Origin of the sequence: Streptomyces vastus (assembly GCF_039532825.1) — a bacterium.
GTDB classification, from domain to species: domain Bacteria; phylum Actinomycetota; class Actinomycetes; order Streptomycetales; family Streptomycetaceae; genus Streptomyces; species Streptomyces vastus.
Window position 1 is genome coordinate 113044 of the sequence record NZ_BAAASJ010000003.1, and the last position, 57671, is coordinate 170714.

50 protein-coding genes and 1 pseudogene (2 of these 51 only partly in view) are annotated in these 57671 nt (G+C 69.0%); 18 read left to right on the plus strand and 33 right to left on the minus strand.

What is annotated here, in order from left to right; translation table 11 throughout:
- On the plus strand, window positions 1-420 hold the end of the coding sequence (locus ABD357_RS01800; protein ID WP_344386979.1) for an AbfB domain-containing protein. 525 nt of this gene lie to the left of the window's left edge; 420 of the gene's 945 nt are visible here — the last part of the coding sequence; its start codon lies off the left edge, out of view; the stop codon is at window positions 418-420.
- Between the two features lie 89 nt (window positions 421-509).
- Here the strand turns inward: ABD357_RS01800 and ABD357_RS01805 are convergent, their stop codons facing one another.
- The 8 genes from ABD357_RS01805 to ABD357_RS01840 form a co-directional block, all read right to left on the minus strand.
- A complete protein-coding gene (locus ABD357_RS01805; RefSeq protein ID WP_344386980.1) occupies window positions 510-842 on the minus strand; it encodes a metal-sulfur cluster assembly factor in 333 nt (110 codons plus the stop codon).
- The gene (sufU, locus tag ABD357_RS01810) at window positions 839-1306 is read right to left on the minus strand and encodes a Fe-S cluster assembly sulfur transfer protein SufU (protein WP_165340002.1); all 468 of its coding nucleotides are present in this window, start codon (window positions 1304-1306) and stop codon (window positions 839-841) included. Before sufU ends, ABD357_RS01805 begins: the two co-directional genes overlap by 4 nt.
- Before the next feature lie 104 nt (window positions 1307-1410).
- Complete coding sequence (locus tag ABD357_RS01815) at window positions 1411-2667, minus strand: cysteine desulfurase (protein WP_344386982.1); 1257 nt, start codon at window positions 2665-2667, stop codon at window positions 1411-1413.
- The gene (gene sufC, locus ABD357_RS01820; protein ID WP_344386983.1) at window positions 2664-3428 is read right to left on the minus strand and encodes a Fe-S cluster assembly ATPase SufC; all 765 of its coding nucleotides are present in this window, start codon (window positions 3426-3428) and stop codon (window positions 2664-2666) included. The genes ABD357_RS01815 and sufC overlap by 4 nt, the downstream gene beginning before the upstream one ends.
- Before the next feature lie 7 nt (window positions 3429-3435).
- The gene (locus ABD357_RS01825; RefSeq protein WP_165340025.1) at window positions 3436-3753 is read right to left on the minus strand and encodes a non-heme iron oxygenase ferredoxin subunit; all 318 of its coding nucleotides are present in this window, start codon (window positions 3751-3753) and stop codon (window positions 3436-3438) included.
- A 5-nt stretch (window positions 3754-3758) separates the two neighbouring features.
- Window positions 3759-4976, minus strand: coding sequence for a Fe-S cluster assembly protein SufD (sufD, locus tag ABD357_RS01830; protein ID WP_344386985.1), 1218 nt, complete (start codon window positions 4974-4976; stop codon window positions 3759-3761).
- Between the two features lie 95 nt (window positions 4977-5071).
- Window positions 5072-6493, minus strand: a complete 1422-nt coding sequence (gene sufB / locus ABD357_RS01835) for a Fe-S cluster assembly protein SufB (protein ID WP_344386986.1) — start codon at window positions 6491-6493, stop codon at window positions 5072-5074.
- Entirely contained in the window at window positions 6490-7233 is a 744-nt protein-coding gene (locus ABD357_RS01840; RefSeq protein WP_344386987.1) for a helix-turn-helix transcriptional regulator, read from the minus strand. Before ABD357_RS01840 ends, sufB begins: the two co-directional genes overlap by 4 nt.
- A gap of 420 nt (window positions 7234-7653) precedes the next feature.
- Here ABD357_RS01840 and ABD357_RS01845 point away from each other — a divergent pair, with 420 nt between their 5' ends.
- Genes ABD357_RS01845 through ABD357_RS01855 form a run of 3 tightly spaced genes read left to right on the plus strand, consistent with a single transcriptional unit; the run spans window position 7654 to window position 10407 of the window.
- On the plus strand, window positions 7654-8577 hold the full coding sequence (locus ABD357_RS01845) for an ABC transporter ATP-binding protein (RefSeq protein ID WP_344386988.1): 924 nt from the start codon (window positions 7654-7656) through the stop codon (window positions 8575-8577).
- A 50-nt stretch (window positions 8578-8627) separates the two neighbouring features.
- Window positions 8628-9344 carry an ABC transporter permease gene (locus tag ABD357_RS01850; protein WP_344387041.1) on the plus strand — a complete coding sequence of 239 codons (717 nt, stop codon included), beginning with the start codon at window positions 8628-8630 and terminating at the stop codon, window positions 9342-9344.
- Between the two features lie 52 nt (window positions 9345-9396).
- Window positions 9397-10407, plus strand: coding sequence for a COX15/CtaA family protein (locus ABD357_RS01855; RefSeq protein WP_344386989.1), 1011 nt, complete (start codon window positions 9397-9399; stop codon window positions 10405-10407).
- 53 nt (window positions 10408-10460) lie between these two features.
- Here the strand turns inward: ABD357_RS01855 and ABD357_RS01860 are convergent, their stop codons facing one another.
- The 4 genes from ABD357_RS01860 to ABD357_RS01875 form a co-directional block, all read right to left on the minus strand.
- On the minus strand, window positions 10461-11213 hold the full coding sequence (locus tag ABD357_RS01860) for a nucleotidyltransferase domain-containing protein (protein WP_344386990.1): 753 nt from the start codon (window positions 11211-11213) through the stop codon (window positions 10461-10463).
- A gap of 31 nt (window positions 11214-11244) precedes the next feature.
- Window positions 11245-12351, minus strand: a complete 1107-nt coding sequence (locus ABD357_RS01865; protein WP_344386991.1) for an amidohydrolase family protein — start codon at window positions 12349-12351, stop codon at window positions 11245-11247.
- Between the two features lie 105 nt (window positions 12352-12456).
- Complete coding sequence (locus ABD357_RS01870) at window positions 12457-12831, minus strand: hypothetical protein (RefSeq protein WP_344386992.1); 375 nt, start codon at window positions 12829-12831, stop codon at window positions 12457-12459.
- A gap of 101 nt (window positions 12832-12932) precedes the next feature.
- Window positions 12933-13886, minus strand: coding sequence for a heme o synthase (locus ABD357_RS01875; protein ID WP_344386993.1), 954 nt, complete (start codon window positions 13884-13886; stop codon window positions 12933-12935).
- A 376-nt stretch (window positions 13887-14262) separates the two neighbouring features.
- On the opposite strand from ABD357_RS01875, the gene tkt reads away from it, so the two are divergent.
- The 5 genes from tkt to pgl are packed head-to-tail and all read left to right on the plus strand — an operon-like array spanning window position 14263 to window position 21024.
- On the plus strand, window positions 14263-16350 hold the full coding sequence (tkt, locus tag ABD357_RS01880; protein WP_344386994.1) for a transketolase: 2088 nt from the start codon (window positions 14263-14265) through the stop codon (window positions 16348-16350).
- Window positions 16351-16384: 34 nt separating this feature from the next.
- Window positions 16385-17503 carry a transaldolase gene (tal, locus tag ABD357_RS01885; RefSeq protein WP_344386995.1) on the plus strand — a complete coding sequence of 373 codons (1119 nt, stop codon included), beginning with the start codon at window positions 16385-16387 and terminating at the stop codon, window positions 17501-17503.
- A 4-nt stretch (window positions 17504-17507) separates the two neighbouring features.
- Window positions 17508-19046, plus strand: a complete 1539-nt coding sequence (zwf, locus tag ABD357_RS01890; protein WP_344386996.1) for a glucose-6-phosphate dehydrogenase — start codon at window positions 17508-17510, stop codon at window positions 19044-19046.
- Complete coding sequence (gene opcA, locus ABD357_RS01895; protein WP_344386997.1) at window positions 19043-20242, plus strand: glucose-6-phosphate dehydrogenase assembly protein OpcA; 1200 nt, start codon at window positions 19043-19045, stop codon at window positions 20240-20242. The genes zwf and opcA overlap by 4 nt, the downstream gene beginning before the upstream one ends.
- Entirely contained in the window at window positions 20239-21024 is a 786-nt protein-coding gene (pgl, locus tag ABD357_RS01900; RefSeq protein WP_344386998.1) for a 6-phosphogluconolactonase, read from the plus strand. Before opcA ends, pgl begins: the two co-directional genes overlap by 4 nt.
- Window positions 21025-21142: 118 nt before the next feature.
- Here the strand turns inward: pgl and ABD357_RS01905 are convergent, their stop codons facing one another.
- The 5 genes from ABD357_RS01905 to ABD357_RS01925 form a co-directional block, all read right to left on the minus strand.
- Window positions 21143-22060, minus strand: a complete 918-nt coding sequence (locus ABD357_RS01905) for a carbohydrate ABC transporter permease (protein ID WP_344386999.1) — start codon at window positions 22058-22060, stop codon at window positions 21143-21145.
- A complete protein-coding gene (locus ABD357_RS01910; protein ID WP_344387000.1) occupies window positions 22057-23427 on the minus strand; it encodes an ABC transporter permease subunit in 1371 nt (456 codons plus the stop codon). Before ABD357_RS01910 ends, ABD357_RS01905 begins: the two co-directional genes overlap by 4 nt.
- A gap of 5 nt (window positions 23428-23432) precedes the next feature.
- Window positions 23433-24758, minus strand: coding sequence for an ABC transporter substrate-binding protein (locus ABD357_RS01915; RefSeq protein WP_344387001.1), 1326 nt, complete (start codon window positions 24756-24758; stop codon window positions 23433-23435).
- A 78-nt stretch (window positions 24759-24836) separates the two neighbouring features.
- Window positions 24837-26504, minus strand: coding sequence for a glycoside hydrolase family 13 protein (locus ABD357_RS01920; RefSeq protein WP_344387002.1), 1668 nt, complete (start codon window positions 26502-26504; stop codon window positions 24837-24839).
- A gap of 249 nt (window positions 26505-26753) precedes the next feature.
- On the minus strand, window positions 26754-28025 hold the full coding sequence (locus ABD357_RS01925) for an ABC transporter substrate-binding protein (RefSeq protein WP_344387003.1): 1272 nt from the start codon (window positions 28023-28025) through the stop codon (window positions 26754-26756).
- Window positions 28026-28152: 127 nt separating this feature from the next.
- On the opposite strand from ABD357_RS01925, the gene ABD357_RS01930 reads away from it, so the two are divergent.
- The 3 genes and pseudogenes from ABD357_RS01930 to ABD357_RS01940 all read left to right on the plus strand — a co-directional run bounded on the left by ABD357_RS01930 (window position 28153) and on the right by ABD357_RS01940 (window position 31734).
- Window positions 28153-28668: a PadR family transcriptional regulator gene (locus tag ABD357_RS01930; protein WP_344387004.1), complete on the plus strand. Its 516-nt coding sequence runs from the start codon at window positions 28153-28155 to the stop codon at window positions 28666-28668.
- Window positions 28665-29433: pseudogene (locus ABD357_RS01935) on the plus strand (ABC transporter ATP-binding protein). Before ABD357_RS01930 ends, ABD357_RS01935 begins: the two are co-directional and overlap by 4 nt.
- A gap of 6 nt (window positions 29434-29439) precedes the next feature.
- A complete protein-coding gene (locus tag ABD357_RS01940) occupies window positions 29440-31734 on the plus strand; it encodes an ABC transporter permease (protein WP_344387005.1) in 2295 nt (764 codons plus the stop codon).
- Between the two features lie 74 nt (window positions 31735-31808).
- Here ABD357_RS01940 and pgi read toward each other — a convergent pair whose 3' ends face one another.
- The 10 genes from pgi to uvrC form a co-directional block, all read right to left on the minus strand.
- The gene (gene pgi, locus ABD357_RS01945; RefSeq protein WP_344387006.1) at window positions 31809-33461 is read right to left on the minus strand and encodes a glucose-6-phosphate isomerase; all 1653 of its coding nucleotides are present in this window, start codon (window positions 33459-33461) and stop codon (window positions 31809-31811) included.
- Window positions 33462-33604: 143 nt separating this feature from the next.
- Window positions 33605-33940, minus strand: a complete 336-nt coding sequence (locus tag ABD357_RS01950) for an RNA polymerase-binding protein RbpA (protein WP_344387008.1) — start codon at window positions 33938-33940, stop codon at window positions 33605-33607.
- Between the two features lie 214 nt (window positions 33941-34154).
- Entirely contained in the window at window positions 34155-34385 is a 231-nt protein-coding gene (gene secG / locus ABD357_RS01955; protein WP_165342601.1) for a preprotein translocase subunit SecG, read from the minus strand.
- Window positions 34386-34519: 134 nt separating this feature from the next.
- The gene (tpiA, locus tag ABD357_RS01960) at window positions 34520-35275 is read right to left on the minus strand and encodes a triose-phosphate isomerase (RefSeq protein ID WP_344387042.1); all 756 of its coding nucleotides are present in this window, start codon (window positions 35273-35275) and stop codon (window positions 34520-34522) included.
- 42 nt (window positions 35276-35317) lie between these two features.
- Window positions 35318-36529 carry a phosphoglycerate kinase gene (locus tag ABD357_RS01965; protein WP_344387009.1) on the minus strand — a complete coding sequence of 404 codons (1212 nt, stop codon included), beginning with the start codon at window positions 36527-36529 and terminating at the stop codon, window positions 35318-35320.
- A gap of 186 nt (window positions 36530-36715) precedes the next feature.
- Window positions 36716-37726: a type I glyceraldehyde-3-phosphate dehydrogenase gene (gap, locus tag ABD357_RS01970; RefSeq protein WP_344387010.1), complete on the minus strand. Its 1011-nt coding sequence runs from the start codon at window positions 37724-37726 to the stop codon at window positions 36716-36718.
- Window positions 37727-37938: 212 nt separating this feature from the next.
- On the minus strand, window positions 37939-38928 hold the full coding sequence (gene whiA / locus ABD357_RS01975; protein ID WP_344387011.1) for a DNA-binding protein WhiA: 990 nt from the start codon (window positions 38926-38928) through the stop codon (window positions 37939-37941).
- On the minus strand, window positions 38919-39986 hold the full coding sequence (locus tag ABD357_RS01980) for a gluconeogenesis factor YvcK family protein (protein ID WP_344387012.1): 1068 nt from the start codon (window positions 39984-39986) through the stop codon (window positions 38919-38921). Before ABD357_RS01980 ends, whiA begins: the two co-directional genes overlap by 10 nt.
- Window positions 39983-41053, minus strand: a complete 1071-nt coding sequence (rapZ, locus tag ABD357_RS01985) for an RNase adapter RapZ (protein WP_344387013.1) — start codon at window positions 41051-41053, stop codon at window positions 39983-39985. Before rapZ ends, ABD357_RS01980 begins: the two co-directional genes overlap by 4 nt.
- Window positions 41050-43104 (minus strand): excinuclease ABC subunit UvrC, encoded by a 2055-nt coding sequence (gene uvrC, locus ABD357_RS01990; RefSeq protein ID WP_344387014.1) that lies wholly within the window; start codon window positions 43102-43104, stop codon window positions 41050-41052. Before uvrC ends, rapZ begins: the two co-directional genes overlap by 4 nt.
- Window positions 43105-43301: 197 nt before the next feature.
- Here uvrC and ABD357_RS01995 point away from each other — a divergent pair, with 197 nt between their 5' ends.
- The 3 genes from ABD357_RS01995 to ABD357_RS02005 all read left to right on the plus strand — a co-directional run bounded on the left by ABD357_RS01995 (window position 43302) and on the right by ABD357_RS02005 (window position 46407).
- On the plus strand, window positions 43302-44249 hold the full coding sequence (locus ABD357_RS01995; RefSeq protein WP_344387015.1) for a hypothetical protein: 948 nt from the start codon (window positions 43302-43304) through the stop codon (window positions 44247-44249).
- 218 nt (window positions 44250-44467) lie between these two features.
- Window positions 44468-45499 carry a LacI family DNA-binding transcriptional regulator gene (locus ABD357_RS02000; protein WP_344387016.1) on the plus strand — a complete coding sequence of 344 codons (1032 nt, stop codon included), beginning with the start codon at window positions 44468-44470 and terminating at the stop codon, window positions 45497-45499.
- Entirely contained in the window at window positions 45496-46407 is a 912-nt protein-coding gene (locus ABD357_RS02005; RefSeq protein WP_344387017.1) for a carbohydrate kinase family protein, read from the plus strand. Before ABD357_RS02000 ends, ABD357_RS02005 begins: the two co-directional genes overlap by 4 nt.
- Window positions 46408-46539: 132 nt before the next feature.
- Here ABD357_RS02005 and uvrA read toward each other — a convergent pair whose 3' ends face one another.
- Window positions 46540-49473: an excinuclease ABC subunit UvrA gene (gene uvrA, locus ABD357_RS02010; protein WP_344387018.1), complete on the minus strand. Its 2934-nt coding sequence runs from the start codon at window positions 49471-49473 to the stop codon at window positions 46540-46542.
- Window positions 49474-49695: 222 nt separating this feature from the next.
- Here uvrA and ABD357_RS02015 point away from each other — a divergent pair, with 222 nt between their 5' ends.
- A complete protein-coding gene (locus ABD357_RS02015; RefSeq protein ID WP_344387020.1) occupies window positions 49696-50382 on the plus strand; it encodes a maleylpyruvate isomerase family mycothiol-dependent enzyme in 687 nt (228 codons plus the stop codon).
- Between the two features lie 10 nt (window positions 50383-50392).
- Window positions 50393-51049 (plus strand): MBL fold metallo-hydrolase, encoded by a 657-nt coding sequence (locus ABD357_RS02020; protein ID WP_344387022.1) that lies wholly within the window; start codon window positions 50393-50395, stop codon window positions 51047-51049.
- 354 nt (window positions 51050-51403) lie between these two features.
- On the opposite strand, the gene aroQ is transcribed toward ABD357_RS02020, so the two are convergent.
- Window positions 51404-51877, minus strand: a complete 474-nt coding sequence (gene aroQ / locus ABD357_RS02025) for a type II 3-dehydroquinate dehydratase (protein WP_344387023.1) — start codon at window positions 51875-51877, stop codon at window positions 51404-51406.
- Window positions 51878-51990: 113 nt separating this feature from the next.
- Here aroQ and ABD357_RS02030 point away from each other — a divergent pair, with 113 nt between their 5' ends.
- Window positions 51991-53037 carry a S66 family peptidase gene (locus ABD357_RS02030; protein WP_344387024.1) on the plus strand — a complete coding sequence of 349 codons (1047 nt, stop codon included), beginning with the start codon at window positions 51991-51993 and terminating at the stop codon, window positions 53035-53037.
- A gap of 108 nt (window positions 53038-53145) precedes the next feature.
- On the opposite strand, the gene ABD357_RS02035 is transcribed toward ABD357_RS02030, so the two are convergent.
- The 4 genes from ABD357_RS02035 to uvrB all read right to left on the minus strand — a co-directional run.
- Entirely contained in the window at window positions 53146-54147 is a 1002-nt protein-coding gene (locus ABD357_RS02035; protein WP_344387025.1) for a TerC/Alx family metal homeostasis membrane protein, read from the minus strand.
- Between the two features lie 320 nt (window positions 54148-54467).
- A complete protein-coding gene (locus ABD357_RS02040; RefSeq protein WP_344387027.1) occupies window positions 54468-56447 on the minus strand; it encodes a TerD family protein in 1980 nt (659 codons plus the stop codon).
- Between the two features lie 37 nt (window positions 56448-56484).
- Window positions 56485-57063 carry a TerD family protein gene (locus tag ABD357_RS02045; RefSeq protein ID WP_055615261.1) on the minus strand — a complete coding sequence of 193 codons (579 nt, stop codon included), beginning with the start codon at window positions 57061-57063 and terminating at the stop codon, window positions 56485-56487.
- A 140-nt stretch (window positions 57064-57203) separates the two neighbouring features.
- Window positions 57204-57671, minus strand: the end of a protein-coding gene (gene uvrB, locus ABD357_RS02050; protein WP_344387029.1) for an excinuclease ABC subunit UvrB. The gene runs 1671 nt beyond the window's last position; 468 of the gene's 2139 nt are visible here — the last part of the coding sequence; its start codon lies beyond the right edge, outside the window; it ends in the stop codon at window positions 57204-57206.

Sequence of the window (57671 nt, forward strand, 5' to 3'; positions counted from 1 at the left end):
AAGTCGGTCCAGGCGGTCAACTACCCCGACCGCTATTGGCACTTCAGCGACGGCACCGGCCGTCTCGACCAGGTGAACTCCGGCAGCTCCGACGAGACCCGGCGGGACTCCACCTTCAAGCTCGTACCCGGCCTCGCCGACTCCCGGTGCGTGTCCTTCTCCACCAGCGACGGCAGCTACGTCCGCCACCGCGAGTTCCGCCTCCGCACGGACCGTCACGACGGCTCGGAGCTCTTCAAGAAGGACGCCACGTTCTGCCCGCGCCCGTCCTCGTACGCCGGCGCCGTGATGCTGGAGGCGGTCAACTACCCCGGCCGCTTCCTGCGCCACCGCAACTTCCAGCTCCGGCTGGATCCGTACGACCACAGCAATCTGTACCGGGCCGACTCGGCGTTCCGGCTGGTGGAGGGCTTGAGCTGAGCCGTCAGCGGCGACCGTGAAACGCGGTGCGTGACCTCAAACGTGTGGGGCCCCGGCAGTTGCCGGGGCCCACACACGTATATGCGAACTCAGACGTTGAACCCGAGCGCGCGAAGCTGCTCACGTCCGTCGTCCGTGATCTTGTCGGGGCCCCACGGCGGCATCCAGACCCAGTTGATCCTCAGCTCGCTGACGAGGCCGTCCGTGGCGGACTTGGCCTGGTCCTCGATGACGTCCGTGAGCGGACAGGCCGCCGACGTCAGGGTCATGTCGAGCGTCGCGATGTTCGCTTCGTCGATGTGGATGCCGTAGATCAGTCCGAGGTTGACGACGTCGATGCCCAACTCGGGGTCGACGACGTCGTACAGCGCCTCGCGGACCTCTTCCTCCGAGGCCGGCTTCATCTCAATGGTCTCGCTCATGCCGTTTTCCTTTCGGCGTCGGCCTCGCCCAGGGCCTGGGCCGTCGCGTCCTTCCACGCCATCCAGCTCAGCAGGGCGCACTTCACACGGGCGGGGTACTTGGACACCCCGGCGAACGCCACCGCGTCCTCCAGGACCTCCTCCATCGCGTCGTCCGGCTCGATGCGGCCCTTGGACTGCATCAGCTCCAGGAAGGTCTCCTGGATCTTCTGCGCCTCGGCGAGCTGCTTGCCGACCAGCAGTTCGTTCAGTACGGAGGCGGAGGCCTGGCTGATCGAGCAGCCCTGGCCCTCGTAGCTCACATCCGCGATCTGCGAGCCCTCGTACTTCACGCGCAGCGTGATCTCGTCACCGCACGTCGGGTTGACGTGGTGCACCTCGGCGTCGCCATCCCGCAGACCGCGCCCGTGCGGGTGCTTGTAGTGGTCCAGGATGACTTCCTGGTACATCGAATCCAGCTTCACACCCATCAACCTCGCGTCTCTGCCAAGCCTCGCATCGCGTGCTTTCTCTGCCGGGGGTCCGGGGGTCGCCCCCCGGGATAACACAGCACGACCCAGCCAGCTCCTCAGCCGAAGAAGTTCCGTACGTAGTCCAGGCCTTCCACGAGTGCGTCGATCTCACCCGGCGTGGAGTACAGATAGAACGACGCTCGCGTGGTCGCAGGAATTCCGTACCTCAGGCAGACGGGCCGGGCGCAGTGGTGGCCGACCCGGACCGCGATGCCCTGCTCGTCGAGGACCTGGCCCACGTCGTGGGGGTGGATGTCGCCGAGCGTGAAGGAGATCGCCGCGCCGCGCTCCTCGGCCGTGGTGGGGCCGATGATCCGCAGGTCGGGGACCTCCGACAGGCGCTTGACCGCGTACTCGGTCAGCGCGTGCTCGTGGGCCGCGACCTTCTCCATGCCGATGGAGGTCAGGTAGTCGATCGCCGCGCCGAGACCGACCGCCTGCGCGATCGGGGGCGTGCCGGCCTCGAACTTGTGCGGCGCCGGTGCGTACGTCGACGAGTGCATCGACACCGTCTCGATCATCTCGCCGCCGCCGAGGAACGGAGGCAGGTCCTCCAGCAGCTCCTGGCGTCCCCACAGGATGCCGACGCCCGTCGGAGCGCACATCTTGTGGCCGGTGAAGGCCACGAAGTCGGCCTGGAGAGCCTGCACGTCCAGCGGCATGTGCGGCGCGGCCTGCGAGGCGTCGATGCAGACGAGAGCGCCGACCTCCTGCGCCCGGCGGATTATCGCCTCGACCGGGTTGAAGGTGCCGAGGATGTTCGAGACCAGCACGAAGGACACGATCTTCGTCTTCTCGGTGATGATCTCGTCGATGTTCGACAGGTCGAGGCGGCCGTCGTCGGTCAGGCCGAACCACTTCAGCTTCGCGCCCGTGCGCTGCGACAGCAGCTGCCACGGAACGATGTTGGAGTGGTGCTCCATCTCCGTGATGACGATCTCGGTCTCGTGGTCGACGCGGTAGGGCTCGTCGGCCCAGCCGAGCATGTTGGCCACGAGGTTGAGCGATTCGGAGGCGTTCTTGGTGAAGATCACCTCGTCGCGGCTGGGCGCGTTGATGAACGTGGCGACCTTGTCCCGCGCGCCCTCGTACAGCGCCGTGGCCTCCTCGGCGAGCACATGCACACCGCGATGGACGTTGGCGTTGTGGCGCTCGTAGTACTCGTTCAGGGCGTCCAGTACCTGGCGCGGTTTCTGCGAGGTCGCCGCGTTGTCCAGGTACACCAGCTTCTTGCCGTCGTGGACCTGTCGGTCCAGGACGGGGAAGTCCTTGCGGATCGCCTCTGTGTCGAGGAGGCCCGGCAGCTGCGTCACGCTGATACGCCACCCTTCGTGTAAGCCTCGTAGCCCTCGGCCTCCAGCTTGTCGGCCAGCTCGGGACCGCCGGACTCGGCGATGCGGCCGCCCGCGAAGACGTGGACGTGGTCGGGCTTGACGTAGCGCAGGATGCGCGTGTAGTGCGTGATGAGCAGCGTGCCCACCTCGCCGGTCTCCCGGACGCGGTTGACGCCCTCGGAGACGACCCGGAGCGCGTCGACGTCGAGGCCGGAGTCGGTCTCGTCGAGGATCGCGATCTTCGGCTTGAGCAGCTCGAGCTGGAGGATCTCGTGGCGCTTCTTCTCACCGCCGGAGAAGCCTTCGTTCACATTGCGCTCGGCGAAGGCGGGGTCCATGTTCAGGTGCTGCATGGCCTCCTTCACCTCCTTGATCCACGTACGCAGCTTGGGGGCCTCGCCGCGGATGGCGGTGGCGGAGGTACGGAGGAAGTTGGAGACCGAGACGCCGGGGACCTCGACCGGGTACTGCATTGCGAGGAAGAGGCCGGCGCGGGCGCGCTCGTCGACGGACATCTCCAGGACGTCCTCGCCGTCGAGGGTGACGGTGCCCTCGGTGATCGTGTACTTGGGGTGACCCGCGAGCGAGTAGGCGAGAGTCGACTTGCCGGAGCCGTTCGGGCCCATGATGGCGTGCGTCTCGCCCTGCTTCACGGTGAGGTCGACGCCCTTGAGGATCTCCTTCGTGGCGTTGTCGGCCTCGACGGTGACGTGCAGGTCTCGGATTTCAAGCGTTGCCATGGGTGCCTCAGGACTCCTGGGTGAGGGAGACGAGCACATCGTCCCCTTCGATCTTTACGGGGTATACGGGAATGGGGCGGGTCGCGGGCAGAGCGTCGGGTTTCCCGGAACGCAGATCGAAACGCGAGCCGTGCAGCCAGCACTCGATGTGGCAGTCGTCCACCTCGCCCTCCGACAGCGAGACGTTCGCGTGCGAGCAGATGTCGTGGATCGCGAACACCTCGCCCTCGGTCTGCACGACGGAGACCGGCGTGCCGTCGAGTTCCACCCGCTTCGGGGTGTCCTCCTCCAGCTCGCTCAGCCCGCAGGCGCGTACGAACGCGATGGCCATCAGACCGACGCCTCCAGCTCCTCGTCGATCTTCACGAGCAGCCGCTCCTCGATGTCGTCGACGCCGATCTGCTGGACCAGCTCGGCGAAGAAGCCGCGGACGACGAGGCGGCGGGCCTCGTCGGCGGGGATGCCGCGGGCCATCAGGTAGAAGAGCTGCTCGTCGTCGAAGCGGCCGGTGGCGCTCGCGTGGCCGGCGCCGACGATTTCGCCGGTCTCGATCTCGAGGTTCGGTACGGAGTCGACCCGGGCGCCGTCGGTCAGCACGAGGTTCCGGTTCATCTCGTACGTGTCCGTGCCCTCGGCCTTGGCCTCGATCAGCACGTCACCGATCCACACCGCGTGCGCGTCGTCGCCCTGGAGCGCGCCCTTGTAGGCGACGTTCGACTTGCAGTGCGGGGTGTTGTGGTCGACGAGGAGGCGGTGCTCCTGGTGCTGGCCCGCGTCGGTGAAGTACAGGCCGAAGAGCTCGGCCTCGCCGCCGGTGCCGGCGTACTGGACGCGCGGGTGGAGGCGTACGAGATCGCCGCCGAAGGTGACCACGAACGACTTGAAGGTGGCGTCGCGGCCGATCAGCGCGTTGTGCTGGCCGACGTGCACGGCCTTGTCGTCCCAGTCCTGGACGGAGATGACGGTGAGCTTGGCGCCGTCGCCCAGGATGTAGTCGACGTTGGCGGCGAGCACCGCGTCACCGGTGTGGTCGATCACGACGACGGCCTCGGCGAAGGCGCCGAGCTCGACGACCTGGTGGCCGTAGGCGATCCCGCCCTCGCCGTGCACGGCGACACGGATCGGCTCGGTGAGCACCGTCTCCTTGGGGACGGTGATCACGCCGGCCTGCTCGAACGCCGAAAACGCCTGGGCGGCCACACGGTCCACCGGAGTGCCCGCCTTGCCGATCCGCGCGTCGTCACGGCCGACGGTCTCGACGGTGACGCCCTCGGGGGCCTGCACATCGACCTTCACACCGGTGCCGTTGGCGACGGCGGTGCCGTCGTGCAGCCCGCGCAGCCGCTCCAGCGGAGTGAACCGCCACTCCTCCTCGCGGCCGTGCGGGACCGGGAAGTCCGCCACGTCGAAGGACGGGGGCGCGCTCATGCGCGTGGCGACGGTCGACTCGGCGGCGACCGCGATCTGGCCCGCGGTGGTCGACCCCACGGGTGGGGGTCCCCCCGCCCGAGCGGGTTCGAGGGTGGGGGAGTTCTGAGCCTCAGCCATGGCTGTCGGTCTGCTCTCTTCCTACGTAATGAGTCTTCGCGCTGCTGGTGGGGGGCGGATCGGCCGCCCCCCGAGACGTCGGTACTGGAGGTCGGTCAGCCGACCGCGCCCTCCATCTGCAGCTCGATCAGCCGGTTGAGCTCAAGCGCGTACTCCATGGGCAGCTCCTTGGCGATCGGCTCGACGAAGCCGCGCACGATCATGGCCATCGCCTCGAACTCGCTCAGGCCGCGGCTCATCAGGTAGAAGAGCTGGTCCTCGGAGACCTTGGAGACGGTCGCCTCGTGGCCCATGGACACGTCGTCCTCACGGACGTCCACATACGGGTAGGTGTCGGACCGCGAGATCGTGTCGACGAGCAGTGCGTCACACAGCACGTTGGACTTCGAGCCGTGGGCGCCCTCGCCGATCTCCACCAGACCGCGGTACGACGTTCGGCCGCCGGCGCGCGCCACCGACTTGGAGACGATGTTGGAGGAGGTGTTCGGCGCCATGTGGACCATCTTGGAGCCGGCGTCCTGGTGCTGCCCCTCGCCCGCGAAGGCGATGGACAGGGTCTCGCCCTTGGCGTGCTCGCCCATCAGGTAGACGGCGGGGTACTTCATCGTCACCTTGGAGCCGATGTTGCCGTCGATCCACTCCATGGTCGCGCCCTCGTAGGCGACGGCGCGCTTGGTGACCAGGTTGTAGACGTTGTTCGACCAGTTCTGGATCGTCGTGTAGCGGCAGCGGGCGTTCTTCTTGACGATGATCTCGACGACCGCGCTGTGCAGAGAGTCGCTCTTGTAGATCGGCGCCGTGCAGCCCTCGACGTAGTGCACATAGGCGCCCTCGTCGACGATGATCAGAGTCCGCTCGAACTGGCCCATGTTCTCCGTGTTGATCCGGAAGTAGGCCTGGAGCGGGATCTCCACGTGCACGCCCTTCGGCACGTAGATGAAGGAACCGCCGGACCACACGGCGGAGTTCAGCGAGGCGAACTTGTTGTCACCGACCGGGATGACCGTCCCGAAGTACTCCTTGAAGAGCTCGGGGTGCTCCTTCAGGGCCGTGTCGGTGTCCAGGAAGATGACGCCCTGCTCCTCCAGGTCCTCGCGGATCTGGTGGTAGACGACCTCCGACTCGTACTGGGCCGCGACACCGGCGACGAGGCGCTGCTTCTCCGCCTCCGGGATGCCGAGCTTGTCGTACGTGTTCTTGATGTCCTCGGGCAGGTCCTCCCAGGACTCCGCCTGCTTCTCCGTGGAACGTACGAAGTACTTGATGTTGTCGAAGTCGATGCCCGACAGGTCCGAGCCCCAGCTGGGCATGGGCTTCTTCTCGAACAGGCGCAGGCCCTTGAGACGGAGCTTGGTCATCCACTCCGGCTCGTTCTTCTTCGCGGAGATGTCGCGTACGACATCCTCGTTCAGGCCGCGCTTGGCCGAGGCACCGGCTACGTCCGAGTCGGCCCAGCCGTATTCGTACGTGCCCAGACCCTCGAGCTCAGGGTGGGCAGTCTCCGTGGGGAGAGTCATGCGGGGTTCCTCCCGGCCGTGCTTGCAGATGCGTTATCGGTGGTCTGGTGGGTTGCCTTGGGGATGAACGTCGTGCAGACACCGTCGCCGTGGGCGATGGTGGCCAGCCGCTGGACATGCGTCCCGAGCAACTGGGAAAAGATCTCGGTCTCCGCCTCGCACAACTGGGGGAACTGCTCGGCGACATGGGCGACCGGGCAGTGGTGCTGGCAGAGCTGCTCGCCCTTGTGGGGAAGGGGAGCGCTGCGCGCCGTAGCAGCGTACCCGTCCGCGCTCAGGGCCTTGGCCAGGGCTTCGGTGCGCTTGTCGGGGGTGGCGGCCTCGATGGCCTTGCGGTACGCCCCGGCCAGTGCGGCGATCCTGGCGCGGGCGAAGGCGGCGACGGCTTCGTCACCGCCTTCACGATCGGCGATCCAGCGCAGCGCGTCGGCGGCGAGCTTGTCGTACGACTGGTCGAAGGCGTCACGGCCGCAGTCCGTCAGCGCGAAGACCTTGGCGGGCCGGCCGCGCGTACGTGCTCCATAGACGCGCTTCTCACGCGGCTCCACGACGTCGTCGGCGACCAGGGCATCGAGATGCCGGCGTACGGCCGCCTGGGTGAGGCCGAGGCGGCCGGCCAGGTCGGCCACGGTCGACGGGCCGTGGTCCAGGATGGAGCGCGCCACCCGGTTGCGCGTCGAGCGGTCCGAGCGCAACCCGGCTGCTAGTTCCTCCTGCGGAGCCTGGCCGACGTTTTTCACAACACCATTGTTGCGTAATTCCCGAGAGCGTGACAACCCGCGTCCGCGCCGCCCAGCGTGCGGTGCATCACTTAGGTATACCTAAGCCGACCTGCGGAGTTGATCTTTTGATCGATCACCCGAGCCGTGGGCACCACCGCCGCCCCGTCGTACGCGAGCACCTCAGACGGTGTCCTCGAAGGTCACCCCCGGCGTCTGCGGGAGAGGGAAGACGTCCACATCCCGCCCTGGGCGGACCATGACAACTGAAGCACCGCCAGAAGGTCGCTATCCGACGATTACGGCCGATCCACCCGAACAGCCCAGAGTGCGCGGTGGCAGGAGAGCTGTGTCACCCGGATCGGAAGGGGCCCGGAGAGGATCGCAGGGGATCGCCAACCCGCCCGTCCTGGGCATTGAGCGCGTACCTAGACTCGGGCCATGCGAAGCGACCCCGTCGTCCAGGTCCAGGCCCTGGTGAAGCGGTACCGCACGAAGACCGCGGTGGATGGCCTCGACCTGGTGGCCGGGACGGGGATCACCGCCGTACTGGGTCCCAACGGGGCGGGCAAGACGACCACGGTCGAGACCTGCGAGGGATACCGGAAGCCGAACTCGGGGACGGTACGCGTACTGGGGCTCGATCCGGTGCGCGAGGCCGCGGCTCTGCGTCCCCGGATCGGCGTGATGCTCCAGTCCGGCGGCGTCTACTCGGGCGCCCGCGCCGACGAGATGCTCCACCACATGGCCAAGCTGCACGCGCATCCGCTGGACGTGGACGCGCTGATCGACCGCCTCGGCCTCGGCAGTTGCGGCCGCACGACATACCGGCGGCTGTCCGGCGGCCAGCAGCAGCGGCTCGCGCTCGCGATGGCCGTCGTCGGCCGGCCCGAACTCGTCTTCCTGGACGAGCCGACCGCCGGACTCGATCCGCAGGCGCGCCGGGCCACCTGGGACCTCGTACGCGATCTGCGTGCGGACGGCGTCTCGGTCATCCTGACCACGCACTACATGGACGAGGCCGAGCAGCTCGCCGACGACGTGGCGATCATCGACGCGGGCCGGGTCATCGCCCAGGGCTCCCCCGAGGAGCTGTGCCGCGGCGGCGCCGAGAACACGCTCCGCTTCAGCGGGCGTCCCGGCCTCGACATAGGTTCCCTGCTCAAGGCGCTCCCGCCGGACTGCACGGCGGCCGAGCTGACGCCGGGCGCGTACCGGGTGGGCGGCAAGGTCGACCCGCAGCTCCTCGCGACCGTCACGTCCTGGTGCGCCCAGCACGGGGTGATGCCGGAGAGGATCTCGGTGGAGCGGCACACCCTTGAAGACGTGTTTCTGGAGCTGACCGGCAAGGAGCTGCGTTCGTGACCACCGCCGGTACGTACACCCCGAAGCCTGGGGCGGCCCCGCTGACCCGCATGATCGCGGCGCAGGCGGCCCTCGAGACGAAGATGCTGCTGCGCAACGGCGAGCAGTTGCTGCTGACGGTCGTCATCCCGACGCTGCTGCTCGTGCTGTTCAGCTCGGTCGACATCATCGATACGGGCGAGGGCGAGGCGGTCGACTTCCTGGCGCCCGGCATCCTCGCGCTCGCGGTGATGTCGACGGCGTTCACGGGACAGGCCATCGCCACGGGCTTCGAGCGGCGGTACGGCGTACTGAAGCGGCTCGCCGCCTCTCCGCTCCCCCGCTGGGGGCTGATGGCGGCGAAGACCCTCTCCGTACTGGTGACGGAGATCCTCCAGGTGATCCTGGTGACGGTGATCGCCTTCGCCCTCGGCTGGTCGCCCCACGGCAGCCCCCTCGCCGTCCTGCTCCTGCTCGTCCTCGGCACGGCCGCCTTCTCGGGCCTCGGCCTGCTGATGGCGGGCACGCTGAAGGCGGAGGCGACGCTGGCCGCCGCGAACCTGGTCTTCCTCCTGCTGCTCGTGGGCGGCGGGGTCGTCGTCCCGCTCGACAAGTTCCCGGACACGGCCCAGTTCCTCCTCGGCCTGCTGCCGATCTCGGCCCTCTCGGACGGGCTGAGGGACGTGCTCCAGCACGGCGCCTGGATGCCGTGGGGGGACCTCGGGATCCTGGCCGTGTGGGGAGTCGTCAGTCTCACGGCCGCCGCCCGTTTCTTCCGCTGGGAGTAGGGCGGAGTGCACGCTGCCCCCTCGTGAAGACGTGCACAAGCGGCCGCCTACCATGGTGCGCGTGCCGAATCTGACCCGCGCCGTCGCCGCCGAGGCCGTGCGCAACCCCCTCGCCTTCATCGCCGAACGCTGGACCCCGAAACCCCGGACGGTTCAGCGAGCGGCCCTCGCCGCGCTCGTCATGGCGGTGGTCATCGTGGTCACCGGCGGTGCCGTACGTCTGACCGGCTCGGGGCTCGGTTGCCCGACCTGGCCCAAATGCTCCGAGGACTCGCTGACCAACACGAGCGAGATGGGCATCCACGGGGTCATCGAGTTCGGCAACCGGATGCTGACGTACGTCCTGAGCGCGGCGGTCGGCTGGGCGATCATCGCGGCCCGCTCCGCGAAGCCGTACCGGCGCGGCCTCACCCGCCTCGGCTGGGCGCAGTTCTGGGTCGTCATGGGCAACGCGGTGCTCGGCGGCATCGTCGTCCTGGTCGGCCTCAACCCCTATACGGTCGCCGCCCACTTCCTGCTGTCCACCGCCCTGATCGCCGTCGCCACCGTCATGTGGCAGCGCACCCGGGAGGGCGACTCGGCGCCGCGTCCGCTGGCCGGCAAGTCGGTGCAGCAACTCGTGTGGGCCCTGGTCGCCGTCACGGTCCTGCTGATCGCGGTCGGCACGGTGGTCACAGGCGCGGGCCCGCACGCCGGCGACTCGAGTGAGGTCGAGCGCATCCCGCTGGACTGGGAGAACATCACCAGGCTGCATGCCGTCCTGGCCTGGATCGTGGTGACGCTGGCCTTCGCCCTGTGGTTCGTCCTGCGAGCCGTCGACGCCCCCAAGGGCCCCCTCCACCGCACCCGTGACCTCTTCCTGGTGCTCCTCAGTCAGGGCGCCATCGGGTACGTCCAGTACTTCACCGACCTTCCGGAGATTCTGGTCGGCCTCCACATGCTCGGCTCCTGCCTGGTGTGGATCGCCACGCTGAGAGTGCTGCTGTCGCTGCGGGAGCGGCACGAGGCAGTGGAGGTTCCGGAGTCGGGGCAGTCGGCGGAACGGGTCGCCACGCGCGCGTAGCTTCGAAAACGTGCTCCACGCGCGCGTGCGCCAGGCGCAGGTCCGTACGTGCGTCACGCATAGGCCCGTACGAGGCTGTCGATCGACGGCCCGAGGTAGGCCCTGGTCAGCTCGGCCCTGCGCGCGGTCCACTCCTTACTCGGCGCCGCATCATCGCCCTCGTACCGCCGCCGTCTGATGTCCTCGACCACCTCGACGGGCGCGCCGAGTCCGGGCAGGAGCTCCAGTGCCTCCCGTTTGGTGATCAGCCGCCCGTCCTTCAGGGTGACCGCGGCACGGGCGTGCGTGACGAGCCCGTAGTCCACCCAGATGTCCTGCGTCCAGTTGCTCGCCCGGTCGACCTCCCGCCGCAAGAAGTCCCGCTGGTCGCGCACGACGAACTCGGCGAGCTCGTGGTCCGGCACGGGCGGAAGCAGTCCCGTGGGCGGCTCGCCGTGCAGGACCAGCCCAAAAGTGTGCAGCTCCCGCCGTGTCACCGGCGTGACGGGGAACTTGCCCAGGTGCTCGTGTCTCCAGATGAGGTGCCGTCGCTCCGCGCCTGCCGCAGTACCGGGCGTCAGGTAGGCGCAGTGCAACTTGTCCACGAGCGCCTCGTTGCGCAGGCGTGCGTGCAGCCGCGCCACCCGCCAGACCGTTCTCGCCGTGATCGGGCCGTCCAGGACCGCGATCAGGTCCAGGTCGCTGCGGCCCTCCTGGTAGTCGCCACCGCCGAGTGAGCCGTGCGCCCATACGGCGACGGGGGCCAGGTCGCGCAGTTCGGTGAGGAAACGGTCGAGGAGCCGGTCGGTCGCGTCGCTGCGTGTCATGGCCACAGTCTGCGCACGGTGTGTGCGGAGGTCACTCCAGCCCGTACACCCGCCGCGCGTTTCCGGCCGCGATCAGACCCGCCACCCGCTGCGCGTCGGCCAGCGACCACGCCCCCTCGGCCACCCAGGTACCGAGCACCCGGGCCAGCGACTCGCGGAAGAGGCGGGCGCCGACCACATGGAGTTCGGGCAGGCCGTGGGCGCCGGAGGAGAAGAGCAGCTTGCCGAAGGGGGCGAGCTCGAGGATCTCGGAGAGTACGGCGGAAGCGCGGGCGCCCGTATGGACGAGGGAGGCGCCCAGGTCGGCGTACACATGCGGGAAGACCCCGGTCAGATGCGCCGCGTGCCGGTGGTACGGGTAGTGGTGCAGCAGGACCAGGTCGGTGCCGAGGCCGGCCGTGGCGCGGGCGAAGTCGGTGAGCAGGACGGGGTCGGTGCGGTCGATGCGCAGGTCCCCTTCCCCGAGTCCCGCGTGCAGTTGGAGGGGGCGGCCCGAGGCGACGGCGATCCACAGGAGGTGCCGTAGCAGCACCGGGTCGGACAGGGTGCCGCCGACGCGGCGTCCGGTGAGCCAGCGGCCCGCGGCTCCCCGCACTTCACCCGGGCCCGGCGGTTCGGGCGCGAGCGCCAGACCATGCCGTGCGCCCGCCACCGATGTGAACGCCACGGCGTTCGCCGCCGCCGCGTGCACCGACTCGGCGAGGTTGGCGAGAAACGACTCGACGGTTCCGGAGGTGTCGGCGACCTGCTCGGCGAGCAGTTCCAGGCGGACGATCTCGTGGGCGTCGGCGCCACCGGCCGAGGCCATCTCGCCGGGTCCTGTCAGGTCGCCCGGCAGGCCGGTGTCGACCAGATAGGTCGTGATCCCACTGCCCCGCAACAGCCTGCGCCCCGACTCCAGTACGCCCAGCTCACGGCGTCGCGCGAGATAGCGGGCCGGCGGACAGTGCGGCTCCAGACCGAGCAGGGGCGGACACCAGCGGCGTACGGCGAACCCGGTCTGGGTGTCGAAGAAGGTCGTGCCCGCAGCCGGCCGCCCCTCACCCCGGGCCAGGTGCGCCTCGAAGGTGCCCAGGCCCAGCTCTGTCCGCAGCACGCCATGGCAGTACTGGTCCACCAACGACGGCGTTTCGATCATCGGGACTCCCCCGCGAGTGGGCCCTGCCTTTACAGGTCCTAACGGGTGAGCCGGGAGTCAGGTGCTGGTTACGACCGCGGGAAGTACGAAAACTGCCGGTTGCCGTCAGTCGTTACGAGGGCCGCCCAGCTGGATCCCCGCCATCCGCGTCCACTCGTAGCGCCCCGTCTTCACCTTCGCCGCGAAGTCGCCGTCGAAGGACTCGTGGACGGTGATGCCGGACTTCTGGACCGCCTGCTCGGCCATCGCGTGGGTCGGGGCCACGAGGTCGCCCCATTCGCCGTCCTCGCCGACGAGGACGATGCGGGCGCCGCGCTGTCCCAGGTACGCGATCTGGCCCTCGGCGCCGCCGTGTGCCTTGGCGAAGGACGAGATCTGCTTGGTGAGGCGCGCCACACGACGCTCCGCCCTGGCGGCCTTCTTGCGGTCCGCGGCCTCGTCGGCCTGCTGGGTGTCTGCCGTATCTGCCGTGTCTGCCATGGTCAGGATGCTACCGACGGGTAGATCAAACGGCGACGGGCGGGGTGCGTGGCCTTGACCACGCACCCCGCCCGTCGCCGTACGAGCCGGGCGAAATGCGGCTATCGCAGGAAGGGGTCCACCGCCACTGCCACGAACAGCAGCGAGACGTAAGTGATGGACCAGTGGAAGAGGCGCATCTCTTTGAGCTTCGCGCCCACGGCCCCGTCCTTGGCGCGGGCCTGCAGCCCGTGCGCCTCCCAGAGCCAGAAGCCACCGGTCACCAGGGCGACGGCCGTGTAGAACCAGCCGGTGTAGCCCAGCGGCGTCAGCAGGAGAGAGACGGCGACCATCGCCCAGCTGTAGAGGACGATCTGCCGTGCGACGACCTTGTTGGAGGCGATGACCGGAAGCATCGGCACGCCCACGCGCGCGTAGTCGTCCCGCACCCTCATCGACAGCGGCCAGTAGTGCGGCGGCGTCCAGAAGAACATGACGAGGAAGAGGATGACCGGGGCCCAGGACAGGGAGTTGGTGACGGAGGACCAGCCGATGAGGACGGGCAGACAGCCGGCGATGCCGCCCCAGACGATGTTCTGCGACGTACGCCTCTTGAGGATCATCGTGTAGACGACGACGTAGAAGAGGAGGGCCCCCAGCGAGAGCCAGGCGGACAGCCAGTTGACGGTCAGGCCGAACAGCAGGGTCGAGGCGACGGCGAGCGTGACACCGAAGACCAGGCACTCGCGAGGGCTGACCATGCCGGTGACCAGTGGGCGCTGCGAGGTGCGCGCCATGAGGGCGTCGATGTCACGGTCGATGTACATGTTCAGCGCGTTGGCGCCGCCCGCGGAGAGGTAGCCGCCGACGCAGGTGAGGAGGACCAGCTGGAGGTCGGGCACGCCCTGCTGGGCGAGGAACATCACCGGCACGGTGGTGATCAGCAGCAGCTCGATGATCCGCGGCTTGGTAAGAGCGATGAACGCCTTGATGCGGGCCCCGAACGGCCGGTGCTTCGTGCTCTGACTCGTCCCGAGCACACCCGCAGGACGGGATTCAACGGCCGTCACGTACACCCCTACAGAGACATCCCAGCGAGCCCCGAGTGTGAACTCCGGGTAAAGGCCCGCGCGTACCACGCCACTGTAGACGTTGCCCAGACCCCGCTCTTCGCGGGGGTCGGGTCGTGTTGGAGAGGGCGCCGGGAAGGCTTCGGCATCCCTTGATTCGGCTTGATTGAGCGCTCGGAACACCGGCTGCGTATTCACGTTCATTCCCCGCCCCGCCGCGGAACGCGCCGGTCAGGGAGGCAGCGCCGGAACACTCCCGGCACTGTGGAATGACTCGAAAAAATGCGTGTTCTTACGGGGGTAGGCTCGACAACGGCCGGTGGGCGCGCATGTGCACCGGCATTCGACATGTGGAACATGTGGAGAGGAGCCCTGACTCAGGGTGAGCACCAAGCCGACCACCACAGACCTCGAGTGGACCGAATTGGACCAGCGAGCCGTCGACACGGCCCGCATCCTGGCCGCCGATGCCGTACAGAAGGTCGGCAACGGCCATCCGGGTACGGCGATGAGCCTGGCACCCGCCGCGTACACCCTCTTCCAGAAGGTGATGCGGCATGACCCGGCGGACCCGGACTGGACAGGACGGGACCGTTTCGTCCTCTCCGCCGGCCATTCCTCCCTGACCCTCTACACCCAGCTGTACCTCGCCGGATTCGGCCTGGAGCTGGACGACCTGAAGGCCTTCAGGACGTGGGGGTCGAAGACCCCGGGCCACCCCGAGTACGGGCACACGGCCGGTGTGGAGACAACGACGGGCCCGCTCGGCCAGGGCGTCGCCAACGCGGTGGGCATGGCGATGGCCGCCCGCTACGAGCGCGGCCTGTTCGACCCGGAGGCCGCCCCCGGCACCTCCCCGTTCGACCACTACATCTACGCGATCGCCGGTGACGGCTGCCTCCAGGAGGGCATCTCCGCCGAGGCCTCGTCGCTGGCCGGCCACCAGAAGCTGGGCAACCTGGTCCTGCTGTGGGACGACAACCACATCTCGATCGAGGGCGACACCGAGGCGGCCGTCTCCGAGGACACGGCTCTGCGGTACGAGGCGTACGGCTGGCATGTGCAGCGCGTGCAGCCGAAGGAGAACGGCGACCTCGACCCGGCCGCGCTGTACGAGGCGATCCAGAAGGCCAAGGCCGTCACCGACAAGCCGTCCTTCATCGCGATGCGCTCGATCATCGCCTGGCCGGCCCCGAACGCGCAGAACACCGAGGCCGCGCACGGCTCGGCGCTCGGCGACGACGAGGTCGCGGCCACCAAGCGCGTCCTCGGCTTCGACCCGGAGAAGTCCTTCGAGGTCGCCGACGAGGTCATCACGCACACCCGCTCGCTGGGCGACCGGGGCCGTGAGGCCCGCGCCGAGTGGGAGAAGTCACTCGCCGCCTGGCGTACGGCCAACCCGCAGCGGGCCGCCGAGTTCGACCGCGTCAACGCGGGCGAGCTGCCCGAGGGCTGGGAGTCGCACCTCCCCGTCTTCGAGCCGGGCAAGGGCGTCGCCACGCGTGCCGCCTCCGGCAAGGTGCTCCAGGCGCTCGGCGCGGTCATCCCCGAACTGTGGGGCGGCTCCGCCGACTTGGCGGGCTCGAACAACACCACGATCGACAAGACGAGTTCGTTCCTGCCGCAGGGCAACCCGCTCGCCGAGGCCGATCCGTACGGCCGCACGATCCACTTCGGCATCCGCGAGCACGCCATGGCCGCGGAGATGAACGGCATCGCGCTGCACGGCAACACCCGTATCTACGGCGGCACGTTCCTGGTGTTCTCCGACTACATGCGCAACGCGGTGCGCCTGTCGGCCCTGATGCACCTGCCGGTGACGTACGTATGGACGCACGACTCCATCGGTCTCGGCGAGGACGGCCCCACCCACCAGCCGATCGAGCACCTCGCCTCACTGCGCGCGATCCCGGGCCTGAACATCGTCCGCCCGGCCGACGCCAACGAGACCGCCATCGCCTGGCGCGAGATCCTCAAGCGCTACACCAAGGAGTTCGGCAAGGGCGCCCCGCACGGTCTCGCGCTGACCCGCCAGGGCGTGCCGACGTACGAGCCCAACGAAGGTGCGGCGAAGGGCGGTTACGTGCTCTTCGACGCAGAGGGTGGCGAGCCGCAGGCCGTCCTCATCGCGACCGGTTCCGAGGTGCATGTCGCCGTCGAGGCGCGCGAGCAGCTGCAGGCCGCCGGGGTGCCGACGCGGGTGGTGTCCATGCCGTCCGTGGAGTGGTTCGAGGAGCAGGACCAGGGGTACCGGGACAGCGTCCTGCCGCCGTCCGTCAAGGCGCGTGTCGCGGTCGAGGCCGGTGTCGGTCTGACCTGGCACAAGTACGTGGGGGACGCCGGACGCATCGTTTCCCTGGAGCACTTCGGTGCTTCGGCCGACGGCAAGGTCCTCTTCCGCGAGTTCGGCTTCACTGCCGAGAACATCGCCTCCGCCGCCCGGGAATCGATCGCCGCAGCCCAGCGCTGACGCTGACATACGACACGTAGGAGATGCATTTTCCATGACAGACGCACTGAAGCGCCTCTCCGAAGAAGGCGTGGCGATCTGGCTGGACGACCTGTCGCGCAAGCGGATCACGTCCGGCAACCTCGCCGAGCTGATCGACCAGCAGCACGTCGTGGGCGTCACGACCAATCCGTCGATCTTCCAGAAGGCGATCTCGAGCGGTGACGGATACGAGCAGCAGGTCGCCGACCTCGCCGCCCGTGAGGTCACCGTCGAAGAGGCCATCCGCATGATCACGACGGCGGACGTCCGCGACGCCGCCGACATCCTGCGCCCGGTATTCGACGCCACCGGTGGCCAGGACGGCCGGGTCTCGATCGAGGTCGACCCGCGCCTCGCGCACAACACGCGGGCGACGGTCGCCGAGGCCAAGCAGCTCGCCTGGCTGGTGGACCGCCCGAACACGCTCATCAAGATCCCGGCCACCCGGGCGGGCCTCCCGGCGATCACCGAGACGATCGGCAACGGCATCAGTGTGAACGTCACGCTGATCTTCTCGCTGGAGCGCTACCGCGAGGTCATGGACGCGTACGTGAGCGGTCTGGAGAAGGCCAAGGCCAAGGGCCTGGACCTGTCCAAGATCCACTCCGTGGCGTCCTTCTTCGTGTCCCGCGTGGACACCGAGATCGACAAGCGGATCGACGCCATGGGCACTGACGAGGCCAAGGCCGCCCGCGGCAAGGCGGGTGTCGCCAACGCGCGGCTCGCCTACCAGGCGTATGAGGAGGTCTTCTCCTCGGACCGCTGGGCCGCCCTCGACAAGGCACAGGCCAACAAGCAGCGTCCGCTGTGGGCCTCGACCGGCGTCAAGGACAAGGCGTACAAGGACACCCTGTACGTCGACGAGCTGGTCGCGCCGAACACGGTGAACACCATGCCGGAGGCCACGCTCTTCGCCACCGAGGAGCACGGCGAGATCACCGGCAACACCATCGCGGGTACGTACGAGCAGGCCCGCGCCGACCTCGACGCGCTCGAGAAGATCGGCATCTCGTACGACGAGGTCGTCCAGCTGCTGGAGGACGAGGGCGTCGAGAAGTTCGAGGCGTCCTGGAACGACCTGCTCAAGTCGACCGAGGCGGAGCTCAAGCGCCTCGCCCCCTCGGAGGGCTGAGACCTTGACTCCTTCTCCCGGCACCGGAGCGAATCCGCTTCGTGACGCCGCAGACCGACGGCTCCCGCGTATCGCGGGGCCGTCGGGCCTCGTCATCTTCGGCGTCACGGGCGATTTGTCCCGCAAGAAGCTGATGCCCGCTGTCTACGACCTCGCCAACCGCGGCCTGCTGCCGCCGGGTTTCTCACTCGTCGGCTTTGCCCGCCGCGAGTGGGCGGACGAGGACTTCGCGCAGGAGGTCCACGACGCGGTCAAGGAGCACGCCCGTACCCCCTTCCGTGAGGAGGTCTGGCAGCAGCTCATCCAGGGCATGCGGTTCGTCCAGGGCACCTTCGACGACGACGACGCCTTCGAGAACCTGAAGGCGACGATCGAGGACCTGGACAAGGCGCAGGGCACGGGCGGCAACTTCGCCTTCTATCTGTCCGTACCGCCGAAGTTCTTCCCCAAGGTCGTGCAGCAGCTGAAGAGGCACGGCCTGGCCGACCAGAAGGACGGCTCCTGGCGGCGCGCGGTCATCGAGAAGCCGTTCGGCCACGACCTGAAGTCGGCCGAGGAGCTCAACCGGATCGTGCACGAGGTCTTCTCCCCCGACCAGGTCTTCCGGATCGACCACTACCTGGGCAAGGAGACCGTCCAGAACATCCTGGCGCTGCGCTTCGCCAACCAGATGTTCGAGCCGATCTGGACCCGTTCGTTCGTCGACCACGTCCAGATCACGATGGCCGAGGACATCGGCATCGGTGGCCGCGCCGGCTACTACGACGGAATCGGCGCCGCCCGCGACGTCATCCAGAACCATCTGCTCCAGCTGCTCGCGCTGACCGCGATGGAGGAGCCGGCCTCCTTCGACGCGGACGCGCTGGCCGCCGAGAAGACCAAGGTGCTGGGTGCGGTGAAGCTGCCCAAGGACCTCGGCCGCAACACGGTGTTCGCGCAGTACGCGGCGGGCTGGCAGGGCGGCGAGAAGGTCATCGGCTACCTCGAAGAGGACGGCATCGACCCCAAGTCGAAGACCGACACCTACGCGGCCGTCAAGCTGGAGGTGGACAACCGGCGTTGGGCGGGCGTCCCCTTCTACCTGCGCACGGGCAAGCGCCTGGGCCGACGCGTCACGGAGATCGCGGTCGTCTTCCAGCGCGCCCCGCACTCCCCCTTCGACCACACGGCGACGGAGGAGCTGGGCCAGAACGCACTGGTCATCCGCGTCCAGCCGGACGAGGGCGTCACGGTCCGCTTCGGCTCCAAGGTGCCCGGCACCTCCATGGAGGTCCGGGACGTGTCGATGGACTTCGCGTACGGCGAGTCCTTCACGGAGTCCAGTCCGGAGGCGTACGAGCGGCTGATCCTCGACGTCCTGCTCGGCGACGCGAACCTCTTCCCGCGTACCGAGGAGGTCGAGCTGTCCTGGGAGATCCTCGACCCGATCGAGGAGTACTGGGAGAAGCACGGCAAGCCCGCGCAGTACGCGTCGGGCACCTGGGGCCCGGCCGAGGCGGACGAAATGCTCGAACGAGATGGACGGAGCTGGCGCCGGCCATGAAAATCGACCTCACAGACACCACTGCCAGCAAGATCAACAAGGCGCTGGTGCAGGGCCGCCGGGCCATCGGCACACCCGCCGTCGGCATGGTACTCACCCTCGTCATCGTCACCGACGAGGAGAACGCCTACGACGCGCTGAAGGCCGCCAGCGAGGCGTCCCGCGAACACCCCTCGCGCACCTTGGTGGTCATCAAGCGCATCTCCCGCTCCCCCCGCGACCGCACCACCTCGCGGCTCGACGCCGAGGTACGGGTCGGTGCGGACGCGGGAACCGGCGAGACGGTGATACTGCGGCTGTACGGCGAAGTGGTCGACCACGCTCAGTCGGTGGTCCTCCCCCTGCTGCTGCCGGACGCGCCGGTCGTCGTCTGGTGGCCGGTGAACGCGCCGCTCGACCCGGCCCAGGACCCGCTGGGCGCCCTGGCGCAGCGCCGCGTCACCGACACCTACGCCGCCGAGCAGCCCGTACGGGAACTCGGCGCCCGTGCCGACGCCTACACCCCCGGCGACACGGACCTGTCGTGGACCCGCATCACGCCCTGGCGTTCGATGCTGGCCGCGGCTCTGGACCAGGTCACCTGCGAGGTCACCTCGGTCGAGGTGGAAGGCGAGGAGTTCAACCCGAGTTGCGAGCTGCTCGCGATGTGGCTCGCGGACCGGCTCGACGTCCCCGTCAAGCGATCGCTGTCCTCCGGGCCAGGTCTCACCTCCGTCCGGATGGCCACCAGCTCAGGACCGATCGTCCTGGACCGCGCCGACGGTTCCCTGGCGACGCTGTCCATCCAGGGCCAGCCCGACCGGGCGGTGGCACTGAACCGCCGCGACACGGCCGAGCTGATAGCTGAGGAGCTGCGGCGGCTGGACCCGGACGACACATACGCGTCGGCGCTGCGGTTCGGCGTGGAGCGGCTGGGCAGCGGGGGCTTCAAGTCCGGTTCGCTCGCGGGGGGTTCGGCGGGCGGATGGGCTGAGGGCTCCGGGGGCACGGCTGCTACGGCGGCGGGGTCCCGAGCTGCGGCTTTCCGGGCCGGGGTCTCCGGAGCGGGTGCTTCCGAGGCTGGGGCTTCTGACGCCGGGGCTTCCGCTGCCGCTGCAGAGGAACCGGCTGAGGCGTCCGCCAAGGAGCCGGCGAAGGAGGCCGACAAGGCTACGGCCACCCCTGCCGACCTGGCCAAGAGGGTGGCGTCCAAGTGAGCACCGCGCCGCAGCTCGTCGTCCACCACGACAAGGAACTGATGGCCCAGGCCGCCGCGGCCCGGCTCATCACGAAGATCGTGGACGCGCAGGCCTCCCGGGGCTACGCCTCGGTGGTACTCACGGGCGGGCGCAACGGCAACGGCCTCCTCGCGGCGCTGAGTTCGGCTCCCGCGCGGGATGCCGTCGACTGGGGCCGCCTGGACCTGTGGTGGGGTGACGAGCGGTTCCTTCCCGAGGGCGACCCGGACCGCAATGTCACCCAGGCCCGCGGGGCGCTCCTCGACTCCGTACCGCTGGATCCGCACCGCGTGCACGCCATGCCCGCTTCGGACGGCCCGTACGGCAAGGACGCCGACGCGGCGGCGGAGGCGTACGCCGGCGAGCTGGCCAAGGCCTCGGGCCCCGAGAACCATGGCAGCGTCCCCACCTTCGACGTCCTGATGCTGGGCGTCGGCCCGGACACGCACGTGGCGTCGCTCTTCCCGGAGCTGCCCGCCGTACGGGAGACCGAGCGCATGGTGGTCGGCGTACACGGCGCGCCCAAGCCCCCGCCGACCCGTATCACGCTGACCCTGCCCGCGATCCGGGCGGCTCGCGAGGTGTGGCTGCTGGCCGCGGGCGAGGACAAGGCGAAGGCAGCGGCGATCGCGCTCTCGGGAGCGGGCGAGATCCAGGCCCCGGCAGCGGGCGCGTACGGCCGCTCCCGCACGCTGTGGCTCCTGGACGCGGCGGCGGCCTCACAGCTGCCGAGGGACCTTTATCCGCCGGCTTCGCCCTGACCGACTGAGCGGATACGACGGCGCCCCGCCACCAGGAGCAACTTGGTGACGGGGCGTACGCGTATCAGGAGGACGTACGTGTATCAGGAGGACGACACAGCCGGATGACGGTCGCCGTTCATTTGACCGACCCCGCCATCACCCCTTGCACGAAGTGCCGCTGAAAGGCGAAGAAAACGACCACGGGCACGACGAGGGACAGGAACGCCCCCGGTGCCAGCACATCGATGTTGCTCCCGAACTGCCGTATCTGCGACTGGAGTGCCACGGTGAGCGGCTGCGAGGACGTGCCGGCGAACAACAGCGCCACCAGCATGTCGTTCCACACCCACAGGAACTGGAAGATCGCCAGACTGGCGAGGGCCGGTCGCCCCACCGGCAGCACGAGCCGGGTGAAGATCCGCCACTCACTTCCGCCGTCCATGCGGGCCGCCTCCAGCATCTCCCGCGGTATCTCCGCGAAGTAGTTGCGCAGCAGGAAGACGGCGAACGGCAGCCCGTAGGCGACATGGAAGAGCACGACGCCGGGAATCGTGCCGAACAACCCCAGCTGGCCGAAGAGTTTGGCCACCGGCAGCAGTCCGATCTGCACCGGCACCACCAGCAGCGCCACCACGAGCAGGAACAGTGGCTCACGGCCGGGGAAGTCCAGCCAGGCGAAGGCGTATCCGGCGAGCGCCGCGATCACGACGACCAGCACGGTGGTCGGCACCGAGATCAGTACGGTGTTCCAGAAGGCCTGCGTCATGCCGGAGTTGGCGAGGAGCGCGGAGTAGTTCTCGAAGGACAGCTGCCCGGGGCTGGTCAGCGACGTCCACCAGCCTCCGCTCGCGTTTTCCTGAGCGGAGCGAAGCGAGGAGAGGAAGAGCCCGGCGAGCGGCGTGAGCCAGACCAGGCCGACGACCACGAGAAACGCCTGGATCAGACTGCTGCCGAGCCAGCGCCCGAGCCGGCCCCTGGACCGCCGCGGCCCGGATGCGGCGACGGGCGCCGGACCTTTCGCCATGGTCCGGCGGTCGGTTGCGGTGACGGTCATGACTGGCTCCTGCGGAAGCGGCGGACGTTGAAGACCATGGCGGGGATCACCATCAGCAGGAGCAGCACACCGAGCGCGCTACCCAGGCCCTGGTTGTTGCCGCCGCCGAAGGACACCAGCCACATCTGCGTGGCCAGTACGGTGGCGTCCTCCTGCACGGGCCCCGGCGCGATGATGTAGACGAGGTCGAAGACCTTCATCACGTTGATCACCAGGGTCACGAAGACCACGGTCAGCACAGGCGCGAGCAGCGGCACGGTGATCCGCCGGAACACCTGCCACTCATTGGCGCCGTCCATCCGGGCCGCCTCCAGGGTGTCGCGCGGCAGCGTGGCGAGCCCGGCGCCGATCAGCACCATGGCGAAACCGGTCCAGATCCATAGATAGGCGCCGATGATGGCCGGGGTGACCAGGGCCGGGCCGAGCCAGGAGACACCTTCGTAGGGCGGGGCGAAGTTCTCCGCGGGCAGCCGCAGCGTGTACGAGCCGGCGTCGAGTCCCTGGAAGCGGAAGGAACCGTCGGCCCCGGTCGTGGCGGTGGCCACGGTCTGTCCGTCGCGCACCGCCTCGACCCGCATCTTCGGCAGCCCGCTCTCGGCCTTGTCGGCCTTGCCCTGCTCCCCGCCCCCGCCAGGCGTGAAGTCCAGGTAGACGACACCGCGCAGCTCGTCCCCGGCCGCCTTCTGCGCGGCTGCCGCGTATGCGGGCTCCGCGTTCGCAGGCAGTTCCTTGGGCGGTACGCCGACCAGTCCGAGGCCGACCGTCCGGCCGGGCGACGCCACAGCGGTCGTACGGTACGAGCCGTCCGCGCCCTTGGTCAGGCCCTGTCCGTCGCGGGCACGGGCGGTCGGGTACGAGGAGGTGCCCTTGAAGGCGTCGTGCACCCCGACCACGGCGGCGTTCAGCACGCCCTTGTCGGGGTCCTCGTCGTACGCGAGCCGGAAGATGATGCCCGCGGCCAGGAAGGAGACCGCCATGGGCATGAACAGCAGCAGCTTGAATGCCGTTGCCCAGCGGATCTTCTCGACCAGGACGGCGAGGATCAGCCCGAGCCCGGTGAGCAGCACGGGGGCGACGACCACCCACACGGTGGTGTTGCGGATGGCCTTGAGCGTCGCCGGGTCGCGGAACATCTCGGCGTAGTTCTCGCCGCCGACGAACCGGGTGCCGGAGGCGTCGAAGAAGCTCCGGCCGACCGAGAACAGCACGGGGTAGACGACGAGGGCGCCGAGCAGGACCAGCGCGGGGAGGACGAAGGCCACGGCGATGACCCGGGTACGCCGCCGGGCGCGGCGCCTGCCGTCGGCAGACCCGGGTGGCCGGGCACTCGGGGCCGTGCCGGGTGCGGTGGTGACAGCGGTGGTCATGGCCGTCAGTCCTGGTATGCCTTGGCGGCCGCGTCCTCGAGCTTGTCCGCCGTGGCCTTCGGGTCGGACGGGTCGCGCAGGAAGTCCTGGAGGAGCTTCCACTCGCCCGTGCCCTTGGTGCCGCCGAAGGCCGCCGGGGCCTGGTCGGACATGTCGAAGCGGACCGAATTCCCGGCGTCGACCAGGGACTTGGCGGTCTCGCGCGTGACGTCGTCACCGTAGGAGGCGAGGTCGAGCTTCTTGTTCGGGGACAGGAAGCCGCCGGCATCGGCCCACACAGCGGCCGCCTCGGGGCTCGCCAGATACTCCAGGAACGCCGTGGCGGCCTTCTGGTTCTTGCCGTCCTTCAAGACGACGGCGGCGTCACCGCCGCTGACCACCGGTGCCTCGCCGCCGTCGACCGACGGGAAGGGGAAGAAGTCTGCGTCCTGACCGATCTTCTTGCCGAACTGGTCCTTGGCGACACCGGCGACGAAGTCGCCCTCGTAGACCATGCCGGCCTCCGGTTCGGGACCGAAGACCTTCTCGACGGAACCCGGGAAGTCGGTGTTCAGTGCCTCCTTCTGGCCGCCCGCGATCAGTTCCTTGTCCTTGAAGAGCTTGCCGAGGGTGGTGAGCGCCTGCACCACGGTCGGATCCGTCCACTTGATCTCGTGGGCGGCGAGCTGGTCGTACTTCTCGGGTCCGGCCTCGGAGAGGTAGATGTTCTCGAACCAGTCGGTGAGGGTCCAGCCGTCCTGGCCGGCGACGGAGAAGGCGGCCAGGCCCGAATCGGAGACCGTCTGCCCCGCCTTCAGCATCTCGTCGTATGTCTTCGGCGCCTTGACTCCGGCCTGGTCCAGAGCCTCAGGGCTGTACCAGACGGTCGACTTGTGCGCGGCCTTGAAGTACAGGCCGTACAGGGAGCCGTCGACGCTGCCGTAGTCCTTCCACACGCTTGCGTAGTTGGCGTCCACGGCCTGCTCGGTCTTCTTCGACAGCGGCTTGAGCCAGCCCTGCTCGGCGAACTGCTGGAGCACACCGACCTGAGGCACCATCACCACGTCGAAAGCGTTGCCGCCCTCGATCTTGCTGCCGACGACGGTGGAGACATTGTCACCGGTGGAGATGAACTGGGCCTTGGCGCCGGTCTTCTCGGCGAAGGCGTCGAGGACCTTCTGGAAGTTCTTCTGCTCGGTACCGGACCAGACGCCGGCCACGGTGAGCGTCTGGCCGTTCAGCGGCTTGTCGCCGTCGCCCGCGGCGGTGACCGGTCCGCCACCACAGGCGGTCGCGCCGAGCGCCAGGGCCAGGGCCGTGCAGCTCGCCAGTGTCATACGTCGTCGCATCATCGTTGATGTCCCTTCGAACGGGATAGGAGTTGACGGTGCATCAGGTTGAAAGCAGGGGGTTGGTCTCAGGTGCTGGTCTCAGGGGTTGGTGCAGTCGCTGATCCACCAGGCGGCCGTCGAGCCGGGCAGCACCCCGGCCGGGCAAGGTCCGCTGGACAGCAGGGGGGCGCCGCCGACCGGTGCCGGCACCGGTGCGGTGCCGAAGTTGACGGCGCAGACGAGTCCGTCGCCGCGGACGAACGCGAGCACGTCGGGCGGGCTCTGAAGCCAGCGCAGGGTGCCCTCGCCGAGCTGGGGCAGACTGTCACGCAGCTGCAGGCCGTCGCGGTAGAGGTGCCAGAACGAACGGGTGTCGGCCAGCGCCCGGTCGGTGGCGTGCTCGGCGAACCAGTCGGGCTGCGGCAGCCAGGGCTTCGCACCCTCGGCACCCGAGGTGAAACCGAACGGTGAGGCGTGCCCCGACCAGGGCAGCGGCACCCGGCAGCCGTCGCGTATCCGGGCCCGGCTTCCGGTCCGGTGGAAGATCGGGTCGGTCAGCACCTCGTCGGGCAGGTCGACGACCTCGGGCAGACCCAGCTCCTCGCCCTGGTAGATGTACGCGGCTCCGGGCAGCGCCAGCATCAGCAGCGCGGCGGCCCGGGCGCGGGCGGCGCCGAGGCCGCTACCCTCGGTGCCGGACTCTCCGTAGCGGGTGACGGTGCGGACCTGGTCGTGGTTGTTGAGGACCCAGGTGATGGTGGATCCGGTGCCGGCGATGTCCTGCATGGCCTCGGAGATGACCTTGTGGAAGGCGTCGGCGTTCCAGGGCGCGCCGAGCAGGTCGAAGAAGAATGCCTGGTGGAGCTCGTCGGGCCGTACGTACTGGGCGTGTTCCCGTGCGGTCGGCACGGAGACCTCGCCGACCAGCAGCCGCTCCCGGCCGTCGCGCGCGGTGTACTCCTCGCACACCGACCGCCAGTGCCGCCATACGTCGTGGACCTCGGGCTGGTTCCAGGCCAGCGGGTTGACCGAGTCGCGGGTGCGGGCGTCGGCCGCCGGGTCCGGCGAGTCGGGCAGGTCCCGGTGCTTGAAGAGCCCGGCGGCCACGTCGATGCGGAAGCCGTCGACGCCGCGGTCCAGCCAGAAGCGCAGCACCTGGTCGAAGTGGGCGCCGACCTGGGCGTTGCGCCAGTTCAGGTCGGGCTGTTCGGACGTGAACATGTGCAGGTACCACTGGCCCGGTGTGCCGTCCGGCTCGGTGACGCGTGACCACGCGGGGCCGCCGAACATCGAGTGCCAGTTGTTGGGCGGCTCGTCACCGCCCGGGCCGCGGCCGTCGGCGAAGTGGAAGCGGGCACGCGCTTCGCTTCCGGGCTCGGCGGCGAGCGCCTCGCGGAACCAGGAGTGCTCGCTGGAACAGTGGTTGGGGACGATGTCGAGCAGCACCTTGACGCCGAGCCGCCGTACGTCCGTCATCAGCAGGTCGAACTCGGCGAGGTTCCCGAAGACCGGGTCCACGTCGCGGTAGTCGGCGACGTCGTACCCGTGGTCGTGTTGCGGAGACGGGTAGAAGGGGCTCAGCCAGATGCCGTCGACGCCCAGCTTCTTCAGATACGGCAGTCCCGCCCGGACCCCGGCGAGATCGCCGATGCCGTCCCCGGTGCTGTCCAGGAAACTGCGGACGTACACCTGGTAGATCACTGCGTCGCGCCACCAGCGGTACGCAAGAGGGCGCGCGAGGCCGTCGCCGGCCGGGGCTGTGAGCATCACCCGTTGACCTGTCTCTGAATGTCATGCCTGGAGGGGTGTGGCGGCCGAGAGCCGACCGTCGTTATGCATGCATGTTATGTAGGCATGAAGAGGAGATGTCAACGAGTAGACAGAAAGCCGTGGGAAGTTGACGGAGTATGTCCCGGTTTTTACGGCCTCAACGGGCCTCTCGAGATGACATCGATACCTAACATGTAACTAGGTCGGAATCGCCAAGCAATGCATGGGCAAGCGACGGGCGAGGATTCAGCCGCGTCGCGCGATGGCCGCCAGCTCCCGGGCGAGCCGCCGCACCGCCGCCTCGGGGGTCTGCTGCCAGGTCATCGCATCGTGCACGACGGCCTGCACGGCGAGGCTCACCTGGTCATAACGGGGGCTCTTGGGCCGCGGCGCCGCCGCGAGCACGCTGGCCCGCAGCGTCGGCAGATACGGGAACTCCCGGATCAGCGCCGGATCCTGGTACAGAGCGGCCCGTACGGGTGGCAGCGCCCCCTCTGTGAGGACCTGTCGCTGGACCCGCTCACTCGTGAGATAGGCGAGGAGAGCGGCCGCCGAATCGGGGTGGCGCACCTGTGCGCTGACCGCGAGGTTCGAACCACCGAGCACGCTCGCGCCCGGCCCGTCGGGTCCAGGCAGCGGTACGGCGCCGATCTTCCCGGCGACCGCGGAACCCTTGCCGGACGCGCTCACGTACGCGTAGGGCCAGTTGCGAAGGAAGAGCAGACGGCCGTCCTGGAAGGCCTGCTTGGACTCCTCCTCCTTGTAGTTCAGCGCCTCCTCGGGGATCCAGCCGTCGCGCACTCCCCGGGCGAGGAATCCGATGCCCCTGCGGGCCGCGGCCGAGTTCACGGTGACCCGCTCCCCCTCGTCACCGAGGATCGTGCCGCCCGCCGAGTAGACCGCTTCGGCGGCGTTGACGGTGAGCCCTTCGTAGGGCAGGAACTGGCCCGCGTAGCCGTCGAGTCCGTACTTCGGCGCGATGGTCTTCGCCTGGTTCTCCAGCTCGGCCCAGGTGCGGGGCGGCTCGACGCCCTCCTTGTCCAGGACGTCCTTGCGGTAGAGCAGCAGTCCGGCATTGGTGACGTACGGGACGGCGTACAGCTTTCCCTCGTACGTCGCCGTGTCCACCACCGGCGGCAGGAAGCTCTCCACCGGGAAGCGTGCCCGCTGCAACGGGGAGATCCAGCCGGCCGCCGCGAACTCCGAGGTCCAGGCGACATCGATGTTGAGCACGTCGAAACGGCTGTCGCCCGAGCGCAGATCGGTGGTCATCTGGGCATGGGTCTCGTCGGCGGAGTCGGGAAGCTCCACGAGGGTGACCCGCTCGTCGGGGTGCTTGCGGTTCCAGCCGTCGAGCAGCGGTCCGAGATAGCCGGTGAGGTCCCCCGCGGTCGCCAGTGTGAGCGGACCGCGTCCGCCTCCCCGCGCCTCGTCGGCCTGGGTGCCGGACGCGACGTATCCGGAAAGGATCACCGCGGCGACCAGGAGGCCCCTACCGGCGGCGTGTATCCACCGCATAGGTTCCTCCCTGTACCAACGGCACCGGGCATCGTCGTCCGGCGTCAGCCGCCATGTATACCCGTTAGGCATGGGCGATACTAGGGCCTGCGACACATGACCAAGGACGGGGAGGAGGAGAGCACGAGTGCGCCTGCCTCTCCTGGCTCTCCTGGCGCGCGGCCCGGCCCACGGCTACGAGCTCAAGCAGGACCTTGAGCAACTGCTGGGTGCCGCGTACCCTCAGCCGAATGTCGGCCAGATCTATGTGACGCTCGGCCGGCTGGAGAAGTCGGGGCTGATCGAGGGCGAGGAAGTCGAGCAGTCGAGCCGGCCCAACAAGAAGATCTACCACCTCACCGATGCCGGACGGGAAGCGCTGCACGCCTGGTTCGAGGAGACGGCGGACGAGCCGCGGGTACGGGACGAGTTCTTCATGAAGCTCGCTCTCGCCCCGCAGACCGGCCTCGCCGACCGGATCGCCCTCATCAACAAACAGCGGCGCCAGTACCTGAACACCATGCGCAGTCTGTCGAAGCTCGCCGCGGCCGAGGACCGGGACAACCGTGTCGCCCAGCTGCTGATCGAGGGCGCCATGCTGCATCTGCAGGCCGACCTCGACTGGCTGGAACGGTGCCAGGAGGAGCTGGAGGAGCCGGAATGACCGCCCACGTCGACACCTCGGCCGCCGCCGCTCCCTTGCTGCGCGCCGAGGGCCTGGTCAAGACCCACCACGGCGAGGGCGCCCCGGCATGCGGTACGCGGTGTGGATCTTTCCGTGCGGCGCGGCGAGTTCGTGGCCGTCACCGGCCCGTCCGGCGCCGGTAAGTCGACCCTGCTGCATCTGCTGGGCGGACTCCAGCGGCCGGACAGCGGGAGCGTGTGGCTGGACGGGGAGCGCACCGATGCCTACAGCGAGGCGCGGTGGGCGGTGGAGCGCCGGCGGCGCATCGGCATCGTCTTCCAGTTCTTCAACCTGGTCTCCAACCTGTCGGTCGCCGACAACGTCGAGCTGCCCGCGCTGCTCGCCGGGTCCTCGCCGAAGCAGGCGCGCGCCGAGCGCGAGAAGCTGCTGGCCGAGCTGGGCCTGGAGGGCAAGGAGCGCAGCATGCCCGGCGAGCTGTCCGGTGGCGAGCAGCAGCGGGTCGCCCTGGCACGGGCGCTGGTCAACCACCCCGGGCTGCTGCTGGCGGACGAACCCGCGGGCAGCCTGGACAGCAAGGGCACCCGCGAGGTGATGCGGCTGCTGTCCCGCTTCCACCAGCGCGGCCAGACGATTCTGCTGGTCACCCATGACGCGCGGCTCGCGAGCGCCGCGGACCGTGTGATCAGCTTCTTCGACGGTCGGATAGCCGACGACGCCGAGCTGGACGGCACGCCGCCGCCGCGCGGCACCGGCACGTCCGGTGTGCTCGAGCTGAAGGGCTGAGGCGAGGTGCGGGCCACCCTGCGTTGGGCGGGCGCGGATCTGCGGGCGCACCGCGGCGAGGCGCTGTTCATCGTGCTGGCCACCGCCGGGATCGTCGCCTCCCTGCTACTCGCCACGGCCCTGTTCGGATACGCCACCAATCCCTGGCAGCGCGTCTTCACACAGTCCAAGGGCGCGCATGTGTGGATTCACACCGGCGCGTCCGCCGATGCCGGCCGCCTCGCGTCGCTGGACGGTGTGACCTCCGTGTCGGGCCCCTACCGCACCGCGGCCGCCACCGTCGAGTCGCGCGGCACCAGGGCCTCCGTCGAACTGCGCGGCGCCGACGGCGAACGGCCCACGACCGGACGCCCGTTCCTTGTCTCCGGCCGGTGGCTGGATCCCGGCACGCCCGACGGCGTCGTCCTGGAGAGCAGCCTTGCCTGGGCGCTGTGGGCCGAGCCCGGCGACAGCCTCGTCCTGCCCGGCACCTCCCGGACCCTGACCGTGCTGGGCGTCGCCGACAGCGCCGAGCCCCGCTACCGGCCCGGCGAGCGGGCAGGCGTCGTCTGGGCACCACCGTCCGCCCTTCCCCGCACGGATGGCCCCACCGGGCAGGTCATCGGGCTGCGCCTCGCCGACCCCGACGACACGGACTACGCGGTCCAGCGCGCCGTCACGACGCTCGGCGCGGGAGCGGTCACCCAGGTCTCCAACTGGCAGCAGGCACGTGCCGAGGCACAGGGCGACGACCGGCTGCTCGGCCAGGTACTCGGCCTCTTCGGGCTGGGAGCCCTGGTCGCCGCCGCACTGGCCGTGTACGGCGCGATCGGCACCCGGATCCGCGGCCATCTGCGGAACATCTCCGTACTGAAGGCCATCGGCTTCACACCTGGTCAGGTGGTGCGCATCTTCCTGGTCCAGCACGTGGCGTTCGCGTTCACCGGCGCGGTGGCGGCCGCGGTGCTCATGCAGGCGGCGGGGAACCTGGTTCCCGGACGCCTGGGTGACGCGGTCGGCGTATGGCAGGGCCTGCCCGGGCACACCGCGGCTCTGTTCGGAGTTCCGGTGGCGGCGGTACTGTTCATCGCCGCCACGACGGGGCTCGCGGCCTGGCGGGCCGGGCGGGTGCCACCGGTGCCGGTGCTGCGGGCCGCGGCGCCCCTGGGCGGCCCGTTGCCGGGCGTGGCCCGGGGAGCGCTCGGGCTGCGGCTGCCGCCCGCGCTGGTGCTCGGCATGCACAAGGCGTTCTCATGGCGGCCGCGCTCGCTGGCCACCACCGCCCGACTCGCGTTGCCGCTGCTGCTCATCGTCGTCGCGCTGAGCGCCTGGACCACCATCGACCGCTTCCACAGCAAGCCGGAGCAGCTCGGTCTCGCCGCGGCGCTCACGGCACGCGCCGACGAGGAACTCGGCGATCAGCGGGCGCGGGCCCTGCTGGCCGAGAACCCGCAGATCACGGCGGTCCATCCGGGCGTCGAGGTGGCGGCACTGGTGCCGGGCCAGACCGGCACGATCGCGCTGCGCGGGCTCGGCACCGCCCAGGATCCGTATCCGTTCTCGCTGGCGGAGGGACGCGCGGCGCGCGGGCGCGACGAGGCGGTCGCGGGCCAGGGGCTGCTCGATCTGCTGAACGTACGGCTCGGCGACTGGGTGCGGATGACGGTGGGCGGACGGCCCCAGATCCTGCACATCGTCGGACGCAGCATCGAACCCGAGAACGGCGGCCGGGTCATCTCCACCTCGCTCGACACGCTCCGAGAGAACGACCCCAAGCTCCAACCGACGCTCTACGAGCTGCAGTTGAGGCCCGGAGCAGACCCCCGCGCGATTGGCGCCGAGCTGACCGAGGCCTCGCGGGGGCGGCTGGACGTCCACACGGTGACCAACCCAGCAGACGGGCTTTCGCCGCTTCGCGGGGTGGTGGCCGGGTTGATCGCCGTGCTGGCCCTGATCGGGCTCATCGAACTGCTGACCGCGATCGGCGGCACCGTGCGCGAGAGCGAGCGGGATCTGCTGGCCCTCAAGGCGATCGGACTCTCCCCGCGCCAGATCACCCTCGTCTCCGTGACGGCCACCGGTTGCACCGCCCTGGCAGCCGTCTTCGCCGGTACGGCACTCGGCGTGCCCCTCGCGCACTGGCTGATCGACGCCCAGGGCCGGTCGAGCGGGATCGGCGCCGGAATCGCCCGGGCGCCGTCCCCCGTTCTGCTGCTGCTGTTCGGTACGGCCGCCGTGCTGGGTGCCGCCGCACTCGCGGCCCTGCCCGCCGCACGCGCCGGCCGCCGCAGGCTCGCGGACACGCTCAGCGCCGTCGCCTGACCGTCGCAGACTGTCCCCCTTGCCGAGGCGCCGGGCGCCCCTGCGCCTCGGCAAGGAGGGCCTGCTGCACGACATCAACGCCCGCGCATCTCCCGATACTTGGCGACCAGCGCCCTCGTCGACTCGTCAAGGCCCGGCACCTCTGCGCCCTCGGTCAGCGCGGGCTCGACGCGCTTGGCGAGCACCTTGCCGAGCTCGACGCCCCACTGGTCGAAGGAGTCGATGTTCCAGACGGCGCCCTGCACGAACACCTTGTGCTCGTAGAGCGCGATCAACTGGCCGAGCACCGACGGAGTGAGCTCGCGCGCGAGGATCGTGGTCGTCGGATGGTTGCCCTGGAACGTCTTGTGCGGCACCAGCTCCTCGGGCACCCCCTCCGCACGCACCTCGTCGGGCGTCTTACCGAAGGCCAGCGCCTGCGTCTGCGCGAAGAAGTTGGCCATCAGCAGATCGTGCTGGCCGACAAGCCCCGGCAGCAGATCCGCGACCGGCTCGGCGAACCCGATGAAGTCGGCCGGGATCAACTTCGTGCCCTGGTGGATGAGTTGGTAGTACGCGTGCTGCCCGTTGGTCCCCGGCGTACCCCACACGACGGGCCCGGTCTGCCACTCCACGGGCTCGCCGTCGCGCCCCACGGACTTGCCGTTGGACTCCATGTCCAACTGCTGCAAGTACGCCGTAAACTTGGAAAGATAGTGCGAGTACGGCAGCACCGCGTGCGACTGCGCGTCATGGAAGTTGCCGTACCAGATGCCCAAGAGGCCGAGCAGCAGCGGCACGTTGGACTCGGCGGGGGCGGTACGGAAGTGCTCGTCGACGAGCCGGAAACCGTCCAGCATCTCGCGGAACCAGTCCGGACCGATCGCGATCATCAGCGAAAGGCCGATCGCCGAGTCGTACGAGTACCGGCCGCCGACCCAGTCCCAGAACTCGAACATGTTGGCCGTGTCGATACCGAAGTCCGACACTTTCTCGGCGTTCGTCGACAAAGCCACAAAGTGCTTTGCGACCGCATCCTGGTCCGCCTTCAGCTCGGTCAGCAGCCAGTTGCGCGCCGAGGTCGCGTTGGTGATCGTCTCGATGGTGGTGAAGGTCTTCGAGGCGATGATGAACAGCGTCTCGGCCGGGTCCAGGTCCCGTACCGCCTCGTGCAGATCGGCCCCGTCCACGTTCGACACGAAGCGGACGGTCAACTCTCGGTCGGTGAAGGACCGCAGCACTTCGTACGCCATCGCCGGACCGAGATCCGAACCGCCGATGCCGATGTTGACGACATTGCGGATGCGCTTGCCGGTGTGCCCCGTCCACGCGCCCGAGCGGACACGGTCGGCGAAGTCGGCCATCCTGTCGAGCACGGCGTGCACACCCGGTACGACGTTCTCGCCGTCGACCTCGATGACCGCGTCGCGTGTCGCGCGCAGCGCGGTGTGCAGCACGGCGCGGTTCTCGGTCGTGTTGATCTTCTCGCCGCGGAACATGGCGTCCCGCAGCCCGAACACATCGGCCGCCGCAGCCAGTTCACGCAGCAGCCGCAGCGTCTCGTCGGTGACCAGATGCTTGGAGTAGTCGACGTGCAGATCGCCGACCTGAAGTGTGTATCCGGCGCCGCGCCCCGGGTCCGCGGCGAACAGCTCACGCAGCCGCACCTCGCCGAGTTCCTCGCGATGCTTGGCCAGAGCGGTCCACTCGGGCTTCTGATTGAGCCGGGTACGGCTGTCTGCGTTCATCTGGGACTTCAGCCTTCTTTCGAACCTGTCCTGCTGCGTACGTTGCCCCGCTGCCGGTTCCAACCTAATGGAGCAGGCCTTGATGCCACGCAACAGCTCCGGCCGCGCCCGTCCCCGTGGGTGCCCGGCCGGTTTCTCAAGTCCTAGATTTCACCCCGCAGTTTGGCGAGCGCCTCGGCGAGGATCGCCTCGCCGTCCGCGTCGCTGCGCCGCTCCCGTACGTACGCCAGGTGCGTTTTGTACGGTTCGGTGCGCGGCGGGTCCGGCGGATTCTCCCGGTCCTGTCCGGCCGGAAAGCCGCAGCGCGGGCAGTCCCAGGTTTCGGGGACCTGCGCGTCGCTGGCGAAGCTCGGCTGCGTCTCGTGTCCGTTGGAGCACCAGAAGGAGACGCACAGCCGTGGCGCGGACTCGCCGCGCTCGGCCTCGCCCATCGGCCCCGCCCCGACCCGGCTTCCTCGGATCGCGTTGCCACTTGCCACGGTTGTAACTCCCTGCGTAATGGTGCCGCGAAGCGAGTCGGCGTGACGCTTCGCTGCGAGCGCCTCAGTGTACGTAAGGGCCAACGCGCGTCCAGTGACTGGAGTTACACCCCACCCAAAGACGCAAGCCCCATGATAGGCCGCGCTCGCGAGCGCGTACCGGACATGGGGCTTTATGCGAAAGATGCGCTGTCGTACCGACGTCAGCCGCTGATCAGTTGGTGACCTTCATCAGGATGCCGAGCACGACGATGCACGCGGCCCACAACAGACCGACCACGACGGTGATGCGGTCGAGGTTTCGCTCGGCGACCGAGGAGCCGCCGACGGACGACTGCATGCCGCCACCGAACATGTCGGAAAGACCGCCGCCCTTCCCCTTGTGCATCAGCACCAGCAGCATCAGCAACAGGCTGAAGACGATCAGGGCGATCGAGAACCCCATAACCACGGCTGGACCAACTTCCTCGGACTTGTACGGACGACGGGGGCCGGAGCTTCATAAGCGAAGCCGCCCGGCCCCCGCAAGGGTACGACGTATCGCCGCCAGCGCCTACTTACTGGTCACCGGACCGGTACTTACTGGTCGCGGAAGCGGACGATCTTGACGAACTCGTCGGCGTCCAGCGAGGCGCCGCCGACCAGAGCGCCGTCGATGTCGGGCTTCGCCATGATCTCGGCGACGTTCCCGGCCTTCACAGAGCCGCCGTACTGGATGCGAACCTGGTCGGCCAGCTCCTGCGAATGCAGCTCGGCGAGCTTGCCACGGATCGCCGCACAGACCTCCTGGGCGTCGTCGGCGCCGCAGACCTTGCCGGTGCCGATGGCCCAGACAGGCTCGTACGCGACCACGATGGACTCGACCTGCTCGGCCGGTACGTCCTTGAGGGCGCCCTCGACCTGGGCGAGCGTGTGCGCGACGTGGTTGCCCGCCTCGCGGACCTCCAGTTCCTCACCGACGCACAGGATCGGCGTGAGACCGTGCTTGAAGGCGGCCTTGACCTTGGCGTTGCAGAGCTCGTCGGTCTCGTTGTGGTACTGCCGGCGCTCGGAGTGGCCGACCGCCACGTAGGTGCACTTCAGCTTGGCCAGCATCGGGGCGGAGATCTCGCCGGTGTAGGCGCCGGAGTCGTGCGCCGAGACGTCCTGGGCGCCGTACTTGATCTTGAGCTTGTCGCCGTCGACCAGGGTCTGCACGGAGCGCAGGTCGGTGAAGGGTGCCAGGACGGCGACCTCGACGGCCTCGTAGTCCTTGTCGGCCAGGGCGAAGGCGAGCTTCTGGACGTGGGCGATGGCCTCGAGGTGGTTGAGGTTCATCTTCCAGTTGCCCGCCATCAGCGGCGTGCGCCCAGAGAAGTTAGATGCAGCCATCAGGGGTCAGTCCTCCAGTGCGGCGAGGCCGGGGAGCGTCTTGCCCTCGAGGTATTCGAGGGAGGCGCCGCCACCGGTCGAAATGTGGCCGAATGCCGTCTCGTCGAAGCCCAGGATGCGAACGGCCGCGGCGGAGTCGCCACCGCCGACGACCGTGAAGGCCGGGGAGTCGAGAAGGGCCTGGGCGACCGACTTGGTGCCCTCGGCGTAGTCGGGGTGCTCGAAGACGCCCATGGGACCGTTCCAGAAGACGGTGGCGGCGTCGGCGAGCTTCGAGGCGTACAGCTTGCGGGACTCCGGACCGATGTCCAGGCCCATCTGGTCGGCCGGGATGGCGTCCGCGGCGACGGTGGCGGGATTGGCCGGGGCCTTGGTCTTCAGGTCCGGGAACTCGGACCCGACCAGTGCGTCGACGGGCAGGACCAGCTCGACACCAGACTTCTCGGCGCGCTCGATGTACTCGATGACGGCCGGGATCTGGTCCTCCTGAAGGAGAGAGCTGCCGATCTCGTACCCCTTGGCCTTGAGGAAGGTGTACGCCATGCCTCCGCCGATCAGCAGCCGGTCGGCCTTGCCGAGCAGCTGGTCGATGACGGCGAGCTTGTCGGAGACCTTGGCGCCGCCGAGCGCGACGACATAGGGGCGCTTGACGTCCTCGGTGAGCTTCTTCAGGACACCGACTTCGGTGGCGATGAGGTATCCGGCGTAGTGCCGCAGGCGCGCCGGGAGGTCGTACACGGAGGCGTGCTTGCGGTGCACCGCGCCGAAACCGTCGCCTACGTAGACATCGGCCAGGGCCGCGAGCTGGTCCGCGAACTCGCCGCGCTCGGTGTCGTCCTTCGACGTCTCACCGGCGTTGAAGCGCAGGTTCTCGATGACCGCGACCTGCCCGGGCTCCAGGCCGTTCACGGCGTCGTGGGCGGCGGGGCCGACGGTGTCCTGGGCGAACGCGACAGGCGCGCCGAGGAGTTCACCGAGCCGCTCGGCGGCGGGCAGCAGCGAGAACGCCGGGTCCGGGGCACCCTTGGGACGGCCCAGATGCGAGGCGACGACCACCTTGGCGCCCGCCTCCGCGAGGGCCTTGACGGTGGGCAGGACGGCGCGGATACGCCCGTCGTCGGTGATACGTCCGTCGGCCAGCGGCACATTCAGGTCGGCGCGCACGAAGACCCGCTTGCCGTCGACCCCTTCGGCGAGAAGTTCGTCGATCGTCTTCATTGAGTGACTCCTGGGTGGGGCTCTGATGTTTTACCCGCGAAGAGATCAGCCATCAATTGAGGAACCACGATGGCGATCAACCAGGTCCGCGAGAGCGGCGGCGGTTCAGCCGCAAAAGACAGCCCGGGCAGCGCGGCGTCGCGCTGCCCGGGCCCTGTGCTCACATCAACGTGCTTGCTCTGGGACTTAGAGCTGGCCGCCGACGAAGACCGTGAGGTCCACGAGGCGGTTGGAGTAGCCCCACTCGTTGTCGTACCAGCCGAGGATCTTCACCGACTTGCCCTCCTGGACCATGGTCAGGGAAGCGTCGAAGGTGCAGGAGGCCGGGTCGCCGACGATGTCCGAGGACACGATCTCGTCCTCGGTGTAGAACAGGAAGCCCTTGAGCTCGCCGTCGTCCGCGGCCTTCTTGAACGCGGCGTTGACCTCGTCCTTGGTGACCTCGCGCTGCAGCTCCACGACGAGGTCGGTGGCCGAGCCCGTCGGGACCGGGACGCGCATCGCGATGCCGTCGAGCTTGCCCTTGAGCTGCGGAAGGACCAGCGCGGTGGCCTTGGCGGCACCGGTGGTCGTCGGAATGATGTTCTCGGCGGCGGCACGGGCGCGGCGCAGGTCCTTGTGCGGGAAGTCCAGGATGCGCTGGTCGTTCGTGTACGCGTGCACCGTCGTCATCAGGCCCTTGACGATGCCGAAGTTCTCGTCGAGAACCTTGGCCATCGGGGCCACACAGTTGGTGGTGCAGGAAGCGTTCGAGATGACGTGGTGCTTGGCCGCGTCGTACTTGTCCTGGTTGACGCCCATCACGATGGTGATGTCCTCGTCCTTGGCCGGAGCCGAGATGAGGACCTTCTTGGCGCCGCCCGCGATGTGCTTCTCGGCGTCGGCCTTCTTCGTGAAGATGCCGGTCGACTCGATGACGATGTCGACGCCCAGCTCGCCCCAGGGGATGTCGGCGGGGTTGCGCTCGGAGAGGACCTTGATCGTCCTGCCGTCGACGGTGATGGTGTCCTCGGTGTGGGACACGTCGGCCTTCAGGCGGCCCAGGATGGTGTCGTACTTCAGCAGGTGAGCGGTGGTCGCGGTGTCACCCAGGTCGTTGACAGCCACGATCTCGATGTCTGCACCCTGCTCCAGCAGCGCGCGGAAGTAGTTACGACCGATGCGGCCAAAGCCGTTGATGCCTACGCGGATCGTCACGAACCGATCTCCTCGTTGGTACGCCGGCTCAGATGCCGGCGAGTTGTATGGGATGTCCCCGACCGCCTACGACCCTACCTCCCTGAGGCCCCCAGAGTGACATCCGAGGGCCCATACACGGCACTGCCGTCCGTACCCACCAGTAGGGGTACGGACCGCCCGCGCATCGAGGCCCGTAGGGGGCCGTGGGGACCTGCGTCGGGGCCGTGCGGTCAGCCCACCAGATTGTCGGCCAGTTCCTCGGAGAGGGTGGACTCCGTCCCCGGGATTCCCAGGTCCTGGGCCCGCTTGTCGGCCATGGCGAGCAGTCTGCGGATACGGCCCGCGACGGCGTCCTTGGTCAGCGGCGGGTCGGCGAGCGCGCCCAGCTCCTCCAGGGAGGCCTGCTTGTGCTCCATGCGCAGCCGTCCTGCGGCGGCAAGGTGCTCGGGCACCTCGTCGCCGAGGATCTCCAGGGCGCGCTGCACACGGGCTCCGGCGGCGACGGCGGCGCGGGCGGAGCGGCGCAGGTTGGCGTCGTCGAAGTTGGCGAGACGGTTCGCCGTGGCGCGCACCTCGCGGCGCATCCGGCGTTCCTCCCAGGCCAGCACGGCCTCGTGGGCGCCGAGGCGGGTCAACAGCGCGCTGATAGCGTCACCGTCACGGACGACCACCTTGTCCACGCCCCGCGCCTCACGGGCCTTGCTGGCGATCTGGAGCCGCCGGGCCGCGCCGACCAGCGCGAGCGCCGCCTCTGGTCCCGGGCAGGTCACCTCCAGAGAGGACGAGCGGCCCGGCTCGGTCAGCGAGCCGTGCGCCAGGAACGCCCCGCGCCAGGCCGCCTCTGCGTCACAGGTGGCGCCCGAGACCACTTGCGGGGGCAGCCCGCGGATCGGCCGGCCCCGGCCGTCGACGAGCCCCGTCTGACGGGCCAGCTGGTCGCCGCCGGCAACCACTCGGACGACATAGCGGGAGCCGCGGCGCAGGCCCCCGGGAGCCATCACGATCAGCTCGGAGCCGTGGCCGAAGATCTCCAGGACGTCCCGCTTGAGGCGGCGCGCCGCCATCGCGGTGTCCAGCTCCGCCTCGATCACGATGCGGCCGCTCACCAGGTGGAGGCCGCCGGCGAACCGCAGAAGGGAGGAGACCTCCGCCTTTCTGCAGCAGGTCCGGGTGACGGGGAGCCGGGAGATCTCATCCTTCACCGCTGCCGTCATCGCCATGGGCCGATCCTTCCATGCATCCGAAAAATACGGTCGTACGCGGCGGCCAACAGCTCCGGATCGTGCCTCGGAGATCCGTCGGTGCGGGCCACCGGCGCCAGCTCGACCGCGGCCCCGAACCGCTGGGCGGCTTCGGTGAGTAAATCGCGGTCGGGCACGGCGGCCTCGTCGGCCAGTACCACGTCCAGGGCGAGTTTAGGGGCGTGTCGTCCCAAAACCTCCAAATGACGCTGCGGGGAGAAGCCCTCGGTTTCTCCCGGCTGCGGGGCGAGGTTCAAGGAGAGCACCCGGCGCGCCTTCGTCTCCGTGAGTGCGTCGAGGAGATCGGGCACGAGGAGATGCGGGATCACCGAGGAGAACCAGGAGCCGGGGCCGAGGACCACCCAGTCCGCGTCGAGGACCGCCGCGACGGCCTCGGGGACGGCGGGCGGGTCGTGCGGCACGAGGTGCACCGATTGCACTTCGCCGGTCGTCAGAGCGACGGTGGCCTGGCCGCGTACCGTCTCGATGTCCTCGGGCCGCTCCGGATCGTGGCCCTTGACGAGGGCCTGGAGCTCCAGGGGCACGGCGGACATGGGCAGCACGCGCCCCTGCGCGCCCAGGAGCCTGCCGACCAGGTCCAGGGCCTGAACGTGGTCGCCCAGTTGCTCCCAGAGGGCGACGATCAGCAGATTGCCGACCGCGTGCTCGTGCAGTTCGCCCTGGGACTGGAAGCGGTGCTGGATGACACGGGCCCAGGTCTGGCCCCAGTCGTCGTCGCCGCACAGCGCGGCGAGAGCCTTGCGCAGATCGCCGGGCGGGAGCACACCCAGCTCGTCGCGGAGACGGCCGCTGGAGCCGCCGTCGTCGGCGACCGTGACGACCGCGGTGAGGTCGCCGGTGATGCGACGCAGGGCGGCGAGCGAGGCGGAAAGGCCCATACCGCCGCCGAGCGCGACGACCTTGGGCTGCGTGCCCCGGCGGCGCGGCTTGCCGCCGCGCGCCTCGGCGGGCTTGCCGCCCTGGCCTTCGGTGCCGACTCGGCGCAGCCTGCTCAGTCGCAGAGAACGACCCGTCATTCGCGGCCCACGTCCCGGTGGACGACGACCGTCTCCACTCCCTCGGACACCAGACGGGCGGCGAGCTTCTCCGACATCGCGACGGAGCGGTGCTTGCCTCCGGTGCAGCCGACGGCGATGGTCACATAGCGCTTGCCCTCGCGGCGGTAGCCGGCCTGGACGAGGCGCAGCAACTCGGCGTACCGGTCGAGGAACTCCTTGGCACCGGGCTGGTTGAAGACGTATGCCGCGACCTCTTCGTTGAGGCCGGTGTACTGGCGCAGCTCCGGGACCCAGTGCGGGTTGGGCAGGAACCGCATGTCCACGACCAGGTCGGCGTCGACCGGAAGGCCGTACTTGAAGCCGAAGGACATGACGGTGGCCCGCAGCTCGGGCTCCTCCTCGCCGGCGAACTGGGCGTCCATCTTGGCGCGCAGCTCGTGCACGTTCAGGCTGGAGGTGTCGATCACCAGGTCGGCGTCGCCTCGCAGTTCGCGCAACAGCTCGCGCTCGGCGGCGATGCCGTCGACGATCCGGCCGTCGCCCTGGAGGGGGTGCGGGCGGCGCACGGACTCGAAACGGCGCACCAGGGCGTCGTCGGAGGACTCCAGGAAGACGATCCGCCGCGTGACGCTCTTGGACTCCAGGTCGGCGAGGGACTCACGGAGGTTGTCGAAGAAGCGGCGCCCCCGTACGTCGACGACGACCGCGATCCTGGCGACGTTGCCCTGGGAGCGGGCGCCGAGCTCCACCATGGTGGGGATCAGCGCGGGCGGGAGGTTGTCGACTACGAACCAGCCGAGGTCCTCCAGACACTTGGCGGCGGTCGACCGGCCCGCGCCGGACATACCGGAGATGATCACCAGCTCGGGGATGGCCGCATCGGGGACCCCGGCTGTTTCGATACCCGTACTCACTTGTGCTCCGTCTTGACGGCCCGCTTCGGGCGCTTGCTCGCCCGCTTGCTTGCTCGCTTCGGGCTGCGAGTGATCATCGCTCGCCGCCTTCGGCGGTTTCTCGTGTTCCGCCGTACGCCCGGCTTCCTGTTCGGCTGTGCGCCCGGTGCCTTGCCGGTCCTGCTCACTCATGGTTCCTGCCCCCGTCGCTCGTTCGAGGCGCCCGCGGATACGGGCTCCTGAGCGGAACCCTCCGTCGTGTCGGGTACTGGGTCCGCCTCGTATTCCTCGTCTTCCATGATCTCTCCAGTCGCCGTGTTCACGGCGGGTGCGGCCGGGGTCGCCTCGGCGAGGGCCACGGCGATCACCTCGGCCGTCTTAACGCCTATGCCGGGGACCTCGCAGATCTGCTCGACGGTCGCGGATCGCAGCTTCTTCACCGAACCGAAGTGCTTGATCAGCGCCTGTTTGCGCGTCTCGCCGAGGCCCGGCACATCGTCCAGCGGGCTCGCCCTGAAGCGCTTGGCCCTCTTTGTGCGCTGGTAGGTGATCGCGAAGCGGTGCGCCTCGTCGCGTACACGCTGAAGAAGATAGAGCCCTTCGCTGGTCCGTGGGAGCACCACCGGGTCGTCATCGCCGGGCAGCCAGACCTCTTCGAGGCGCTTGGCGAGGCCGCACACGGCGATGTCGTCGATACCGAGCTCGTCCAGCGCCTTCTGGGCGGCCGCGACCTGAGGCTGCCCGCCGTCGACGACGACCAGCTGCGGCGGATACGCGAACCGCTTGGGCCGGCCGTCGTCCTCGGTGAGCGCGTTTTCCCCGTCCGCCCACTCGCCGGTCTTCTCCTTCTCGGCGAGGTAGCGCTTGAAGCGGCGGGTGATCACTTCGTGCATGGAGCGGACGTCGTCCTGGCCGGCGAAGCCCTTGATCTGGAAGCGGCGGTACTCGCTCTTGCGCTGGAGGCCGTCCTCGAAGACCACCATGGAGGCCACGACGTCGTCGCCCTGGAGGTGAGAGATGTCGTAGCACTCGATCCGCAGGGGCGCGCTGTCCAGGTCGAGGGCCTGGGCGATCTCCTCCAGAGCGCGCGAGCGGGTGGTCAGGTCGGAGGCGCGCTTGGTCTTGTGCAGCCCGAGTGCCTGGAGGGCGTTGCGCTGCACCGTCTCCATGAGGGCCTTCTTGTCGCCGCGCTGCGGGATGCGCAACGAGACATTGGAGCCCCGGCGCGTGGTCAGCCACTCCTGGACGGGCTCGACGGGATCGGGCAGTGCCGGGACGAGCACCTCCTTGGGCACGGAGTCGCCCCTCTCCTCGCCGTACAACTGCTGGAGGGCGTGCTCGACGAGATCCGCGGTGGTGACGGCCTCCACCTTGTCCGTCACCCAGCCTCGCTGGCCGCGCACCCGTCCGCCCCGCACGTGGAAGATCTGCACCGCTGCTTCCAGCTCGTCCTCGGCGACCGCCATCAGATCGGCGTCGGTCGCGTCGGCGAGCACGACCGCGTTCTTCTCCATGGCCTTCTTGAGAGCCTCGATGTCGTCGCGGAGGCGGGCCGCCCGCTCGTACTCCATCTCCTCGGCCGCGTCCGTCATCTGCCGCTCCAGACGGCGGATGTACGTCCCTGTGCGGCCGGCCATGAAGTCGCAGAACTCCTCGGCGAGTTGACGATGGTCCTCGGCGGAGATCCGCTCGACGCAGGGGGCCGTGCACTTGCCGATGTAGCCGAGCAGACAGGGGCGGCCGGTGCGCTCGGCGTTCTTGAACACGCCGGCGGAGCAGGTGCGGACGGGGAAGACCCGCAGCAGGAGGTCCACGGTGTCGCGGATCGCCCACGCATGCCCGTACGGGCCGAAGTAGCGCACGCCCTTGCGCTTCTGGCCGCGCATAACCTGAACCCGCGGAAACTGCTCGTTCATCGTCACCGCGAGGTACGGGTAGCTCTTGTCGTCGCGGTACTTGACGTTGAACCGGGGGTCGAACTCCTTGATCCAGGAGTACTCCAGCTGCAGCGCCTCGACCTCCGTGGACACCACCGTCCACTCCACCGACGCGGCCGTCGTCACCATGGTGCGCGTACGCGGGTGGAGGCCCGCCAGGTCCTGGAAGTAGCTGGACAGGCGCTGGCGCAGGCTCTTCGCCTTTCCGACGTAGATCACCCGGCGGTGCTCGTCGCGGAACCTGTAGACCCCCGGCGAGTCGGGGATCTGCCCCGGCTTGGGGCGGTAGCTGGAGGGGTCGGCCATGTCTCACACCCTACTGGCGTGGTGTGACACCGCGGCGGTCCTGTGGACGGAGCCTCTGCGCCCCTGTGGACAGGACTCTGCCGGGAGTTGCCGAGTTTTGACCGCTGGGCGCCAAGTGTTGCCCGGTCATGATCAACACGCTTCAATGCGGGATGACTTGGGGCCGTAAACCTCGGCATTCACAGAAGGGCTCCTGCATGCGGCACGGCATACAGCACGCGGACGTCGACACGGCCGAACTGGAGACCGCCCTGCGGGACGGCCCCTTCCATGTGGCCCTGCGCGCCGCGATCGCCGCCCGCGGACTGCCGCTGCAGCGCGTCCAGCATCATCTGTCGCGGTACGGGGTCAAGGTCGGCGTGACGAGCCTGAGCTACTGGCAGCAGGGCGCCCGCCGCCCGCAGCGCCCCGAGTCGCTGCGGGCCGTACGCGCCCTGGAGGAGATCCTCCAACTGCCCGACGAGTCGCTGGTACGACTGCTCGCCCAGGCCGAGGAGCGCCCCGGTCCGGCACACCCCGCGGCCCGTTCGTACCGCTCCCGGGTGGAGGCCTCGGGCGCCCTGGAGAAGCTGCTCGCCGAGCTGGGAGCGTCACTCGACAGTGGACTGCACATGCTCGGCCGGCACGAGCGGGTGCGGATCGGCTCACGCCGGGAGCTGTCGGAGCACGATTCGCAGCACATCGTGCGCGCCCACAAGGACGGCATCGACCGCTATGTGGCCGTCCACCACGGCGACCCGGGGTGCGCACCGGAGCACATGACCGTGCATGCCCTGGAGAACTGCCGTACGGGACGGGTGCGTTGGCACCACGACACCGGGGTGCTCGTGGCGGAGCTGCTCTTCGACACTCGACTGCGGATCGGCGACACCTGCCTGTTCCGCTACGGCGTCGAGGACGGCACGGCCGGCGCGTCCAGGGAGTACGTCCGCGACTTCGGCTCCCCGGGCGGGCAGTACGCCCTGGAGGTGCGGTTCGCCGAGGACGCACTGCCCGTGCGCTGCCACCGCTTTACCCAGCACTCCGCGGCGGCGCCGCGCAGCGGCCGCCAGGAACTGACGCTCAGCGGGCACCATCGATCGGTTCACATGGTCGAGCCGCGGGTGCGGTCGGGGATCGTGGGGATCGGGTGGGACTGGGAGTGACAGCGAGCGGCTGAGGCGCTTCTGGGGGGCGGGGCGGGGCGGCGCAGGGCTGGACGTAAATGCTGACGTAAACGATTGCGTAAGCGTTCGCGTAAAGGGTTGCGCAAACGCTTACGTAATCGTTTGCGCAAGCGTTTACGTCTGCCGTCCCATGAGGTACGGTCCGTCCAGACAGCGCCCGGCTGGTCGGCCGGGGCGAGGGTGGGAGGAGGCACCACATGGCGACCATGGTCGACGTGGCCCGCAGCGCGGGCGTTTCCGTCGCGACGGTCTCGCACGTCCTCAACAACACCCGCACAGTGCGGCCCGCCACCCGCCAGGCGGTGCTCGACGCCATCGACGAGCTCGGCTACACGCCCAACTCGCTGGCGAGATCCCTGGTCACGGCGCGCACCCGGTCCATCGGGCTCGCGGTGTCGGCGATCAGCAATCCGTACTTCACGGAGATCTTGCAGGGTGTCGAGGCCGGTGCCCTGGAGCAGGGGTACAGCCTGCTGATCGCGGACCCCCACGACGATCCGGAGCACGAGCGCAAGGTGGTCCAACTGCTGCACGAGCGGCGGGTGGACGGCATGATCGTCGCGCCGTCGGTGCATCCGGACCAGCTCATCGGCTACCTCAGGCGGCATGACGTACCGACGGTGTTCCTGGACCGGCTGGTCGACGAGACCGCGGCGCCCGGCTTCACGTTCGACCAGGTCTGCGCGGAGAACGCCGAGCCCGTCAGGAATCTGGTCACGCATCTCGCCGAGCTGGGCCACAAGAGGATCGGCCTGGTCGGCGGTCTGCCGGGGCTCAGCACCACGAGTGAGCGGATCTCGGGTTACCGTCACGGGCTCGCGTACGCGGGGCTCCCGTTCGACGAACGTCTCGTGGTCTGTGGCAGCTCGGAGGCGGAGGGTGCCGAGCGCGCGACCGGCGACCTGCTGTCCCTCCCGGCGCCGCCGACGGCACTCGTCACCGCGAACAACGCCATGACCATCGGCGCACTGCGAGCCCTGCGGGAGCGGGGTCTGTCCGTGCCCGATGACGTGGCCCTGTGCTGTTTCGACGACTTCTCCTGGGCGGACCTCTTCTCGCCCCGGCTCACCGCGATCTCCCAGCCCAGCAAGGAGATCGGGGCTCAGGCCGTACGGCTGCTCCTGGAGCGGCTGGCCTCCCCCGGCCGTCCGGCCCGTACGCTCCGGCTGCCCTCCGCCTTCGTTCACCGCACCTCGTGCGGCTGCCCCGAGAAAGGACCCGACTCGTGATCGTCGTCGCCGGTGAGGCCCTGATCGATCTGGTGCCGCAGGAGGCGGGCGCGCTCGCGGGACTCGATCCGCGCCGCGGCGGCGGCCCGTACAACACGGCGGTGGCGCTGGGCCGCCTCGGCTCCCCCGCCGCCTTCTGCTCCCGGGTGTCGTCCGACGCCTTCGGCGAGGCCCTGCTAGACGGGCTGCGCGAGGCAAATGTCGACGTGTCGTCGGTGCAGCGGGGCGCGGAGCCGACGACCCTCGCTGTCGCGTCGATCGGCACGGACGGCTCGGCCCGTTACTCGTTCTACGTCGAAGGCACCGCGGACCGGCTGTTCTCGGCTCCGGACCAACTCCCGCCCGGGACAAGGGCGGTGTCCTTCGGCACCTGTTCGCTGGTGCTGGAGCCGGGCGCGAGTGCGTACGAGGAGCTGATGCGGGTCGCGTCCGCGCAGGGCGTGTTCACCGCGCTCGACCCGAACATCCGCTCAGTGCTGATCTCCGACGCGGACGCCTACCGGGCCCGGTTCAAAAGCTGGCTGCCCTCGGTGTCGCTGCTCAAAGTGTCAGAGGAGGACGCGGACTGGCTCGGCGGCACCCCGCGCGAGTGGCTGGCGTCGGGCCCGGCTGCCATCGTGGTCACGCGCGGCGGCGACGGCCTGACGGTCTTCACCCGCGACGGCGCGGAGCACTCCGTGCCGGGTGAACGGGTCGACGTGGTCGACACCATCGGCGCCGGCGACACGGTCAACGCCGCCCTGCTGCACGGCCTCACCGCCCGCGACGCCCTGTCCGCGACGGCATTGGCGGGCCTGGGCGCCGAAGGCTGGAGCGAGCTGCTCCGGTACGCGGCGCGTGCGGCGGCCATCACCTGCTCACGGGCGGGCGCGGAACCTCCGTACGCACATGAGGTGGACGGCTTCTAGGCGAACTTGCCGAAGTCCGTTGCGATATGGCGCCCCTTCAGTAAAAGCCCGCACCCCCACGTGCCCGCACTCGCCCACCGGCGGGAGGGGACGTGGGCCGGTGCGTCGTCTGCCCGTCGCGAACCCGCAGCTTCAAACCGCCCTCCCAGCGGAGCGCGCCGTCGCCTTCCGGCGGCCCCCGGCCTTCGCCGGTGCCTTCGCCGAACCCGACGCATCGCTGATCTTCTCCGGCTGCAGGATCTCGCGCAGGAACTTGCCGGTGTGGCTCGCCGGTACCCCCGCGACCTGCTCGGGCGTGCCCTCGGCGATGACGAGGCCGCCACCGTTTCCGCCCTCGGGGCCCATGTCGACGACCCAGTCCGCGGTCTTGATGACGTCGAGGTTGTGCTCGATGACGATGACCGTGTTGCCCTTGTCGACCAGGTCCGAGAGGACCGAGATCAGCTTGCTGATGTCCTCGAAGTGCAGACCGGTGGTCGGCTCGTCGAGTACGTAGACCGTTCGTCCCGTCGACCGCTTCTGGAGTTCGGAGGCCAGCTTCACGCGCTGGGCCTCGCCGCCGGAGAGCGTCGGTGCGGGCTGACCGAGTCGCACATAGCCGAGACCGACGTCGTTGAGGGTCTTCAAGTGGCGCGCGATCGCGGGCACGGCCTCGAAGAAGCCGTGGGCCTCCTCGATGGGCATGTCCAGGACCTCGGAGATGGACTTGCCCTTGTAGTGGACCTCCAGTGTCTCCCGGTTGTAGCGCGCCCCGTGGCAGACCTCGCAGGGGACATACACGTCCGGCAGGAAGTTCATCTCGATCTTGATCGTGCCGTCACCGGAGCAGTTCTCGCAGCGACCGCCCTTGACGTTGAAGGAGAAGCGCCCCGGCATGTAGCCGCGGACCTTCGCCTCGGTCGTCTCGGCGAACAGCTTGCGGACGTGATCGAAGACTCCGGTGTACGTCGCCGGGTTCGACCGGGGCGTGCGGCCGATGGGCGACTGGTCGACGTGTACGACCTTGTCGACGAGGTCGTCGCCGTCCACGCGCGTGTGCCGTCCGGGAACGTTCCGAGCACCGTTCAGCTCGCGGGCCAGGTGTGTGTAGAGGATGTCGTTGACGAGCGTCGACTTTCCGGAGCCCGAGACGCCCGTGACCGCCGTGAGGACGCCCAGAGGGAAGGACACGTCGATGTCCTGGAGGTTGTTCTCGCGGGCGCCGTGCACCGTGAGCTTGCGGACCGGGTCGGCGGGGCGGCGGATCTCCGGGAGTGCGATCTCCTTCTTGCCCGCCAGATACTGCCCGGTCACCGACTCGGGGTTGGCCAGCAGCTCCTTCAGGGGGCCGCTGTGCACGACCTTGCCGCCGTGTTCCCCCGCGCCAGGACCGATGTCCACGACCCAGTCGGCGACCTTGATCGTGTCCTCGTCGTGTTCGACGACGATGAGTGTGTTGCCCATGTCGCGCAGCCGGACCAGAGTCTCGATGAGGCGGTGGTTGTCGCGCTGATGCAGTCCGATGGAGGGCTCGTCCAGGACGTACAGGACGCCTACGAGGCCGGAGCCGATCTGGGTGGCCAGTCGGATGCGCTGGGCCTCGCCGCCGGAGAGGGTGCCCGCCGCCCGGTTCAGCGAGAGGTAGTCGAGGCCTACGTCGACGAGGAAGCGCAGCCGTTCGTTGACCTCCTTCAGGACCCGCTCGGCGATCTTCTTGTCGCGCGCGTTGAGCTTCATCTCGCCCAGGAATTCCGCGCAGTCGCTGATGGACATCGCGGAGACCTCGGCGATCGACTTCCCGAGAACGGTGACCGCGAGGATGAGGGGCTTCAGGCGTGTGCCCTCACAGGTGGGGCAGGGCACCTCACGCATATAGCCCTCGAAGCGCTCGCGGCTCGCGTCGCTCTCGGCCTCGCTGTGCCGCCGCTTCACAAAGGGGACGGCCCCTTCGAAGGGCGTGGTGTAGACGCGCTCGCGGCCGTAGCGGTTTCTGTACCGCACCTCGATCTGCGTCTTGTGCCCGTGCAGGAGGGCCTTCTTGGCGCGCTGCGGGAGGCCCGCGAAGGGGATGTCGGTCCGGAATCCCAACGCGTCCGCGAGGGCTCCGATCAGACGCCCGAAGTAGTCCTTGGTGTGCCCGTGCGACCAGGGGTGGATGGCTCCCTCGTCGAGGGACTTCTCCTCGTCGGGGACGATCAGCTCGGGGTCGACTTCCATGCGTGTACCGATACCCGTGCACTCCGGGCAGGCGCCGAAGGGCGAGTTGAAGGAGAAGGAGCGGGGCTCCAGCTCTTCGAAGGACAGGTCGTCGTACGGGCAGTAGAGGTGCTCCGAGTACATGCGCTCGCGCTCGGGGTCATCCTGGGGAAGGTCGACGAAGTCGAGGACGACCATGCCCCCGGACAGGCCGAGCGCGGTCTCCACGGAGTCCGTGAGGCGGCGCTTGGCGCCCTCCTTCACAGTGAGGCGGTCGACGACCACCTCGATGGTGTGCTTCTCCTGCTTCTTCAGCTTCGGCGGTTCGGAGAGCTGGATCGTCTCTCCGTCGACCCGGGCCCGGCTGTACCCCTTGGTCTGGAGATCACCGAAGAGGTCGACGAACTCGCCCTTGCGCTCACGCACCAGTGGCGACAGGACCTGGAAACGGCTCCCCTGGGGCAGCTCCAGGACCTTGTCGACGATCGCCTGCGGCGACTGGCGTGAGATGGGGCGACCGCACTCGGGGCAGTGCGGCTTGCCGATGCGCGCGAAGAGCAGGCGCAAGTAGTCGTAGACCTCGGTGATGGTGCCGACCGTCGAGCGCGGGTTGCGCGAGGTCGACTTCTGGTCGATGGAGACAGCCGGCGACAGGCCCTCGATGAAGTCGACATCCGGTTTGTCCATCTGCCCGAGGAACTGCCGGGCGTACGAGGACAGCGACTCGACGTACCTCCGCTGTCCCTCGGCGAAGATCGTGTCGAACGCGAGCGAGGACTTGCCCGACCCGGACAGACCCGTGAAGACGATGAGCGAGTCGCGCGGGAGGTCGAGCGAGACGTTCTTGAGGTTGTGCTCGCGCGCCCCACGGACGATGAGACGGTCGGCCACGCCGGTCCGCACCTTTCTTTAGAGAAGTGACAGGGGCGGGGCCCCGTCTTTTTTCAGACTAGGGGGAGCCACTGACAGCGCCGGTTGGTTTCCCTGGTTGGTAACAATCCCGGGCCATCCAGCATGCCCGACGCCGCGCCCGAGCCTATAGCACGCGCATTCGATTTGCAGGGGCGGTCCACCACCTTCACCCGAACGTGCGGCGGAGCTAGGGTCGTTGCCATGAACGATCATGTGCGCGACCTGGCGTCTGTACGTGACGCGACCGAACGGCTGCTCACCGCAGCGGCCAAACTCGACAACGCCTCCGTGGCCGAGCCGTCACGGCTGCCCGGCTGGAGCCGTGGCCATGTCCTGGCCCACCTCGCCCGCAACGCGGACGCTCTCGTGAACGTCCTCGAAGGGCGCCCCATGTACGCCTCCGCGGACGCCCGCGACACCGACATCGAGCGGGACGCGCCACGGCCGCTGAACATCCAGCTGGCCGACGTACGCGAGAGCGCGGCCCGCTTCCAGGCGACGGGCGCCGCGCCCGCGGACTGGTCCCGCACGGTGGAGCTGCGCAACGGGGTCACCGACGCGGCATCCCGGGTGCCGTTCCGGCGGTGGGTCGAGGTGGAGCTGCATCACGTGGATCTGGGAATCGGGTACGAGCTGGAGGACCTGCCGGAGGATTTCACGGAGCGGGAGATCGACTTCCTCGCCGAGCGCTTCACCGCGCATCCAGAAGTGCCGCCCACACGCATCACGGAAGGCACGCGCGCGTGGAGCACGGGAAGAGTGGCAACCGAGCCGGAGATCACCGTCACGGGGCGCCAGGCCGACCTCCTCGGCTGGCTCTGCGGCCGCCGCGACGGTTCCGCACTGAGCACCGAGGGCGGGCCGCTCCCCGCACTCCCCCCGCTATAGGCTGAGGAACATGACGTACAGCGGAGCGGTGAAGGTCGGCGGCCCTGCGCATGTGCACGAGTTGCAGGACCTGATGATCTCCAAGGTCGCGGTCGGCCCGATGGACAACAACGCCTATCTGCTGCGCTGCCGGGCCACCGACGAGCAGCTCCTGATCGACGCGGCCAACGACGCCGGGACGCTGCTCACGCTGATCGGCGCCGACGGCATCGCGTCCGTGGTCACCACCCACCAGCACGGCGACCACTGGCAGGCGCTCGCGGAGGTCGTGGCGGCCACCGGTGCGCGTACGTACGCGGGTCGGGACGACGCTGAGGGCATCCCCGTAGCGACCGACGTCCTGGTCGACGACGGCGACACGATCCGGGTGGGGCGCGTGGAGCTGACCGCGCGCCATCTGGTGGGACACACGCCCGGCTCGATCGCGCTCGTCTACGACGATCCGCATGGGCATCCTCATGTGTTCACGGGCGACTGTCTTTTCCCGGGTGGCGTCGGCAACACCCGGAAGGATCCAAAGGCGTTCGCCAGCCTGATCCACGATGTCGAGACGAAGATTTTCGATGTGCTCCCGGACGAGACATGGGTCTACCCGGGGCACGGCAACGACACGACACTGGGCGCGGAGCGGCCGCATCTGCCGGAGTGGCACGCGCGTGGCTGGTGAACTGCCCGGTGCCGACGGTGAGTTGATGAACAGCTTGGTGTCGGGCGGGCGTTGGCATTCGTGACTCGTCCGGCGGGGACCCGCGTTTCGCGGGCGCGCGCCGTCGCGCGCCCCGTGTGAACCGAGCGCACGCGCCGGTGTCACGCACGCGCTCCCGGCGCACGCGGCGGCGCGGTCCACTGGAGGCAGCCCGCGCAGGAAGACGCTCCTGAGCGGAGGGGCCGCCGGCCACCCGATCCCCGCCCTCGGGCCGGCGGCCCATCACGGCGGCGGTCGGTCGACGTCCGGCGGCCGGCCACCACCGTGGTGTGACGGGGCCGCGAGCCCGCCCCCGGACGGCCCGCGGCCCACGCGTCAGGCCTCCGCGCGCCCCGCTCCCACCAGCGCCACGACCCGCTCCACCCCGAACACGTATCCCTGCACGCCGCAGCCCGCGATGACCCCGTCGGCGCGGAGCGAGACGTACGAGTGGTGCCGGAACTCCTCGCGCTTGTGGATGTTGGAGATGTGGACCTCCAACACGGGCATGTCGTCACAGGTGTTGAGGGCGTCCAGGATCGCGACGGAGGTGTGCGAGTAGGCGCCCGGATTGATCACGATGCCGACATGGTTCAGGCGGGCCTCATGGATCCAGTCGACCAGCTCGCCCTCGTGGTTGGACTGGCGGAAGTCCACCGTGCCGCCGTACGTGGCCGCCGCCTTGGCGCACATCGCCTCGACGTCGGCGAGCGTGTCGGAGCCGTAGATCTCCGGCTGGCGCTGACCCAGGAGGTTCAGGTTGGGGCCGTTGAGGATCATGATCGGGGCGTTGGCGAGGGTGCGGGGCACTGTTCCTCCGGTCCTGTCGGCTGAGCCGTCGCCCAAGGGCGCCGTTCAGGTCTGCTGCTCAGTCTCGGTTTATCACGGTGCGCCGGAGCGGGGACGGCTCGTACGCTCCGGTCATGACGCCACCGAGCTATCCGCCCGAGCCGTCACCCGGCGACCGGATCGCCGTCATCTCGCCGTCCGCGGGGCTCCCGGGCCTCTTCCCGCTCCCCTACGAGTTGGGCCTGGAGCGGCTGCGCAAGGAGTACGGCCTCGAGCCGGTCGAGTACCCGACGACCCGCACGATGGGCGCGACACCTCAGGCGCGGGCCGACGACATCCACGCGGCGTTCGCCGATCCGACGGTCAAGGCGGTCATCGCGTCGATTGGCGGCGACGACCAGATCACCGTACTGCCGCTGCTGGACCGGGAGTTGATCCGTGCGAACCCGAAGCCGTTCTTCGGCATGAGCGACAACACGAACCTGCTCGTGTATCTGCACAACACCGGGATCGTCGCCTATCACGGCGCGAGCGTGATGTGCGAACTCGGCCGGCCGGGCGCCATGCACGCGCTGACCGCGGAGTCGCTGCGGGCCGCGCTCTTCACCTCCGGCGAGTACGAAGTCAGGCCCGCCGAGCGTTTCCGTGACATCGACCTTCCATGGGACGCCCCGGAGACCTTCGCCTCCGAACCGCAGACCGAGCCCGGTGGCGGCTGGACCTGGCACCGCCCAGAGCGTGTTATCGAGGCGCGCTCCTGGGGCGGCAACATCGAGATCCTGTCCTGGCTGCTGATGGCGGACCGTGAGATCGCCCGCGATCCCTCCGTGTACGACGGCTGTGTGCTGTTCCTGGAGACATCCGAGGACATGCCGAGTGCCAACGACGTCTTCTGGATCCTGCGGAGCATGGGCGAGCGCGGTCTGCTCGGACGCTTCCCCGCGCTCCTGATGGGCCGCCCGAAGACGTGGTCGTTCGAGAAGCCCAACACCCCTGAGGCGAAGGCCCGTTACGCGCGCGAGCAGCGCGAGGCGGTGCTCCGGGCAGTGGACATGTATGCCCGGGACATGATGGTCGTCCTCGATGTGGACTTCGGTCACACCGATCCACAACTGGTCATCCCCTACGGGGGCGTGGTCCGCGTGGACGGGCCCGCACGACGCATCACGGTCACGTACTGACGGAGGCTGAGCCCCCGGAGCGGCGTCGGCGCGCGCGGAGCGGTGGTCGGCAGTTCGCCGGCCACCGCTCCCGGCGCTGGTGGTTTCTGCGCCTGCGGCCGCGTTCTGTCAGGCCTCGATGCTGTCCTTCGGAGTCCCTTCGGTCTCCTTCTGCGCCGCCTCGGCCGCCGCCTGCTTCTTGGAGGCCATCAGGCTGGTGATCGTGGTGACGATCAGGACCGCGCAGATCACGCCGAGGGAGACCGGGATGGAGATCTCCGGGACGTGGACCCCGGACTCGTGCAGCGCGTGCAGCACCAGCTTGACGCCTATGAAGCCGAGGATGACCGACAGGCCGTAGCTGAGATGGACCAGCTTCTTGAGCAGGCCGCCTATGAGGAAGTACAGCTGCCGCAGACCCATCAGCGCGAACGCGTTGGCCGTGAACACGATGTACGGGTCCTGCGTCAGGCCGAAGATCGCGGGGATCGAGTCGAGTGCGAAGAGGACGTCGGTGGTGCCGATCGCGAGCATGACGACGAGCATCGGCGTCATGACCCGCTTGCCGTTCTGCTGGATCCACAGCTTGGTGCCGTGGTAGCGGTCGGCCACACCGAAGCGCTTCTCGGCGGCCTTGAGGAGCTTGTTCTCCTCCCACTCCTCCTCGGGCTCGTCGGCCCTGGCCTCCTGGATCAGCTTCCAGGCGGTGTAGATCAGGAAGGCGCCGAAGATGTAGAAGACCCAGGCGAAGCTGGAGACGATCGCGGCGCCCGCGGCGATGAAGATCGCACGGAGCACGAGGGCTATCAGCACGCCGATGAGCAGCACCCGCTGCTGATACTGCGAGGGCACCGAGAATTTCGCCATGATCAGGACGAAGACGAAGAGGTTGTCGACGCTCAGCGATTTCTCGGTGATGTAGCCCGCGAAGAACTCGCCTGAGGGCTGTCCGCCGCCAAAGACGAGGAGTCCGAGTCCGAACAGTGCGGCCAGGACGATCCAGATGATGGTCCAGATTCCGGCTTCCCTGATCGATACGTCATGGGGTTTGCGGCCGATGAAGAAGTCGACCGCGATGAGGGCGACAAGGCCCACGATGGTCAGGACCCAAAGGGTCGTCGAAACATCCACTGCGCCTCCGGCAGTACGTAACGGCAAATGTCAGCGTCGTCGCTGCCGGAGGTCTCTTCCACCCGGGGCTCCTGGGGCGCGATGAGACGCCTGGTGCCTTCGGGCCGACGCCCCGGGATCGGGCCAGATCCGTATTGACGGGCACGCCGCAGTAGCTAGGGAGTACTCCCCTCCGCACGAACTACGGTATCCCAATCACCAAGGATTGGTAAAGAGATTGGCAAAGGAAAGGCCAAATGCCCTGGTCAGAAGAGTTGACGAAGTCTTGGGACGACGCACGAGACGGCACGCGCTGGGCAGACGACAGACTCCGCCGAGCGTCAGCGGTTCCAGGCGCGGCGGGCCGTCGCGACCTGAGTGAGGACGTGCTGGAGCACTTGGCTGCCGGGAGGTATGAGCGAGGGCTCGTACGTCCACGCGTGCCCGACCCAGGGGTCGGCGAGGTGGTCGTCGGGCACGGGAGTGAGGCGCAGGAGCGAGCGCCAGAGCGGGTCGAGCAACGGTCCATAGGCGGCGGCGTCCTCCCGGTCGGCCACCAGCATGAGGTGGACGCCGACGGCAGGACCTTCGTCCGCGAGGTAGCGCAGCTGGGTCACCGCGCGGTCGTCGAAACCGTGCGGGAAGTCATTGACGATCAGCAGTTGCTCAGCTGTGTCCAGGTCGGGTGGCAGTGAGTCGGCCGCGCCTCCGCGGATCGCCATCTGCACCAGGTCGACGCGCTGGGTGAGCCTGGCCAGGACGTCGGTGACGCCCGCGGCGCCGGCGGCGGGCGGAGTAGGGAGCACACCGGTCTGTACGAGCGGTGCGAGCGCCGAGGCGCCGGAACCCGCCGGGTCGATGACATGCACCGTGTATTCGCCCGCCGGGTAGACGGCGAGCAGCCGGGCGGCATGCGCCACAGCTGTGTCCATGGCGAGGCGGCGCAGCTCGTCGGAGTCGGCGAGCGAGCCGTCGAGAGATCCTGCGCGGCCGCTGTCGATCCACAGGCCACGCTCCAGCGGCAGCCGAACCAGCATCGGGATGCTCAGGCCGGAGCTCTCGGGGAGCTGGAGATCGCCGAGGCGCAGGGCCATGGGGATCTCCATCGGCACGCGGTAGCCCTGCCAGACGGGGCTGTCCCAGCGCGCGAACGCCGTGGGCAGCGCGGGCTCGACGACCTCCGCCTCGGCGCTGAGCTGGGCGAGGTCACGGTCGAGCGCGGCTCTTGCCTGGTCGACGAGCTGGGAGTGCTTGGCGCGGGCCGTCTCACGCGCGGCATCCGCCTGTCCGCCTATGCGGCTGCGCGGGTCGGACAAGACCCTGTCGAGCTCCTGTTCCATACGCGAGTCGGCGAAGTCGACGGCGCTGCGATAGGCGGCCGTGGTGCGGGCCAGATCCTCGAACATGCCCCACACCTGGTTGTAGAGCCGTTCTTCCATGGACCAGCCGGTCGCGTCGCCCGCGACGGGCTGCGCGGGCTGTCCGGGCTGGGCCGGTGGCACGGTCGGCGGGGGCGAGGGAGGCGCGGCGGTTTGCCGGCCGGGGTGGCTGTAGTTGACCGGACCACCGGCTGTCGGCCGGGAAGGCTGCGCGGTGGCGGCCGGATCGGTCTGACCGGGCCCTGCGGGGTAGCCGGTCTGCTGCGGTACGTGGCCGGTGGCGCCCTGAGGGGTGGGGCCACCCTGGTCGGGGCCCAGCGCAGATGTCGCGGTGTGCCGGGAGCGGTCGCCGTCGGCCGTGCGCGGCGGAGGCGCGGCCACCGAACGTGCCAGGCCCCGGGCCACCGCTTCGTTGATGTCGTTCGCGAGCTGGGGTGCCTGGGGCAGGCACTGGTCGGTGAGGAGTTCGGCGAGGCCTCCCGCATACCCCTGGCCGACCGCGCGCACCTTCCAGGCACCCTGCCTGCGGTACATCTCGAGAGCGACGACGGCCGTCTCGGCGTCGAGGCCCGTAATCGTGTAGCTGGCGATCTCGGACCCGTCGAGTCCGGTGACCGCCACAAAGGGAGCGGCGACGGAGCCGAACCGGCCGGGGCCCCCGACTCCGGACGGCAGTGCGAGCAGCACACTGACCCGGTGCACGGCCTCCGTCAGGGCGTCCAGGTCGAAGGCGAGACGGTGGTCGGCCGCCGCCTGCTTGGAGACCTCCAGGCCGGGCAGAGTGGGCGAGCCGGGGTGGGCCACCCACTCGACGCCCCGCACCTTGCCGTTCTCGTCGCTGAGCGTGGCTCCCGCCACGACCGGCTTGCCGGCGGACACCCGGACCTCGAGTCGGGCTTGGGGCAACGGATGGTTCTGTCCCCGCACCAGCTCGGCCGTCATCGCCTTCTCCCCCTCGTTGTCGTCTGCGCCGGGCTGTCTACAGGTGCGGCAGGATCGCGGGCATCAGGTCCTGGAACGTACGGCCGTTGGCCGGTGTACCGAGAGCGGTCATCTGCCACCCCGCGCCCGCGCGGTGCACCTTCGCCATGATCTGCGCCGTGTACTGGCCACCGCCCGCGAGTGTGTAGCGGGCGAGCTCCTGGCCGTTGGTCTCGTCGACCAGCCGGCAGAACGCGTCCTGTACCTCCTGGAACGTCTGCCCCGTGAAGGAGTTCACGGTGAAGACGATCTGGTCGATGTGGACCGGGATGCGCGCGAGGTCGACGAGGATCGCCTCGTCGTCGCCGCCCTGGCCGACACCGCCGACGAGGTTGTCTCCGGTGTGCCGCACGGAGCCGTCGTCGCTGACGAGGTGACGGAAGAACACCACGTCGACCGGCTGCTTGTCCGCGAAGAGCACGGCCGAGGCGTCGAGGTCGATCTCCCGGGTGCGCGAGCCGAACAGGCCGCGGCGCGGGGCCGCCTGCCAGCCAAGCCCCATGCGCACCGCGGTCAGGGTGCCTCCGTCGTTCTTCTGCAGACTGATGGCCTGACCCTTGGTCATGTTGACCGTCACGCGCTGTTCCCCTCTCGAACGTCCCCTGTTGCCGCAGAATCCTGCGGTTGACCAGCAACCCTACGCAGGGGCACCGACAGTGCTTAAGCCTGGCCCACACTTTGTGTCGGTCTTGCAACACAGCGCGCCATTCGCGGTGGTCAGGCGATGCCCGCCTCCTTCATCTGGCGTAGTTCCTTCTTCATTTCCGAGACTTCGTCGCGCAGCCGGGCGGCGATCTCGAACTGCAGATCCGCGGCTGCCGCGCGCATCCGCTCTGTCATCTCCTCGATCTGCTCGGCGAGTTCGGCGGCGGGGCGGTCGGTGGGCACGGTCTCCTTGGCCTTGCCCTTGGCGGACTTGGCTCCCTTGGCGGTCTTCGAGCCGAGCGCGGGCACCGGGGCCTTGGCACCCTTGCCGTCCTTCAGGTTGCGATAGCCCGTGCCGAGCAGCTGCTCCGTGTCGACGTCCTCGCGGGCGATCTGCGCCACGATGTCGTTGATCTTCTTCCGGAGGGGCTGCGGGTCGAGGCCCTTCTCCTTGTTGTACGCGACCTGCTTCTCCCGGCGGCGGTTGGTCTCCTCGATCGCCTTCTCCATCGCCGGTGTGATCTTGTCGGCGTACATGTG

Bases quoted from the DNA above. Each gene is read 5' to 3' on its own strand.
- ABD357_RS01805 (WP_344386980.1), bottom strand. From the start codon at position 842: ATGAGCGAGACCATTGAGATGAAGCCGGCCTCGGAGGAAGAGGTCCGC.
- sufC (WP_344386983.1), bottom strand. From the start codon at position 3,428: ATGGCAACGCTTGAAATCCGAGACCTGCACGTCACCGTCGAGGCCGAC.
- sufD (WP_344386985.1), bottom strand. From the start codon at position 4,976: ATGGCTGAGGCTCAGAACTCCCCCACCCTCGAACCCGCTCGGGCGGGG.
- sufB (WP_344386986.1), bottom strand. From the start codon at position 6,493: ATGACTCTCCCCACGGAGACTGCCCACCCTGAGCTCGAGGGTCTGGGC.
- ABD357_RS01845 (WP_344386988.1), top strand. From the start codon at position 7,654: ATGCGAAGCGACCCCGTCGTCCAGGTCCAGGCCCTGGTGAAGCGGTAC.
- ABD357_RS01850 (WP_344387041.1), top strand. From the start codon at position 8,628: ATGATCGCGGCGCAGGCGGCCCTCGAGACGAAGATGCTGCTGCGCAAC.
- ABD357_RS01855 (WP_344386989.1), top strand. From the start codon at position 9,397: ATGGTGCGCGTGCCGAATCTGACCCGCGCCGTCGCCGCCGAGGCCGTG.
- ABD357_RS01860 (WP_344386990.1), bottom strand. From the start codon at position 11,213: ATGACACGCAGCGACGCGACCGACCGGCTCCTCGACCGTTTCCTCACC.
- ABD357_RS01865 (WP_344386991.1), bottom strand. From the start codon at position 12,351: ATGATCGAAACGCCGTCGTTGGTGGACCAGTACTGCCATGGCGTGCTG.
- ABD357_RS01870 (WP_344386992.1), bottom strand. From the start codon at position 12,831: ATGGCAGACACGGCAGATACGGCAGACACCCAGCAGGCCGACGAGGCC.
- tal (WP_344386995.1), top strand. From the start codon at position 16,385: ATGACAGACGCACTGAAGCGCCTCTCCGAAGAAGGCGTGGCGATCTGG.
- opcA (WP_344386997.1), top strand. From the start codon at position 19,043: ATGAAAATCGACCTCACAGACACCACTGCCAGCAAGATCAACAAGGCG.
- ABD357_RS01905 (WP_344386999.1), bottom strand. From the start codon at position 22,060: ATGACCGTCACCGCAACCGACCGCCGGACCATGGCGAAAGGTCCGGCG.
- ABD357_RS01910 (WP_344387000.1), bottom strand. From the start codon at position 23,427: ATGACCACCGCTGTCACCACCGCACCCGGCACGGCCCCGAGTGCCCGG.
- ABD357_RS01915 (WP_344387001.1), bottom strand. From the start codon at position 24,758: ATGATGCGACGACGTATGACACTGGCGAGCTGCACGGCCCTGGCCCTG.
- ABD357_RS01920 (WP_344387002.1), bottom strand. From the start codon at position 26,504: ATGCTCACAGCCCCGGCCGGCGACGGCCTCGCGCGCCCTCTTGCGTAC.
- ABD357_RS01925 (WP_344387003.1), bottom strand. From the start codon at position 28,025: ATGCGGTGGATACACGCCGCCGGTAGGGGCCTCCTGGTCGCCGCGGTG.
- pgi (WP_344387006.1), bottom strand. From the start codon at position 33,461: ATGAACGCAGACAGCCGTACCCGGCTCAATCAGAAGCCCGAGTGGACC.
- secG (WP_165342601.1), bottom strand. From the start codon at position 34,385: ATGGGGTTCTCGATCGCCCTGATCGTCTTCAGCCTGTTGCTGATGCTG.
- tpiA (WP_344387042.1), bottom strand. From the start codon at position 35,275: ATGGCGGGCAACTGGAAGATGAACCTCAACCACCTCGAGGCCATCGCC.
- ABD357_RS01965 (WP_344387009.1), bottom strand. From the start codon at position 36,529: ATGAAGACGATCGACGAACTTCTCGCCGAAGGGGTCGACGGCAAGCGG.
- whiA (WP_344387011.1), bottom strand. From the start codon at position 38,928: ATGGCGATGACGGCAGCGGTGAAGGATGAGATCTCCCGGCTCCCCGTC.
- ABD357_RS01980 (WP_344387012.1), bottom strand. From the start codon at position 39,986: ATGACGGGTCGTTCTCTGCGACTGAGCAGGCTGCGCCGAGTCGGCACC.
- rapZ (WP_344387013.1), bottom strand. From the start codon at position 41,053: ATGAGTGAGCAGGACCGGCAAGGCACCGGGCGCACAGCCGAACAGGAA.
- uvrC (WP_344387014.1), bottom strand. From the start codon at position 43,104: ATGGCCGACCCCTCCAGCTACCGCCCCAAGCCGGGGCAGATCCCCGAC.
- ABD357_RS01995 (WP_344387015.1), top strand. From the start codon at position 43,302: ATGCGGCACGGCATACAGCACGCGGACGTCGACACGGCCGAACTGGAG.
- ABD357_RS02000 (WP_344387016.1), top strand. From the start codon at position 44,468: ATGGCGACCATGGTCGACGTGGCCCGCAGCGCGGGCGTTTCCGTCGCG.
- ABD357_RS02015 (WP_344387020.1), top strand. From the start codon at position 49,696: ATGAACGATCATGTGCGCGACCTGGCGTCTGTACGTGACGCGACCGAA.
- ABD357_RS02020 (WP_344387022.1), top strand. From the start codon at position 50,393: ATGACGTACAGCGGAGCGGTGAAGGTCGGCGGCCCTGCGCATGTGCAC.
- ABD357_RS02030 (WP_344387024.1), top strand. From the start codon at position 51,991: ATGACGCCACCGAGCTATCCGCCCGAGCCGTCACCCGGCGACCGGATC.
- ABD357_RS02040 (WP_344387027.1), bottom strand. From the start codon at position 56,447: ATGACGGCCGAGCTGGTGCGGGGACAGAACCATCCGTTGCCCCAAGCC.